The organism is Brevibacterium sp. (assembly GCF_031179145.1).
Taxonomy (GTDB): Bacteria; Actinomycetota; Actinomycetes; order Actinomycetales; family Brevibacteriaceae; genus Brevibacterium.
On sequence record NZ_JAPSIB010000002.1, the window covers coordinates 1 to 56,944 of the forward strand.

The 56,944-nt window shown below is 63.9% G+C and carries 58 protein-coding genes and 1 tRNA gene (1 of these 59 cut by a window edge); 7 read left to right on the forward strand and 52 right to left on the reverse strand.

The window, feature by feature from the left end; translation table 11 throughout:
* The coding region (locus RIT73_RS01950; protein ID WP_309130375.1) for a glycosyltransferase at positions 1-2,523 on the reverse strand (2,523 nt) is incomplete at its 3' end.
* A gap of 29 nt (positions 2,524-2,552) precedes the next feature.
* Entirely contained in the window at positions 2,553-4,202 is a 1,650-nt protein-coding gene (locus RIT73_RS01955) for a stealth family protein (protein ID WP_309130376.1), read from the reverse strand.
* A gap of 335 nt (positions 4,203-4,537) precedes the next feature.
* Here RIT73_RS01955 and putP point away from each other — a divergent pair, with 335 nt between their 5' ends.
* Positions 4,538-6,058 (forward strand): sodium/proline symporter PutP, encoded by a 1,521-nt coding sequence (putP, locus tag RIT73_RS01960; protein WP_309130377.1) that lies wholly within the window; start codon positions 4,538-4,540, stop codon positions 6,056-6,058.
* Positions 6,059-6,556: 498 nt separating this feature from the next.
* Here putP and rplQ read toward each other — a convergent pair whose 3' ends face one another.
* The 7 genes from rplQ to RIT73_RS01995 all read right to left on the reverse strand — a co-directional run bounded on the left by rplQ (position 6,557) and on the right by RIT73_RS01995 (position 11,189).
* Positions 6,557-7,096, reverse strand: a complete 540-nt coding sequence (gene rplQ, locus RIT73_RS01965; RefSeq protein ID WP_309130378.1) for a 50S ribosomal protein L17 — start codon at positions 7,094-7,096, stop codon at positions 6,557-6,559.
* A gap of 23 nt (positions 7,097-7,119) precedes the next feature.
* The gene (locus RIT73_RS01970; protein ID WP_309130379.1) at positions 7,120-8,118 is read right to left on the reverse strand and encodes a DNA-directed RNA polymerase subunit alpha; all 999 of its coding nucleotides are present in this window, start codon (positions 8,116-8,118) and stop codon (positions 7,120-7,122) included.
* A gap of 155 nt (positions 8,119-8,273) precedes the next feature.
* Positions 8,274-8,678 carry a 30S ribosomal protein S11 gene (rpsK, locus tag RIT73_RS01975; protein WP_113905458.1) on the reverse strand — a complete coding sequence of 135 codons (405 nt, stop codon included), beginning with the start codon at positions 8,676-8,678 and terminating at the stop codon, positions 8,274-8,276.
* Positions 8,679-8,729: 51 nt separating this feature from the next.
* Positions 8,730-9,098 (reverse strand): 30S ribosomal protein S13, encoded by a 369-nt coding sequence (gene rpsM, locus RIT73_RS01980; RefSeq protein ID WP_009379249.1) that lies wholly within the window; start codon positions 9,096-9,098, stop codon positions 8,730-8,732.
* Between the two features lie 207 nt (positions 9,099-9,305).
* On the reverse strand, positions 9,306-9,419 hold the full coding sequence (rpmJ, locus tag RIT73_RS01985) for a 50S ribosomal protein L36 (protein WP_009884960.1): 114 nt from the start codon (positions 9,417-9,419) through the stop codon (positions 9,306-9,308).
* A gap of 59 nt (positions 9,420-9,478) precedes the next feature.
* Positions 9,479-9,700: a translation initiation factor IF-1 gene (infA, locus tag RIT73_RS01990; protein ID WP_025777906.1), complete on the reverse strand. Its 222-nt coding sequence runs from the start codon at positions 9,698-9,700 to the stop codon at positions 9,479-9,481.
* 199 nt (positions 9,701-9,899) lie between these two features.
* Entirely contained in the window at positions 9,900-11,189 is a 1,290-nt protein-coding gene (locus RIT73_RS01995; RefSeq protein WP_375294964.1) for an MFS transporter, read from the reverse strand.
* Positions 11,190-11,394: 205 nt separating this feature from the next.
* Here RIT73_RS01995 and RIT73_RS02000 point away from each other — a divergent pair, with 205 nt between their 5' ends.
* Positions 11,395-12,546 carry an aminotransferase class I/II-fold pyridoxal phosphate-dependent enzyme gene (locus RIT73_RS02000; protein WP_309130381.1) on the forward strand — a complete coding sequence of 384 codons (1,152 nt, stop codon included), beginning with the start codon at positions 11,395-11,397 and terminating at the stop codon, positions 12,544-12,546.
* Positions 12,547-12,618: 72 nt separating this feature from the next.
* Here the strand turns inward: RIT73_RS02000 and map are convergent, their stop codons facing one another.
* The 27 genes from map to rpsL form a co-directional block, all read right to left on the reverse strand.
* Positions 12,619-13,449, reverse strand: a complete 831-nt coding sequence (gene map / locus RIT73_RS02005; protein ID WP_309130382.1) for a type I methionyl aminopeptidase — start codon at positions 13,447-13,449, stop codon at positions 12,619-12,621.
* Positions 13,446-14,012, reverse strand: coding sequence for an adenylate kinase (locus tag RIT73_RS02010; RefSeq protein ID WP_309130383.1), 567 nt, complete (start codon positions 14,010-14,012; stop codon positions 13,446-13,448). Before RIT73_RS02010 ends, map begins: the two co-directional genes overlap by 4 nt.
* A 31-nt stretch (positions 14,013-14,043) precedes the next feature.
* On the reverse strand, positions 14,044-15,345 hold the full coding sequence (gene secY, locus RIT73_RS02015; protein ID WP_309130384.1) for a preprotein translocase subunit SecY: 1,302 nt from the start codon (positions 15,343-15,345) through the stop codon (positions 14,044-14,046).
* Between the two features lie 206 nt (positions 15,346-15,551).
* Positions 15,552-16,004: a 50S ribosomal protein L15 gene (rplO, locus tag RIT73_RS02020; RefSeq protein ID WP_309130385.1), complete on the reverse strand. Its 453-nt coding sequence runs from the start codon at positions 16,002-16,004 to the stop codon at positions 15,552-15,554.
* A gap of 1 nt (position 16,005) precedes the next feature.
* Complete coding sequence (rpmD, locus tag RIT73_RS02025) at positions 16,006-16,188, reverse strand: 50S ribosomal protein L30 (protein WP_309130386.1); 183 nt, start codon at positions 16,186-16,188, stop codon at positions 16,006-16,008.
* Entirely contained in the window at positions 16,188-16,886 is a 699-nt protein-coding gene (rpsE, locus tag RIT73_RS02030) for a 30S ribosomal protein S5 (protein WP_309130387.1), read from the reverse strand. The genes rpmD and rpsE overlap by 1 nt, the downstream gene beginning before the upstream one ends.
* Positions 16,883-17,263, reverse strand: a complete 381-nt coding sequence (rplR, locus tag RIT73_RS02035) for a 50S ribosomal protein L18 (RefSeq protein WP_309130388.1) — start codon at positions 17,261-17,263, stop codon at positions 16,883-16,885. Before rplR ends, rpsE begins: the two co-directional genes overlap by 4 nt.
* A 2-nt stretch (positions 17,264-17,265) precedes the next feature.
* The gene (rplF, locus tag RIT73_RS02040) at positions 17,266-17,802 is read right to left on the reverse strand and encodes a 50S ribosomal protein L6 (protein ID WP_309130389.1); all 537 of its coding nucleotides are present in this window, start codon (positions 17,800-17,802) and stop codon (positions 17,266-17,268) included.
* A gap of 15 nt (positions 17,803-17,817) precedes the next feature.
* Positions 17,818-18,216 carry a 30S ribosomal protein S8 gene (rpsH, locus tag RIT73_RS02045; RefSeq protein ID WP_309130390.1) on the reverse strand — a complete coding sequence of 133 codons (399 nt, stop codon included), beginning with the start codon at positions 18,214-18,216 and terminating at the stop codon, positions 17,818-17,820.
* A 67-nt stretch (positions 18,217-18,283) separates the two neighbouring features.
* Entirely contained in the window at positions 18,284-18,853 is a 570-nt protein-coding gene (gene rplE / locus RIT73_RS02050) for a 50S ribosomal protein L5 (RefSeq protein ID WP_309130391.1), read from the reverse strand.
* Positions 18,853-19,221 carry a 50S ribosomal protein L24 gene (gene rplX, locus RIT73_RS02055; protein WP_309130392.1) on the reverse strand — a complete coding sequence of 123 codons (369 nt, stop codon included), beginning with the start codon at positions 19,219-19,221 and terminating at the stop codon, positions 18,853-18,855. The genes rplE and rplX overlap by 1 nt, the downstream gene beginning before the upstream one ends.
* 2 nt (positions 19,222-19,223) lie before the next feature.
* Positions 19,224-19,592, reverse strand: a complete 369-nt coding sequence (gene rplN, locus RIT73_RS02060; protein WP_009379205.1) for a 50S ribosomal protein L14 — start codon at positions 19,590-19,592, stop codon at positions 19,224-19,226.
* A 147-nt stretch (positions 19,593-19,739) separates the two neighbouring features.
* Positions 19,740-20,027: a 30S ribosomal protein S17 gene (gene rpsQ, locus RIT73_RS02065; protein WP_309130393.1), complete on the reverse strand. Its 288-nt coding sequence runs from the start codon at positions 20,025-20,027 to the stop codon at positions 19,740-19,742.
* Positions 20,027-20,278 (reverse strand): 50S ribosomal protein L29, encoded by a 252-nt coding sequence (gene rpmC / locus RIT73_RS02070; protein WP_309130394.1) that lies wholly within the window; start codon positions 20,276-20,278, stop codon positions 20,027-20,029. The genes rpsQ and rpmC overlap by 1 nt, the downstream gene beginning before the upstream one ends.
* A gap of 2 nt (positions 20,279-20,280) precedes the next feature.
* Complete coding sequence (gene rplP / locus RIT73_RS02075) at positions 20,281-20,697, reverse strand: 50S ribosomal protein L16 (RefSeq protein ID WP_113905442.1); 417 nt, start codon at positions 20,695-20,697, stop codon at positions 20,281-20,283.
* Positions 20,698-20,700: 3 nt separating this feature from the next.
* Positions 20,701-21,522, reverse strand: a complete 822-nt coding sequence (rpsC, locus tag RIT73_RS02080) for a 30S ribosomal protein S3 (RefSeq protein WP_309130395.1) — start codon at positions 21,520-21,522, stop codon at positions 20,701-20,703.
* Complete coding sequence (gene rplV / locus RIT73_RS02085) at positions 21,522-21,908, reverse strand: 50S ribosomal protein L22 (RefSeq protein WP_309130396.1); 387 nt, start codon at positions 21,906-21,908, stop codon at positions 21,522-21,524. Before rplV ends, rpsC begins: the two co-directional genes overlap by 1 nt.
* 42 nt (positions 21,909-21,950) lie before the next feature.
* Entirely contained in the window at positions 21,951-22,232 is a 282-nt protein-coding gene (rpsS, locus tag RIT73_RS02090; protein ID WP_113905439.1) for a 30S ribosomal protein S19, read from the reverse strand.
* Between the two features lie 15 nt (positions 22,233-22,247).
* Complete coding sequence (rplB, locus tag RIT73_RS02095; RefSeq protein ID WP_309130397.1) at positions 22,248-23,084, reverse strand: 50S ribosomal protein L2; 837 nt, start codon at positions 23,082-23,084, stop codon at positions 22,248-22,250.
* A gap of 30 nt (positions 23,085-23,114) precedes the next feature.
* Positions 23,115-23,414: a 50S ribosomal protein L23 gene (gene rplW / locus RIT73_RS02100; protein ID WP_309130398.1), complete on the reverse strand. Its 300-nt coding sequence runs from the start codon at positions 23,412-23,414 to the stop codon at positions 23,115-23,117.
* Positions 23,411-24,064 (reverse strand): 50S ribosomal protein L4, encoded by a 654-nt coding sequence (rplD, locus tag RIT73_RS02105; protein ID WP_309130399.1) that lies wholly within the window; start codon positions 24,062-24,064, stop codon positions 23,411-23,413. Before rplD ends, rplW begins: the two co-directional genes overlap by 4 nt.
* Before the next feature lie 5 nt (positions 24,065-24,069).
* Positions 24,070-24,744: a 50S ribosomal protein L3 gene (gene rplC / locus RIT73_RS02110; protein WP_309130400.1), complete on the reverse strand. Its 675-nt coding sequence runs from the start codon at positions 24,742-24,744 to the stop codon at positions 24,070-24,072.
* Positions 24,745-24,757: 13 nt separating this feature from the next.
* Positions 24,758-25,066: a 30S ribosomal protein S10 gene (gene rpsJ / locus RIT73_RS02115; RefSeq protein WP_009379191.1), complete on the reverse strand. Its 309-nt coding sequence runs from the start codon at positions 25,064-25,066 to the stop codon at positions 24,758-24,760.
* 439 nt (positions 25,067-25,505) lie between these two features.
* On the reverse strand, positions 25,506-26,699 hold the full coding sequence (gene tuf, locus RIT73_RS02120; protein WP_309130401.1) for an elongation factor Tu: 1,194 nt from the start codon (positions 26,697-26,699) through the stop codon (positions 25,506-25,508).
* Between the two features lie 117 nt (positions 26,700-26,816).
* Positions 26,817-28,922 (reverse strand): elongation factor G, encoded by a 2,106-nt coding sequence (gene fusA / locus RIT73_RS02125; protein WP_309130402.1) that lies wholly within the window; start codon positions 28,920-28,922, stop codon positions 26,817-26,819.
* A gap of 93 nt (positions 28,923-29,015) precedes the next feature.
* Entirely contained in the window at positions 29,016-29,486 is a 471-nt protein-coding gene (gene rpsG / locus RIT73_RS02130; RefSeq protein ID WP_113905428.1) for a 30S ribosomal protein S7, read from the reverse strand.
* On the reverse strand, positions 29,486-29,860 hold the full coding sequence (gene rpsL / locus RIT73_RS02135; RefSeq protein WP_113905427.1) for a 30S ribosomal protein S12: 375 nt from the start codon (positions 29,858-29,860) through the stop codon (positions 29,486-29,488). The genes rpsG and rpsL overlap by 1 nt, the downstream gene beginning before the upstream one ends.
* A 421-nt stretch (positions 29,861-30,281) precedes the next feature.
* Between rpsL and RIT73_RS02140 the strand changes: the two genes are divergently transcribed.
* From RIT73_RS02140 to RIT73_RS02155, 4 genes are all read left to right on the forward strand, one after another.
* Positions 30,282-30,764, forward strand: a complete 483-nt coding sequence (locus tag RIT73_RS02140) for a Fur family transcriptional regulator (RefSeq protein ID WP_309130403.1) — start codon at positions 30,282-30,284, stop codon at positions 30,762-30,764.
* Between the two features lie 85 nt (positions 30,765-30,849).
* Positions 30,850-33,099 carry a catalase/peroxidase HPI gene (gene katG / locus RIT73_RS02145; protein ID WP_309130404.1) on the forward strand — a complete coding sequence of 750 codons (2,250 nt, stop codon included), beginning with the start codon at positions 30,850-30,852 and terminating at the stop codon, positions 33,097-33,099.
* Positions 33,100-33,274: 175 nt separating this feature from the next.
* Entirely contained in the window at positions 33,275-33,955 is a 681-nt protein-coding gene (locus RIT73_RS02150; protein ID WP_309130405.1) for a DUF1707 domain-containing protein, read from the forward strand.
* Positions 33,952-34,977 carry an ATP-dependent 6-phosphofructokinase gene (locus tag RIT73_RS02155; RefSeq protein WP_309130406.1) on the forward strand — a complete coding sequence of 342 codons (1,026 nt, stop codon included), beginning with the start codon at positions 33,952-33,954 and terminating at the stop codon, positions 34,975-34,977. Before RIT73_RS02150 ends, RIT73_RS02155 begins: the two co-directional genes overlap by 4 nt.
* A 439-nt stretch (positions 34,978-35,416) precedes the next feature.
* Here the strand turns inward: RIT73_RS02155 and RIT73_RS02160 are convergent, their stop codons facing one another.
* From RIT73_RS02160 to RIT73_RS02170, 3 genes are all read right to left on the reverse strand, one after another.
* Entirely contained in the window at positions 35,417-39,289 is a 3,873-nt protein-coding gene (locus RIT73_RS02160) for a DNA-directed RNA polymerase subunit beta' (RefSeq protein ID WP_309130407.1), read from the reverse strand.
* A 68-nt stretch (positions 39,290-39,357) separates the two neighbouring features.
* Positions 39,358-42,897, reverse strand: a complete 3,540-nt coding sequence (gene rpoB, locus RIT73_RS02165) for a DNA-directed RNA polymerase subunit beta (RefSeq protein WP_375294967.1) — start codon at positions 42,895-42,897, stop codon at positions 39,358-39,360.
* Between the two features lie 132 nt (positions 42,898-43,029).
* The gene (locus RIT73_RS02170) at positions 43,030-44,163 is read right to left on the reverse strand and encodes a GNAT family N-acetyltransferase (RefSeq protein WP_309130409.1); all 1,134 of its coding nucleotides are present in this window, start codon (positions 44,161-44,163) and stop codon (positions 43,030-43,032) included.
* Between the two features lie 47 nt (positions 44,164-44,210).
* Between RIT73_RS02170 and RIT73_RS02175 the strand changes: the two genes are divergently transcribed.
* The gene (locus RIT73_RS02175) at positions 44,211-44,999 is read left to right on the forward strand and encodes an MBL fold metallo-hydrolase (RefSeq protein ID WP_309130410.1); all 789 of its coding nucleotides are present in this window, start codon (positions 44,211-44,213) and stop codon (positions 44,997-44,999) included.
* Here RIT73_RS02175 and RIT73_RS02180 read toward each other — a convergent pair.
* The 13 genes from RIT73_RS02180 to RIT73_RS02240 form a co-directional block, all read right to left on the reverse strand.
* Positions 44,996-46,147 carry a hypothetical protein gene (locus RIT73_RS02180; protein ID WP_309130411.1) on the reverse strand — a complete coding sequence of 384 codons (1,152 nt, stop codon included), beginning with the start codon at positions 46,145-46,147 and terminating at the stop codon, positions 44,996-44,998. The genes RIT73_RS02175 and RIT73_RS02180 overlap by 4 nt on opposite strands.
* Before the next feature lie 3 nt (positions 46,148-46,150).
* A complete protein-coding gene (locus tag RIT73_RS02185; RefSeq protein WP_309130412.1) occupies positions 46,151-47,065 on the reverse strand; it encodes a hypothetical protein in 915 nt (304 codons plus the stop codon).
* The gene (locus RIT73_RS02190; protein WP_309130413.1) at positions 47,062-48,357 is read right to left on the reverse strand and encodes a hypothetical protein; all 1,296 of its coding nucleotides are present in this window, start codon (positions 48,355-48,357) and stop codon (positions 47,062-47,064) included. The genes RIT73_RS02185 and RIT73_RS02190 overlap by 4 nt, the downstream gene beginning before the upstream one ends.
* A gap of 141 nt (positions 48,358-48,498) precedes the next feature.
* Positions 48,499-48,882, reverse strand: coding sequence for a 50S ribosomal protein L7/L12 (rplL, locus tag RIT73_RS02195; protein WP_309130414.1), 384 nt, complete (start codon positions 48,880-48,882; stop codon positions 48,499-48,501).
* A 57-nt stretch (positions 48,883-48,939) separates the two neighbouring features.
* Positions 48,940-49,470, reverse strand: coding sequence for a 50S ribosomal protein L10 (gene rplJ / locus RIT73_RS02200; protein ID WP_309130415.1), 531 nt, complete (start codon positions 49,468-49,470; stop codon positions 48,940-48,942).
* Between the two features lie 457 nt (positions 49,471-49,927).
* A complete protein-coding gene (locus RIT73_RS02205) occupies positions 49,928-51,451 on the reverse strand; it encodes an aldehyde dehydrogenase family protein (protein ID WP_309130416.1) in 1,524 nt (507 codons plus the stop codon).
* A gap of 88 nt (positions 51,452-51,539) precedes the next feature.
* Positions 51,540-52,901, reverse strand: a complete 1,362-nt coding sequence (locus RIT73_RS02210) for a GAF domain-containing protein (protein ID WP_309130417.1) — start codon at positions 52,899-52,901, stop codon at positions 51,540-51,542.
* A gap of 122 nt (positions 52,902-53,023) precedes the next feature.
* The gene (rplA, locus tag RIT73_RS02215) at positions 53,024-53,719 is read right to left on the reverse strand and encodes a 50S ribosomal protein L1 (protein WP_309130418.1); all 696 of its coding nucleotides are present in this window, start codon (positions 53,717-53,719) and stop codon (positions 53,024-53,026) included.
* A gap of 85 nt (positions 53,720-53,804) precedes the next feature.
* Positions 53,805-54,242, reverse strand: coding sequence for a 50S ribosomal protein L11 (rplK, locus tag RIT73_RS02220; RefSeq protein WP_309130419.1), 438 nt, complete (start codon positions 54,240-54,242; stop codon positions 53,805-53,807).
* A 219-nt stretch (positions 54,243-54,461) separates the two neighbouring features.
* Positions 54,462-55,367 (reverse strand): transcription termination/antitermination protein NusG, encoded by a 906-nt coding sequence (gene nusG / locus RIT73_RS02225; RefSeq protein ID WP_309130420.1) that lies wholly within the window; start codon positions 55,365-55,367, stop codon positions 54,462-54,464.
* A 171-nt stretch (positions 55,368-55,538) separates the two neighbouring features.
* On the reverse strand, positions 55,539-55,817 hold the full coding sequence (secE, locus tag RIT73_RS02230) for a preprotein translocase subunit SecE (protein ID WP_309130421.1): 279 nt from the start codon (positions 55,815-55,817) through the stop codon (positions 55,539-55,541).
* Positions 55,818-55,915: 98 nt separating this feature from the next.
* A tRNA-Trp gene (locus RIT73_RS02235) sits at positions 55,916-55,988 on the reverse strand.
* 140 nt (positions 55,989-56,128) lie between these two features.
* Positions 56,129-56,944, reverse strand: partial view of a metallophosphoesterase gene (locus RIT73_RS02240; protein ID WP_309130422.1) — the 3' end only. It continues 831 nt past the right edge of the window; 816 of the gene's 1,647 nt are visible here — the last part of the coding sequence; its start codon lies off the right edge, out of view; the stop codon is at positions 56,129-56,131.

Genomic DNA, 56,944 nt, shown 5'->3' on the forward strand with positions numbered 1-56,944 from the left:
TCGCATCGTGGCGAGAATAGCCCGGTACGCCCGCTTGCAGTTCTCTGTGCGCGATAGAGTGAACGTCCTCCTCCGCCGTTCGGCATATTCGCCGAGGCCGGGGTGCGTCCCCGCGACGAGTTCTGCCAAGACGGTCAGTGCCTCGTCCCCCGTGGCCGCCACCGGCCCGAATCCGTCGTCCTCATAGGAGAAGTAGCCGGGCAGGGTCGTGTGCGCCCCGCCGAAGACCTCCTCCTGGTCGAACTGGTAGTAGAGGACCGACCTGTCGATGAAGGCCGCATCGAAGGCGATCGACGAATAGTCAGTGATGACGACTTCCGAGTCGACAATCGCCTCTTGGATATTCTGCTCGGCGTAGCTGACAACCTCTACCTCGCTCGGCAGATCGAAGCATTCGAGGAACGGTTGGATGTTGGGGTGCGGCATGAAACGGATCCGCAGGTTCTTCGATCGAGCGATGCGCAGGAGTTCCGGCGAAGTGAGCAGCTCCGACCAATTCCGCGCAAAATCGGAACTGCGAAAAGCGCCGATCGCCTCCTGTCTGTCCACCATCTCCGACCTGAGCGAGTCCAGTCCTTTGCGCCAAGTAGGGAACACTGTGACGTACTGCTTGGGTTCGTTGCCCAGGGTCGCATCAAGTTCAGCCAGACGATCAAACCTAGGGAAACCAGTAAGCTCGACTTCCCGACCACTGAACTTGTAACTGCTGTCATCTCCGACAATGGATCGATACTCCGGCTCCGTGGCGGTGAGTATCAATGAGGGGTTTTTGCCATTCAACCAACGGGATAGGTCGTCCTTTGTGACTCCATGCTGTAGAAACACATAGTCCCAGCGAGGAAAGTGACCATTGCTCAAAGTGAATGGTCTGATCACATTCAGGTCGATGTGAGAGGAGATGAATTTCTCCGCATTGAGACAAGCGATCTTCCACAGCCTTGAACCATGTGGAATGAGACGATCAACTCCCTCAGATTTCAGCCTTGACCAATCTGCAGAGTTTGGGTCAACCACGAACCATGCGTTTCGACGAGGATGACGCTTGCGCGTGTATTTGAATAGATGTTCGGCGTTGTCGTTTCCGACTGCCACTCGATCCATGAAGATCCAGGCCCCAGCGAATCGATCTCGGAACCGTTGTGAATTCGCGAGAATCGTCGTGAGCCGATCGTCTAGTGTTGTTCGCTGGCGACGCGGACGGTTTCGTTGAACTGACGCCGGTCGGGCGAACTTTTTGGAGACAACCGCAGGACGAACAGCGAATTGTTCGCGCTCCGGAGCGCCGAACCTCAGCGGCATCAGCTTGCCGTCCAGTCGGATTTCGACGGTACCACGGGAAGAGACCCACAGTGATCTCTCCCTGAGCAAGGGCTTTCCCAAGTATTTGAATGATCGTGTCTTGGCATGCATTGGGCTAGCTTCGAGACCGCGGAACGCCAGCGTCTCCTGAGGCTTCGAACCAGAAAAACGGTAAGTGAGCTTCATGAGCTCTCGAGCCTTGTCGAATCCTGATACCAGTACCTGCTCAGAATGCCAGTCGAGTTTCAGAACGCCGAAGAGCATGACTTCGCGTTGCGCAGGAGAGACTTGAATGATGTCGAACGTACGTATGGCCTCTTCGCTGAGGAGCGAGCGAATAGAGCACAACAGTTGAACAAACCTGTCAGCAATCGACGATGCCAATGCCCCTGTCTTCGGTGAGAGCGAATCTTCACTCCGCAGTACCCAGAACAGATCATAAAGTACGGCATACTGGAGCCACTTGGGCACCTCGCCATCTTCAGCGGCACTCTGGAACAGATCAAGCAGACCGAATTCCAAAACATCCGTGTAACGAGCCGGAGTCGTGCCACTGGTCTGCAGAGTAGAAGTACCGTCTTCTCGCCGTCGGTACAAATATCGAGCATCCGCAGCAAAAATGACAAGTCTGGATCTCTGCGCCAACAGATACAACTGAACGAAATGAGCGTCTTCGAACACGGGACGGATCCGAGGATCAAATCGGACCTTCTCGATCGAGTCCCGACGAAAGAAGGCGGTGGAAGCACTCATCTGAATGTTTCGCGGAAAGCGGTCGAGATCGACCATCTGCGTTCCTCCGCTGAAACGGAACTTGAGAGGATGAGAATCCCCGACCTCACCTTTGGCCTCCCAGAAATCAAAAAGGTGAGTCCCCACCATCACCGCGCCTGGGTTTTCCTTGAGCGACGAGTGCACACGGCCGAGGTACTGCGGGTCGAGTATGTCATCGGGATCGGGAAAGCTCACCCATTCCCCGGTCGCGACGTCGAGTCCTGCGTTCCTCGCGGCGCCCTGGCCGGCATTGGATTGGCGGACGACCGTCACCTCGTAGTCCGTCGCCCAATTGGCGATGAGATCGCCCGACTCATCAGTTGATCCGTCGTCAACGAGGACCACCTGCACTTGCGAGTGATCGAAATCCTGTTCGTCGAGAGACTCGAGGAAGTCCGGCAGGTATCTCGCGACGTTGTAGATCGCTGAGATCAGAGTGAATCGGGACATGTCATTCCTTTGCTGCGAAAGGTCGGAGTTCAGTTCTTCTCGAACGAACTGGGGAACGGGAAGCGGTCCTCGAGGAATTCCGTGAGCTGAGCCGTGAGTGCTTCCGGATCACCGTTGCCGAAGTCCGTGTCGTTGAGACACAGGACGTCGAGGTCCCTGCGCCGGGCAAGGCGATGGAGATAGAGCGCGGCATCCTGCCGGGCAATGTCCATATAGGCGTACCTGATGCCGGCGTCGATCGCCCTGCCCTCTGCATAGGCGTGGAAGTGGTAGAGGCTGGAAGCGATCGAGTAGTCATCGGGGTGGCGGAACTTCGACGCGGACACTGCGTCGAACAGTTCGGGGTTGTTCCGCTCCATCTCGCTGAGCACGGACCTCAGCTGCGGATGCGGCGTGTGCTTGAACTTATGGGAGACGGTCCTCCCATGTGTGGTGAGGATGAACTCGCGACCGTGCTTCGCCGCGGACAGCACGGGCAGATCCCTCGCCGACGGTTCAGCGACATCGAGAGGCGCTGTCGAAGGGAAGAACTTCGACATGCCGTTGCCGGTGAAGAACAGCTCCGGAGACGTCGGCCGCATGAAGAAGAGATCGTCGTTCATGTACAGGTAGTGTTCGCTCAGCCCCTCGATGTGATGGAGCTGCGACTCGATCGCATGGGAGTTGAACACCGGAAGATGGGTCGGATCTCGGAAGATTTCGCGATGATCGACGATGGTGACCTTGGGATTGCTGGTGTCCAGCCACTCGGGAACCTGCTGATCGGTGACGATGAAGACGTGGTTGACCCAGCTCGCGTACGACTCCAGAGAGCGCAGTGAGTACATGAGTTCGTTGCGGTTGGTGAACCGCGATGCGGAGAGTGCGGTGGCGTTGAGCTGAGCTTCATCGGTCATTCCGCGGGCGCTCAGCTGCCGCTTCTTCCACGCGACGTCCGACCCGTCCACCCAGGTGTAGACGACGTCGACGGGGCCTCGCACCGAGTAGATGTCCGGGGCCTCGAACTCGACCTTCCGATCGCGGTTCCTGACAGCGTCGTCCCACATGCCAGGAGTGAGGTACTCGACGAGGATCCGAGGGTTCCGCACCCGACGGTGAAGCGTGCCGGAGACATGCGTGGACCCGTCCACGCGCTGCTCGCGCGGCCCGAGGTGGTCCCAGAACTCGACGATGATGTCCTCGCAAGGCGAGCTCAGTTCGCGTCCGTTCGGAGCATCGACACGGCGCCGGCAGCGAACCCTGGCGATCTCGTCGAATTTCCTCGCCGCCTGGCGCTCAGAGATCCGTCCCAATCGTGTGTCTTCGAACGATCGTTCCCATCCACGAGCCGCAGGCAGTCGATCGAGTGCGCTCAACGTCGTGCGCATTCTCGATCGAGGGACCACCAGAAGCGGGCAGTCCAATCCTCGACGGGGAAGCTCAACGAATTCGATTCCGGCATCCGACAGCTTCTGCCGGATTCTTCGGAGGTTCTCCTCCGTCGCGGACTGGGAGACATGAATGGAGTCGGCGGGTTCGCACTCGAACTTCGCCCTGCCCGGCAAGGCCACGACCGACTGCTTCGCATACTCCTGCCAGTCCAACTCACCGTGCCGAAGTTTCGACACCAGCAGCTTCTGCCGCACGCTCAACCTTGAGGCCACGGTTCCGCGAACCGGAGCGAGAAGCGTCGTGAACATGTCACAATCTCCTGTACATCGCTGGGGAAGACCCGATTTTCCAAACGAGCCTACAGATGTCGTCGCCTTTTACTGACACCAACACACCTATAGTCCACTCTTCTTCTCCAGCACTTCCCGGGCCAGAGCCCAGGAAACCCACAACCCCCTCGTCACGATCGACAGTGACCGGCGGACTCGAGCACCTCAGCGACGCCACCGATTTGACTCATCCTGTCTCGCCCATCTCACCTGCAGAGACAGCTTTAGCGCGCACAGGCAGGTGTCAGCTGTTTCACATCCTCGTCTCCATGTGCGGTAAGCTCGCGGATGCTGTCTAGAGAAACAGAGTCAAAATGACGGAACCAACTTTCCGAACAATTGCCATCGTCCTGTACTTCACAGGCATGCTCGCCATCGGCTGGTTCGCCTACCGCAAGACGAGGAACAGCCTCGACGACTACATGCTGGCCGGGCGCGGTCTGCGTCCCAGCGTCGCCGCGCTCAGCGCCGGTGCTTCTGATATGTCCGGATGGCTGCTCATGGGTCTCCCCGGAGCGATCTACCTCTCCGGTCTGGTCGAAGCCTGGATCGCCATCGGTCTGACTGCCGGAGCCTGGGTCAACTGGAAGTTCGTCGCCCCACGTCTGCGCGCGTTCACGGAGCGGGCCGGTGATTCGATCACGATCCCGAGCTTCTTCGAACAGCGGCTCAAGGACCGCAGTCGCCTGCTGCGCATCGTCTGCGGTGTCATCATTCTGGTGTTCTTCACCTTCTACGTGTCGTCCGGAATGGTCGCTGCAGGCAAGTTCTTCGAGTCGAGCTTCGGGCTCAACTACCTCGCGGGAATGCTCATCGTCGCCGGAATCACGATGCTCTACACACTGTTCGGCGGATTCCTCGGCGCCACTCTCACCGATGTGGCCCAGGGACTGCTCATGTTCGCCGCCCTCATCGCAGTTCCCGTTGTCGCCGTCGTCAACGCCGGCGGTCCGAGCGAGGTCATCTCCAACGTCCGGGAAATCGATCCGGGTCTGCTCAGCCTCTTCGGCAGCGGGCCCTTCTGGGCCGGCGGCACCTATCTGGCTGTCATCTCCGCCCTGGCATGGGGCTTGGGCTACTTCGGGCAGCCGCATATCATCGTGCGATTCATGGCTCTGCGGACTCCGGCGGATGCGACGGTGGCACGACGCATCGGCGTCGGCTGGATGGCGATCTCTGCGCTCGGCGCCATCGCCACCGCGATCGTCGGCATCTCCTACTTCTCTCAGCATGCCGATATGAAGCCGACGGACCCCGAGACGGTGTTCCTCGACCTGGCACAGATCATGTTCCACCCATTCATCGCGGGACTCGTCCTGGCCGCCGTGCTGGCAGCCATCATGTCGACGATCTCCTCACAGCTCGTCGTGTGCTCGTCCGCCCTCATCGAGGATCTCTACAAGATCGTCGCAGAGCGTGCAGGTTCGGAGCGGACGCTTGCGGACAAGACATATGTGCTGCTCGGTCGCCTCGGCGTCCTTGTCGTCGCCGTCGTCGCCGTCCTGCTCGCGCTCTCCCCCTCGAACAGCATCCTCGAGCTCGTGGCCTTCGCCTGGGCGGGATTCGGCGCGTCCTTCGGACCGATCGTCCTGCTCACCCTGTTCTGGAAGAAGCTCTCCAGCTGGGGTGCTCTGGCCGGACTGGCATCAGGTGCCGTCGTCGCCTTCGTCTGGGGTCAGGTCGGCACTCCGCTGACGGAGGCCATCTACGAGATCATCCCCGGCTTCGCCGTCAACCTGCTCGTGGCGGTCGTCGTCAGCAAGCTGACGTACAAGCACGATGCCGAAGCAGACCTCGAATTCGACGAATCCGTCGAGCTCTCGAAGGTCAAATGAGTGAGGCTTGAACGAGACACGAGCGCTTTCGGTGATCTGAACTCCCACCAGTGAACTGAACGCTCCCGGGCCGGAAAGGACCCGACGCACAACTCAGCGGCAGAACCTCCCAGTCTTGGGACGCTCTGCCGCTGAGTGCTTCTCGCGGCAGCGTCTCGGGCGTCGAGAGTACCGGTTCGAACTGAGCGGCCCCCTCATAGCTGGGTCGCTCGAAGTTTGTCGGTCCGCCCGGTGCAGCCGCCGGTGGGAAGTGGTGCTCTCGGCAGCACCTGGTCCGCTCGGCGCCTTACCAGGGAAGCAGGCAGGAGAGGGCTGGGCCCCGGGGAACGCCTGTGCCCCTCGGCCGCACATGTGAGCAGAAGGAGACGCAGGCGGGCAGAGCTGGGCTCCCTCTGCCTCCACCTCCAGACGCACTTCAGGCGGGCACCCAGTGGGTGCCCGCCTGAAGTGTCTCGCCACCATCGAGCCCGTTCCCGGACTCACGGCAGCGTGTGGACCTTACTTGGTCTCGTCTGCAGCTTCGTCGTTCGACGCTTCGGTCGATGCATCTGCAGCAGGATCCTCGGTGTTCTCTGCGTCTGCAGCGGTGTCAGCAGCAGAATCGTCGGCAGCAGCGCTTTCGGCAGCGGCGGTCTCGGTGACCTGCTCCGCTTCCTTCACGGTGGCCTGCTTCGGCGAGTAGGGCTCGAGGACCAGTTCGATGACGGCCATCGGCGCGTTGTCACCGGAACGGGGACCGATCTTGGTGATACGGGTGTATCCGCCAGGACGCTCGGCCATGGTCTCGGCGATCGAGGTGAAGAGCTCGTGCACGATCGACTTGTCGCCGATCTGGCCGAGCACACGACGACGGGCGGCGAGGTCGCCCTTCTTCGCAGCGGTGATGAGGCGTTCCGCCACCGGACGCAGGCGCTTGGCCTTGGTCACGGTCGTGGTGATCTGCTTGTGCTCGAACAACTGGGCAGCCATGTTGTTGAGCATCAAGCGCTCGTGAGTGGGCGAACCGCCGAGGCGGGGACCCTTGGTTGGGGTTGGCATAGTGAGATACTCCTAGGTCTTGATCAGTACTGTTCGTCTTCGACGTAGGACTGGTCCTCTTCAACGAGACCGGATTCGAATCCGGCGGGGCTGTCCTTGAGGCTCAGGCCCAGCTCATTGAGCTTGGCCTTCACTTCGTCGATCGACTTCGAACCAAAGTTGCGGATATCCATCAGGTCGGCTTCGCTGCGAGCAACGAGCTCTCCGACAGTGTGGATGCCCTCACGCTTGAGGCAGTTGTAGGAGCGCACGGTCAGATCAAGATCCTCGATGGCCAGCGCCAGATCGGCGGCCAGAGCCGCGTCAACCGGCGAAGGACCGATCTCGATGCCCTCTGCTTCGACGTTGAGTTCCCGCGCCAGGCCGAAGAGCTCGACCAAGGTCTTACCCGCGGATGCGATCGCATCACGGGGGCTCATCGATGGCTTGGTTTCGACGTCGAGCACCAGACGGTCGAAGTCGGTGCGCTGTTCCACACGAGTGGCTTCGACCTTGTAGGTGACCTTGAGAACCGGGGAGTAGATCGAGTCGACCGGGATCCGGCCGATCTCTGCATCCGCGTTCTTGTTCTGAGCGCTGGAGACGTAGCCGCGTCCACGTTCGATGGTCAGTTCCATGTCCAGCCGGCCTTCGCCGTTGAGCGTGGCGATGTGCAGATCCGGGTTGTGGATCTCGACTCCGGCCGGAGCCGAGACATCGGCAGCGGTCACGGTGCCTGGTCCCTGCTTACGCAAGTAGGCAACGACTGGTTCATCGAACTCCGAGGAGACGACCAGGGACTTCAGGTTGAGGATGAACTCAGTGACATCCTCCTTGACTCCCGGGACGGTGCTGAACTCGTGGAGCACGCCGTCGATCCGGATGGACGTGACGGCGGCACCTGGAATCGACGACAGCAAGGTGCGACGAAGAGAGTTGCCGAGGGTGTAGCCGAATCCTGGCTCCAGCGGTTCGATGGCGAACCGTGAGCGGTTGTCGGAGACGACTTCTTCCGTGAGCGTTGGGCGCTGTGCTATGAGCACGTGGGCTTCCTTTCAGCGAACATCCGCTATATGACGTTCGCACTGCACGTCATGACCCCTGGGGCCATGATGAACGGTTCGGGTATTCGTAGAATCCGCTCTGCAACCCGGGCACGGCTGATGCCGCCCCGGCGGTGCAGATCACACGGAAAGGGTCAGCCGCGGCGGCGCTTGGGAGGACGGCAGCCGTTGAACGGAACCGGGGTGACATCCTGGATGGTGCCCAGCTCCAGGCCGGCGGCCTGCAGGGAGCGGATCGCGGTTTCGCGGCCCGAGCCCGGTCCCTTGACGAAGACGTCGACCTTCTTCAGGCCGTGCTCCTGGGCCCGGCGGGCAGCGGACTCCGCAGCCATCTGTGCGGCGTACGGGGTCGACTTACGCGAACCCTTGAAGCCGACCTCACCGGAGGACGCCCAGGAGATCACAGCACCGGAAGGATCCGTGATCGACACGATGGTGTTGTTGAAGGTGGATTTGATGTGGGCCTGGCCAGCGACAATGTTCTTCTTGTCCTTGCGACGAGGCTTACGCGCTGTTGCGGCGCGTGACTTGGGAGGCATTGATTTTACTCCTGATCGAGGTGGCTGATGCGAGTCAACCGGGTGAGCATGTTACTTCTTCTTACCGGCCACGGTGCGCTTCGGTCCCTTGCGGGTACGCGCATTCGTCTTGGTCCGCTGTCCGCGAACCGGCAGTCCGCGGCGGTGGCGCAGGCCTTCGTAGCTTCCGATCTCAACCTTGCGGCGAATATCGGCGGCCACCTCACGACGGAGGTCACCCTCAACCTGGAATGTGCCCTCGATGTAGTCACGCAGCTGGACGAGCTCTGCGTCGCTCAAGTCCTTCACCCGAGTATCAGGGTTGATCCCGGTTTCCGTCAGGGTCTGGCGCGCACGCGTGCGGCCCACACCATAGATGTATGTCAAGGCGACTTCCACGCGCTTTTCACGCGGAATGTCGACTCCGGCAAGTCGTGCCATAGGTACTAACTCCTGTTGTTGTTACGGAGGTGCTGATGCAGACCTGTCCTTGGGTTCCCAAGGTCCTCGGCCCCCGACCGAAGGTATCGTCCTGCTTCAAGCCGCAAGCGGCTCAAACCAGGGGGCGAGGTCTGCGCGGGTGTGGTGCTGCAGCACCCGAAGGGGGCATAGCCCTTCGCAGGCGCTTCGTTCTGCTCGAAGCTGTGCTCAACCCTGACGCTGTTTGTGGCGCGGGTTGGAGCAGATCACGATGACCCGACCGTGACGGCGGGTGATCTGGCAGTTCTCGCAGATCTTCTTGACGCTGGGCTTAACCTTCATCGTTATTCCTTCTTCCGGCCTGCACCTCTGACAAGGGCGGCTCGAATGATCGAAGATCCTTACTTGTAGCGGTAAACGATCCGTCCACGCGACAGGTCGTAGGGAGACAGCTCCACCACGACACGGTCCTCGGGCAGTATTCGGATGTAGTGCTGCCGCATCTTCCCTGAGATATGAGCCAGCACCTTGTGACCATTGCTCAGCTCAACCCTGAACGATGCGTTCGGGAGTGCCTCGACAACGGTGCCTTCGATCTCAATGACCCCTTCTTTTTTGGCCATATCGTTCGCTAACCTCGTATTCCCGCGAAACCTTCGCGTTCGACGTAATCGTGTATCCCCGACTCAATGTCGGCGACTCCTGTTCTCCCGATCACGCGGATTGGTTCTTCACACCACATGGACGGCCATGGATGACAGATGCCGCCCATAACCGAAAAAGGGTGAGTTGAGTGAGAACAGACCAATCATCAACCCTACACTATGGGCGTTGATCATTCCACATTTCAGCGGTGTCGGCGGTGTGACGTGACTGACGTCGCGCCCGCACCCCGACGAGCACCGCGACGGCGAGCACGAGGAAGCCCATCACCGTGATCCAGGCGAACCCGCCGAGGGCGAGCAGCGGTCCGGCGAGAGCCGCAAGAGCGGCCGCGCCCAAGTTCATCCCCGCATCGGACACACCCTGAACGGGGACCCGGTGCTCGTCGTCGATCTCCGTCGTCAGCAGGGTGGATCCGGCGATGAGGCACGCCGACCACCCCAGGCCGAGTACGAACAGCGAGATCGAGAGTCGGAGGAAGGACGACTCCCCCAGCGCGTCGATGAACCCGAGGACCAGCGCGATCGCGAACAGGCCCTGCCCGAGGCCGATCACCGCCGACGCGGAGTACTTGTCCGTGAGCAGACCGAAGACGGGGGACAGGCCGTACATGCCGAGGATGTGCCCTCCGATTGTGATGCCGATCAGTTCGAGACCGAGACCGTGGTGGTCCATGTGCAGCGGTGTCATCACCATCGTCGAGACCATGATCATGTGACCGGTGACCACCGACAGCAGCCCCTTGAGAGCGCCCGGGGACCGGCGGATGGCGGCCCAGGTCCCGCCTCGGCGAGCAGTGCGTGCCGGGGTCGCGCCGCTCGCCTGAGCCTCGGCGCTGCCGTGAGGCACGGCGGTCAGCGTCTTCATGCACAGGACGCTGACGACGGCGAGGGCGAAGACGACGGTCGAGATGATGAAGGGCCCCGACAGCGGGTCGATTCCCAGTGCCCGTCCCAGCCGGGCCCCCGGCTCGGAGAGATTGGGCCCCAGCACCGATCCGATCGTCGTCGCCCACACGACCACCGACATGGCCGAGCCCCTGAGGTGCTCCGGGGCGGAGTCGGTGGCGGCATAGCGGCTCTGCAGCCCGGAGGCGGTGGCTGCTCCGAAGCAGCCCATCCCGACGAAGAAGAGGATGTCGATTCCGATGATCACGGCGCCGACGATGAGCAGCGCTCCGGCCAGGGCCAGGCCGTAGCCGCAGCTGAGCGCCAAGCGACGCGAACGTCGCACGGCCAGCCGGGCCAGGGGCACGGCGAGGATCCCGGCACCGAGGATGGAGGCCGTCTGCGCGAAACCGGCGAGTTCGGTGCGCCCGGTCAGACGTTCGGCGAGGATCCCGCCGACGGCGAAGCCGGTGGCGATTCCGATGCCGGAGAACAGTTGTGCGAGGCTCAGCGCCCACTGATTGCGACGAAAGGCCGAACTCGTCGCTTCTGCCCTGCTCACCCGCGGCATTCTCGCCCTTTCCCCTGTCCGTTTGTCACGCTCCCCCATCGTCTCACAGCCGCCTTGCTGCCGGCCGCACTCCCGGAACCCGTCACGGTGACATCTCGAGTCGCGAAGCCTGCCGCCGGACGGCCCGCGACTGCTAGCGTGAAACGTGGACAGGATTCATGAGAACACTGCGAACGCTGAAGGACGAGGGATCACGATGCACCAGTTGGATTCGATCACGGAGAGCTCATTGGTGGCCAAGGGCGGCCGCAAATGGTCGAGCTTCCCCGGCAGCCTCGGGGCGTTCATCGCGGAGATGGACTTCGGGGTCGCCCCAGTCGTGCGGGATGCGCTGCGCGAGCTCGACGAGCGCGACCTCTACGGCTATGCCCCCTACGGCACTGTCGCCGACCTCAGACAGGCGACCGCCGACTTCTACGCCGACTGCTACGGCTGGCAGTTCCCGAGCGAGACCGTGGAGCTCGCCAGCGATGTGCTCGCCGGCTTCATCGGGGTCCTCCAGTTCCTCACCCCGGCCGACACCCCCATCGTCCTCCCCACGCCGGCCTACATGCCGTTCTTCGACGTCGCCCGGGTCGTCGGCCGCGAACTCATCCAGGTGCCGATGAAGCGGCAGGAGGACGTCTGGGCGCTCGACCTCGACGCCATCGACGCCGCGCTGACGCCCGGGGCTGTCTTCGTCCTGTGCAATCCGCACAACCCGATCGGCAAGGTCTACACCGAACAGGAGCTGCTCTCCATCGCCGAGGTGGTCGACCGCAACCGAGCGCGGGTCTTCTCCGATGAGATCCATGCTCCGCTCGTCTACTCCCCTGCCCGACACAGGCCCTACGCCTCCCTCACAGACGTCACGGCGTCGCACACGGTGACGGCGACGGCGGCGTCGAAGGCGTTCAACATCCCCGGGCTCAAGTGCGCACAGCTGATCCTGACCAACGACGACGACCGAGCGGTGTGGAAGCGGATGGGCGGATTCGTCTCCGGCGCCGCGTCGAATCCCGGCATCCTCGCCACGACCGCGGCCTACACGAAGGGCGGGGACTGGCTGGCGGAGATCACCGACTACCTGAGGGGAAATCGGGAACTGCTCTCGGACCTCATAGCCGACCATCTTCCCAGGGCCTCCTACATCGCGCCCGAGGGCACGTACCTGGCCTGGCTGGACCTGCGCGGCTACGGCATCGAATCCGACCTGGCCGGGCACTTCACCGCGCACGCGAAGGTCGCGATCACCGAGGGGCGGCTGTGCGGCGAGGTCGGGCAGGGACACATCCGCCTCAACTTCGCCCTTCCCCGTCCTCTGCTCAAGCAAGCGGTGGAGCGCATCGGCGCTGCCGTCGCCTCCTGAGACTGCCCCCTGAGACACCTGAGCGGATCAGCTCGATCGAGCTGATCCGCTCAGTCTGCTCCGGCGACCGTGTCAGTCGACGGGAACCGGGACGATCCCGAAGGGCGCGAGCCCGGCCGCTCCCCCGTCCTCGGCAGTGAGCACCCAGACCCCGCCCTCGTGGCGAGCGACGCTGTGCTCCCAATGACTGGCGCGCGAACCGTCGGCGGTGACGACGGTCCAGTCGTCGCCGAGAGTCCTGCTCTCCGGCGATCCTGCAGTGAGCATGGGCTCGATCGCGAGGCACATCCCCGGTTTGATCCGCGGTCCGTTGGATTTCGCCCGGTAGTTGAGCACCTCGGGCGCCATGTGCATCGACGAGCCGATCCCGTGACCCGTGAATTCCTCCACGAGTCCGAAGTCGGGAGCGTGCTCACTCACGTGGTCGTCGATGGCGTCACCGATGTCGGACACTCGGGTGCCCGTGGCGAAGGCGGCGATGCCGGCCCACATGGCGGCCTCAGTGGCCTGGGACAGCGCCCGATCGACAGCGCTGCCGCAGTTCTCGCCGCCGACGATCATCGTGAAGGCAGAGTCCCCGTGGAAGCCATCGACGATGGCTCCCCCGTCGATCGAGACGAGGTCTCCGGGCTCGAGCACCCGCGAACCCGGGATCCCGTGCACGATCTCCTCGTTGACAGAGATGCACAGCACGGCGGGGAACCCCTGGTAGCCCTTGAAGTTCGACCGAGCGCCCGCCTCGGAGATGACGGCTTCAGCGGCGGCGTCCACCTCCGCGGTGGTGGCTCCGGGAACGGCGGCCCGGCGGGCGGCATCGAGGGCCGCTCGCGTGACGAGCCCCGCTCTGCGCATGGAGCGCAGCTGTGCGGGGCTCTTCAGTTCGATCCTGGGACCGAAGATCATCGAATGACGTCGAGGATGCGGTCGGTGATCGCGGAGACCTCACCGAGGCCGTCGACCTGGCGCAGCAGTCCGCGCTCGCGGTAGACGGCCGTCAGCGGCTGCGTCTGCTCGGCGTAGACGTCGAGGCGATGGCGGATGACGTCCTCGTTGTCATCGCTGCGGCCTTCCTTCTGCGCGCGGGCGAGCAGCCGGGCGACGACCTCGTCGGTGTCGGCGGTGAGCTCGACGACGTGCTCGATCTCCACGCCCTGCTCGGCGAGAATCCGGTCGAGCTCAGTCACCTGCGCGGTCGTGCGCGGGTAGCCGTCGAGGAGGAAGCCGTCCGCAGCGTCGTCCTGGGCCAATCGATCGGCGACCATCTTGTTGGTCACCTCGTCGGGAACGTATTCGCCGGCGTCCATGTAGCGCTTGGCGAGCTGTCCGAGTTCTGTCTCACCCTTGACGTTGGCTCGGAAGATGTCTCCCGTCGAGATGGCCGGGATGCTCAGGGCCTCGGCGAGCCGAGCCGCCTGGGTGCCTTTACCGGCGCCGGGCGGGCCGATCAGGATGATGCGTGAACTCATGAGTGTCCTTCCGTTGGGTGTCCGCGGCTGATCAGCGCAGCAGACCTTCGTAGTGGCGCTGCTGCATCTGCGCGTCGATCTGCTTGACGGTCTCGAGACCGACTCCCACCACGATCAGCAGCGAGGTGCCGCCGAAGGGGAAGTTCTGATTCGCGTTGATGAGGATCAGTGCGATCAGCGGGATCAGAGCGACGAAAGCCAGGTAGAGCGAGCCCGGGAAGTTGATGCGGCTGAGTACATAGCTCAGGTAGTCAGCGGTGGGGCGGCCGGCGCGGATGCCGGGGATGAAGCCGCCGTACTTCTTCATGTTGTCCGCGACCTCCTCCGGGTTGAAGGTGATCGCGACGTAGAAGTAGGCGAAGAAGATCGTCAGCAGGGCGTAGATCGTGATGTAGATCGGATGATCGCCGCGGGTGAAGTAGGTGTTGATCCATTCGACCCACTTCGTCTGCGGATCGAAGAACTGGGCGATGAGGCTCGGCAGGTAGAGGACCGATGAGGCGAAGATCACGGGGATCACGCCGGCCATGTTGACCTTGATCGGGATGTAGGTCGAGGTCCCGCCGAACATCCGGCGGCCGACCATGCGCTTGGCGTATTGGACTGGAATCCGGCGCTGCGACTGCTCGACGAAGACGACGAGTGCGACAAGGACGAGTCCGACGGCGAGGACGAGGAGGAAGATGTCCGGACCCTGCTCGCGGAAGATCGCGCCCAGCGAGGATGGGAACGCTGCAGCCACGGAGATGAAGATGAGCAGCGACATGCCGTTGCCGACGCCGTGCTCGGTGATCTGCTCGCCCAGCCACATGATCAGGCCGGTGCCGGCGGTCAGGGTGAGCACCATGATGGTGATCCCCCACCAGGTGTCGTTGGTGATCAGATCGGTGCAGCCCTCGACGTTGCCGAACAGGGCACCGGAGCGCACTGTGGCGATCAGCGTCGTGGAGTTGAGGATCGCCAGGCCGATGGTCAGGTACCGGGTGTACTGCGTGAGTTTGGCCTGCCCCGAGGCGCCTTCCTTGTGGAGTGCCTCGAAGCGCGGGATGACCACGCGCAGCAGCTGCACGATGATGCTGGCAGTGATGTAGGGCATGATGCCCAGGGCGAAGATCGACAGCTGCAGCAGCGCACCGCCGCTGAACAGGTTGATCATCGCGAAGCCACCGGAGTTCAATTGCGGGGACGCGACGCACTCCTGGACCTGGGAATAGTCGATTCCCGGAGTGGGGATGAACGAACCGAGCCTGAAGATGACGAGGATCCCCAGGGTGAAGAGGAGTTTGTTCCTCAGGTCGGGCGTTCTGAATGCCCTCCGAATTGCGCCGATCAAGCGTCCTCCTCAGTGGGGGATGAAAGTCAGGGTCGCTCTCACGACCAGGAGAATGAGACAAATACCTGCAAAAGACTACCAGGATATGGTCGCCCCCTGCGAAACGGTCGGTGCCGCGGTATGCGGGGACGACGAAGGGACGGCCACCGAAGTGACCGTCCCCTCATGCTGTCCCTCACTCCCCCTGTGACCAGGGGGCGTGCGGATCAGGCTTCGGTGGCGTTGCCGCCTGCAGCCTTGATCTTCTCCAGCGCGGAGCCGGAGAACTTGTCCGCAGTGATGTTCAGGGCCACGGTGATCTCACCGGTGCCGAGAACCTTCACGGGCTGCTTCGGACGCACAGCACCCTTGGCCACCAGATCGGCGACGGTGACGTCACCGCCTTCCGGGAACAGGGCTGACAGCTTGTCGAGGTTGACAACCTGGAACGTCACCTTGGCGGGGTTCTTGAACCCACGCAGCTTCGGCAGACGCATGTGCATCGGGGTCTGTCCACCCTCGAAGCCGTGCGGAACCTGGTAACGGGCACTGGTGCCCTTGGTTCCGCGGCCGGCGGTCTTGCCCTTGGAGCCTTCACCACGACCCACACGGGTCTTGGCGGTCTTGGCGCCGGGGGCAGGACGGAGATCGTGGACCTTGAGTGCGTCGTTGTTCGACATATCAATCCACCTCTTCCACAGTCACGAGGTGACGCACGACGTTGATCATTCCCCGGATCTCCGGGCGATCTTCATGCACCACCACATCGTTGATCCGCTTCAGCCCGAGCGAACGCAGCGAGTCCCGCTGGTTCTGCTTGCCGCCGATGTCGGATTTCCGCTGGGTTATCTTGAGCTTTGCCATCAGGCCTTCGCCCCGCTTTCAGCAGCCGCACGCAGGAGAGCGTGAGGAGCGACCTCGTCCACGGGCAGTCCACGGCGAGCCGCGACTTCCTCGGGGCGCTCGAGGCTCTGCAGAGCCTTGATCGCAGCGTGGACGATGTTGATTGCGTTCGAGGATCCCAGCGACTTGGACAGGATGTCCTGGACGCCGGCGCAGTCGAGGACTGCACGCACGGGACCACCGGCGATCACACCGGTACCGGGGGCAGCCGGACGGAGCAGGACGACGCCTGCCGCGGCTTCACCCTGAACCGGGTGCGGAATGGTCTTCTGGATGCGGGGAACGCGGAAGAAGTTCTTCTTCGCCTCCTCGACACCCTTGGCGATGGCGGCAGGAACTTCCTTCGCCTTGCCGTAGCCCATGCCGACCATGCCGTCGCCGTCACCGACCACGACGAGAGCGGTGAAGGAGAACCGACGTCCACCCTTGACCACCTTCGACACGCGGTTGATCGTGACGACGTGCTCGATGAACTGGCTCTTCTCCTCGCGGTCACCGCGACCACCGCGTCCGCGGCCATCGCCACGTCCACGGCCCTGGCCGCCCTGACCGCCCTGGCCGCGACCGTCACCGCGACCGCGGCCTCCGCGGTCACCGCTGTTGTCGTTGCGGGTCTCGGCAGCAGGTGCCTGCTGCTCTTTGTTCTCTTCAGTGCTCATAGGGCCAATCCTCCTTCACGGGCACCTTCGGCGATCGCCTGCACGCGACCGTGGTAGGCGTTGCCGCCTCGGTCGAAGACGACGGATTCCACGCCGGCTTCCTTGGCGCGCTGAGCGACCAGCTCGCCGACCTTGCGGGCCTTGCTGGTCTTGTCTGCCTCGAGTGCGCGCAGGTCGGCTTCCATGGTGGAGGCCGATGCCAAGGTCTTGCCGACGGTGTCGTCGATGACCTGGACAAAGACGTGGCGCGTGGAACGAGTCACTGAGAGACGAGGGCGTTCCGCCGTACCGCTGACATGCTTGCGCAGACGAACGTGACGACGCTTGCGGGCCGCAGCCCTGCCCTTGCCGTAGCTTTCCTTCTTGCCAAAGGCCATCTCTACTTACCAGCCTTTCCGACCTTGCGACGGACATTTTCGCCGGCGTAGCGCACACCCTTGCCCTTGTAGGGCTCAGGCTTGCGCAGCTTCCGGATGTTGGCGGCGGTCTCGCCGACCAGCTGCTTGTCGATGCCGTGGACAGCCAGCTTGGTCTGCCCGTCGACGGTGAAGGAGATTCCCTCAGGCGCCTCGACGGTGATCGGGTGGCTGTAGCCGAGGGCGAACTCGAGGTTCGATCCCTTGGCCTGGACACGGTAACCGGTGCCGACGATCTCGAGGCCCTTCGAGTAGCCCTCGGTCACACCGATGACCATGTTGTTGATCAGGGTGCGGGACAGCCCGTGCAGCGAACGGGATTCCCGCTCGTCGTTCGGACGGGTCACGGTCACGACACTGTCGTCGAGCGATACGGTGATCGGCTCGGCGATGGTGACGGACAGTTCTCCCTTGGGTCCCTTGACCGCGACGTCCTGGCCGTCGATCTTGACCTCTACGCCACTGGGAACGGAGATCGGGTTCTTGCCAATACGTGACATGTCTTCTCTCCTTCCTTACCAGACGTAGGCGAGGACTTCCCCACCCACACCCTTCTTGGCGGCCTGGCGGTCGGTCAGGAGACCTGACGACGTCGACAGGATGGCGATGCCGAGTCCACCGAGGACCTTGGGCAGGTTGGTCGACTTCGCGTAAACGCGCAGACCTGGCTTCGACACACGGCGCAGGCCGGCGATCGAACGCTCACGGTTGGGACCGAACTTGAGGTCCAGGCGAAGGGTCTTCCCGACCTGAGCGTCTTCGACGCTCCAGCCGGTGATGTAGCCTTCGGTCTTGAGGATCTCGGCGATGTTGGATTTCAGCTTCGAGAACGGCATGCTGACGTCCTCGTGGTAAGCCGAGTTGGCGTTCCGCAGACGTGTCAACATGTCTGCGACTGGATCAGTCATTGTCATTTGGGCTCTAGCCCTTCCTCGTCACGGTTTCCGCCCACAATCTGTGCTTGGACCTGCGACGTAGCGATTAGTTTGTCTTGAACGGGAACCCGAGGTGACGCAGCAGTGCACGTCCCTCGTCGTCGGTCTTCGCTGTGGTCACAACGGTGATATCCATACCTCGGACGCGGTCGATCCGGTCCTGGTCGATCTCGTGGAACATGGACTGCTCCGTGAGACCGAAGGTGTAGTTACCGTTCCCGTCGAACTGACGATCCGAGAGTCCGCGGAAGTCGCGGATACGCGGAAGAGCCAGAGTGATGACACGGTCAACGAACTCCCACATCCGAGCGCCGCGCATGGTGACGTGGGCTCCGATGGGCTGACCTTCGCGCAGCTTGAACTGGGCGATGGACTTCCGTGCGCGGGTCACGATCGGCTTCTGACCGGTGATCAGAGTCAGATCGTTGATTGCGCCTTCGATCAGCTTCGAATCGCGTGCTGCGTCACCCACACCCATGTTCACGACGACCTTGGTCAGTCCGGGAACCTGCATCGGGTTGGCATAGTTGAACTCGTCCTGCAGCTTGGCCACGATCTCTTCGCGGTAGAGCTGCTTGAGGCGTGGCGCTGGACGGTTGGTGGTTGTCTCCGTCATCAGATCTCCTCCCCGGTACGACGCGAGTAGCGGACCCGGATGGTCTTGGTGCGACCATCGCGTTCCACGGTCTCCTCGCGGTATCCGACGCGGGTGGGCTTGTTGTCCTTGGGATCAACGAGCGCCACGTTGGACACGTGGATGGGGGCTTCGTGGGTCTCACGGCCGCCGGCGGAGCCGCCGGCCTGAGTCTGCGTAGCCTTCTTGTGCTTGATCACGCGGTTGACGCCCTCAACGAGGACGCGATTGCGGTCGGGGTAGACGGCAAGGACCTTGCCCTGCTTCCCACGGTCGCCACCACGTGACTGACGGGCGCCGGCGATCACCTGGACGAGGTCGCCCTTCTTGATCTTGAGCTTGTTCGCCATGCTCACAACACCTCCGGTGCCAGGGAGACGATCTTCATGAACTTCTTGTCACGCAATTCGCGTCCCACGGGCCCGAAGATACGGGTTCCGCGCGGCTCGCCATCGTTCTTGAGGATGACTGCTGCATTCTCGTCGAACTTGATGTACGAACCGTCCGGACGACGGCGTTCCTTGGCGGTGCGAACGATGACGGCCTTGACGACGTCACCCTTCTTCACGTTGCCGCCGGGGATTGCGTCTTTGACGGTTGCCACGATGGTGTCACCGATCGAGGCGTAGCGCCGACCGGAACCGCCGAGGATCCTGATGGCCAGGATCTCCTTCGCTCCGGTGTTGTCGGCGACTTTGAGTCGCGACTCCTGCTGAATCACTTTTCTCTCCTGTCGTCGCGCCGGTTCTCACGCTGATGCGCATGAGCCTTGCGGAACGGATTTTCGGACATTTCACCCCGTTCCCGGTAGCCGCCCACGGCTTGAGTCAAGCCGTGGGCGGGACCGGGTGGGAGGGGTGGCGTTGGCTTACTTGGCGCGTTCGATGATCTCGACGAGCCGCCAGCGCTTCGCGGCCGAGACCGGACGCGTTTCGGCCACGAGGACGAGGTCACCGACACCAGCGGTGTTCTCCTCATCGTGAACCTTGATCTTGTTCGACTTGCGCAGCACCTTGCCGTAGAGGCGGTGCTTCACGCGCTCCTCGACCTCGACGACGATGGTCTTCTGCATCTTGTCGGAAACGACGTAGCCACGCACAGTCTTGCGCGAGTTGCGCTCCTCAGGCTTGGCCTCGGGATTCGTGGACTCAGTCATCACTTGTCCTCTTCCTTGGCGTCAGCGGGGTTAGGACGGATCGCCAGCTCCCGCTCATTGAGCACGGTGTAGATGCGAGCGATGTCGCGGCGCACAGCCTTGAGTCGACCGTGGTTCTCCAGCTGACCGGTGGCCGACTGGAAGCGCAGGTTGAAGAGCTCGGCCTTGGCCTTCTTGAGCTCTTCGGCCAGACGCTCGTTGTCGAAACCGTTCAGTGCGTCCATGGACAGGTTCTTGGAACCGATAGCCATACTCACTCACCACCTTCGCGGGCCACGATGCGGGCCTTGAGCGGAAGCTTGTGGATCGCCAGGCGCAGGGCCTCGCGAGCAACTTCCTCGGACACACCGGCGAGTTCGAACATCACTCGGCCCGGCTTGACATTGGCGACCCACCACTCGGGCGAACCCTTACCGGAACCCATGCGGGTCTCAGCAGGCTTCTTCGTCAGCGGTCGGTCCGGGTAGATGTTGATCCACACCTTGCCGCCACGCTTGATGTAGCGCGTCATGGCAATACGTGCGGCCTCGATCTGCCGGTTGGTGACGTAGGCGGGCTCGAGAGCCTGGATGCCGTAGTCACCGAAGGACACCGTCGTGCCACCCTTCGCAGCGCCGCCCCGCTTGGGGTGGTGCTGCTTGCGGTACTTCACTCGACGAGGGATCAGCATTGGTCAGCCCTCCGATCCGGCCTCAGCCGCAGGGGCTTCGGCGCTGTTATCAGTCGTACGGGCCTGGTCATTGCGACGCGGTGCTGCTGCGCCTTCCTGACCACGACCACGGCCGCCACGGCCGCGCCCACGGCCACGGGGGCCACGAGCTGCAGGAGCCTTCGCCTGCTCGGCGGCAAGCTCCTTGTCGGTCATATCGCCCTTGTAGATCCACACCTTGACGCCGATGCGTCCGAATGTGGTGTGCGCCTCGTGGAAGCCGTAGTCGATGTTCGCGCGCAGGGTGTGCAGCGGCACACGACCTTCGCGGTAGAACTCCGACCGGCTCATCTCAGCACCGCCGAGGCGACCCGAGCACTGCACGCGGATGCCCTTGGCACCTGCACGCTGAGCGCTCTGGATGGCCTTGCGCATTGCGCGGCGGAACGCCACGCGGCTGGCCAGCTGCTCGGCAACACCCTGAGCGACGAGCTGCGCGTCGATCTCCGGGTTCTTCACCTCAAGGATGTTGAGCTGAATCTGCTTGCCGGTCAGCTTTTCGAGCTGACCGCGGATGCGGTCGGCTTCGGCTCCACGACGTCCGATCACAATGCCCGGACGGGCAGTGTGGATGTCGACCCGAACACGGTCACGGGTGCGCTCGATGTTGACCTTCGAGATGCCAGCGCGCTCAAGGCCCTTGGTCATCATCTGACGGATCTTCACATCTTCGAGCACGTAGTCGCTGTAGCGCTGACCCGGCTTGTTCGAGTCAGAGAACCACTTCGACTTGTGATCCGTGGTGATTCCGAGTCGGAATCCGTTTGGATTGATCTTCTGGCCCATTAGCGGTTCCCCTTCCGGCTCTTGCGCTGAGGCAGGTCGTCACCGCTGGCCAGGACCACAGTTACGTGGCTGGTGCGCTTCTCAATGCGGAAAGCACGACCCTGGGCACGCGGACGGAACCGCTTCATGGTTGGACCCTCGTCAACGAAAGCTTCCGAGACGACCAACTCGTTCTCATCGAACGCAACGCCTTGCTCGTCCGCCTTGACACGCGCATTCGCGATGCCGGAGGCAACGAGCTTGTAGATCGGCTCTGAGGCCGACTGTTCTGCAAACTTCAACACTGCAAGTGCTTCGGTCGCCTGCTGACCACGAATGAGGTCGATGACGCGCCGAGCCTTGCGAGGCGTAACGCGCAGGTACCGCGCCTTAGCCTTGGCTTCCATCGCTTCCTTCTCTCTTCTCTAGGATCGAAAGAGTGCCCCGCATCAGCGGCGGCGACCCTTGCGATCGTCCTTTTCGTGGCCACGGAACGTCCGTGTAGGTGCGAACTCGCCAAGCTTGTGTCCGACCATCGCTTCAGTGATGAAGACTGGCACGTGCTTGCGTCCGTCATGTACGGCGATGGTGTGTCCCAGGAAATCCGGGATGATCATCGAGCGACGAGACCAGGTCTTGATTACGTTTTTGGTGTTCTTCTCGTTCTGACGAGCCACCTTCTGGTACAGGTGTTCATCGACGAAAGGACCCTTTTTCAGGCTACGAGGCATAAGTCAGTACTCCAATCAGCGCTTCTTGCCGGTCCGGCGACGGCGCACGATGTACTTGTCGCTCTCTTTCTTCGGCCGGCGTGTGCGGCCTTCTGGCTGACCCCACGGGCTGACTGGGTGACGACCACCCGAAGTACGGCCCTCGCCACCGCCGTGCGGGTGGTCGATCGGGTTCATCACGACACCGCGGACGGTTGGGCGCTTGCCCTTCCAACGCATGCGGCCTGCTTTGCCCCAGTTGATGTTCGACTGCTCGGCATTGCCGACCTCGCCGACGGTTGCGCGGCAGCGAGCATCGACGTTCCGGATCTCTCCGGACGGCATGCGCAGCTGAGCGAAGCGGCCGTACTTCGCCACGAGCTGCACGGACGAACCGGCAGAACGAGCGATCTTGGCACCGCCACCGGGACGCAGCTCTACAGCGTGCACCACGGTACCGACTGGGATGTTGCGCAGGGCAAGGTTGTTGCCCGGCTTGATGTCTGCACCCGGTCCGGCTTCCACCTGAGCGCCCTGCTCCAGTTTGTGCGGGGCGATGATGTAGCGCTTCTCTCCGTCTGCATAGTGCAGCAGAGCGATCCGCGCGGTGCGGTTCGGGTCGTATTCGATGTGAGCGACCTTCGCCGGAACACCGTCTTTGTCATGCCGACGGAAGTCGATGACACGGTACTGACGTTTGTGACCGCCGCCCTGGTGGCGAGTGGTCACGCGGCCCTGGTTGTTGCGGCCACCGCGCTTGGGCAGTGGACGCAGAAGCGACTTCTCCGGTGTAGACCGGGTCACTTCGACGAAGTCGGCGACAGACGAGCCACGGCGGCCCGGAGTCGTCGGCTTGTGCTTACGGATTCCCATGAGTCTTGTCCTTCTTTGACGAAGGATCGCTTAGAGCGATCCACCGAAGATGTCGATCGATCCGTCCTTGAGGGCGACAATGGCACGCTTGGTGTCCTTGCGCTTTCCCCAACCGGTGCGGGTGCGACGGCGCTTGCCCTGACGATTCAGGGTGTTGACCTTGGCAACCTGCACACCGAAGATCGATTCAATGGCATTCTTGATCTCGGTCTTGTTCGACCTCTGATCGACGATGAAGGTGTACTTCCCCTCGTCCATCAGGGTGTAGGTCTTCTCCGAGACGACCGGTGCGATGATGATATCGCGCGGGTCCTTGAGGTTGAGACTCATGATGCGTCCTCCGATACGCTACGTCCGCCCAGGAACGTCTGCAGTGCTGCTTCGGTGAACACGATGTCATCGGCGATCAGCACATCATAGGTGTTGAGCTGGTCGGAGGTGAGCACGTGAACGTGAGGCAGGTTGCGAACGCTCAAGTAGGTGAGCTCGTCGTCACGGTCGATCACCACGAGGGTGTTCTTGCGGTCCGACAGGCCGGCCAGAGCAAGCTTCGCCTGCTTGGTCGACGGCGCATCACCGGTGACCAGGTTCTTCACAACGAACACCTGGTTGAGGCGTGCACGGTCCGAGAGAGCGCCGCGCAGAGCGGCTGCCTTCATCTTCTTGGGGGTCCGCTGCGAGTAGTCGCGCGGGACCGGTCCGTGCACGATGCCGCCGCCGTTGTACTGAGGAGCGCGGATCGAACCCTGACGGGCGTTGCCGGTTCCCTTCTGACGGTAGGGCTTGCGACCGCCACCGCGCACTTCCGAGCGGGTCTTGGTCTTATGGGTGCCCTGGCGAGCGGCTGCGAGCTGAGCCACCACAACCTGGTGGATCAGCGGCACGTTGGTCTGCACGCCGAAGATCTCGGCGGGCAGCTCAGCGGTGCCGGTCTTGGCGCCAGTGGCATCGACGACGTCGACTGTCTGTACATCAGTCATATCGTTCAGGCCTCCTTCGCGGCCGAGCGAACGAGAACGACTGCACCCTTGGGGCCGGGAACGGCACCCTTGATGAGCAGGAAGTTGTTCTCGGTGTCCACGGCGTGGATCGTGAGGTTCTGGGTGGTGTGCTTGACCGCACCCATGCGACCGGCCATGCGCATGCCCTTGAAGACACGGCCTGGGGTTGCTGCTCCACCGATAGAACCGGGCTTGCGGTGGTTGCGGTGGGCACCGTGGGAGGCACCGACGCCGGAGAAGCCGTGACGCTTCATGACACCGGCGGTTCCCTTGCCCTTGGTCTTCGCGGTCACATCGACCTTGATCCCGGCGTCGAACGTGTCGACTCCGAGTTCCTGGCCCAGCGCGTAGTCGGCTGCGTCTGCGGTGCGCAGTTCGACGAGGTGACGGCGTGGGGTCACACCGGCCTTCTCGAAGTGGCCTGCAGTCGGCTTGTTGACCTTGCGCGGGTCGATCTCGCCGTAGGCGATCTGCACAGCGGGGTAACCATCGGTTTCCTCGTTGCGGATCTGAGTCACGACATTGTTTCCGGTGGCCACAACGGTCACCGGCACGAGCTTGTTCTGCTCATCCCAGACCTGGGTCATCCCCAGTTTGGTTCCCAGAAGGCCTTTGACCTTGCGGGTGGTCGGGAGAGCGGAGGAACGGTTATTCGCCATCTTTCCCTCTCCCTTAGAGCTTGATCTCGATGTTGACGTCGTCAGCGAGGTCGAGACGCATGAGCGAATCGACAGCCTTCGGCGTCGGATCGACGATGTCGATCAGACGCTTGTGCGTGCGCATCTCGAAGTGCTCACGGCTGTCCTTGTACTTGTGCGGCGAACGGATGACGCAGTACACGTTCTTCTCCGTTGGCAACGGCACGGGGCCCACAACAGTCGCACCTGCGCGAGTGACGGTGTCCACGATCTTGCGCGCGGCACTGTCAATCACAGCGTGGTCGTACGACTTGAGCCGAATGCGGATCTTCTGTCCCGCCATGGCGTCGTCTCTTTCTTTAGTTCCTTCCGGCCATCAACTTCCAACCGTGGCGGTTGGTGTCTGTGCCGGCTGACCATGACCGACCCCCGAGGTCGGGCGTGTCGGCATTTTCCGGAAAACGAATTCTTGCGAATCATCTTCCGCGCCGACGGCGCTGCTACTCATTGGCTGCTCGGTCCGAACCCGCGTCAGGGCAGATTCATCGATCCGATAGTGTTTCGAGCTGTTCGCGGTGTCTCCACCGCAGTGCAGGGGTCAACGCTCAAAACGCAACTTCACTATCTTGTCACATACCATTCTCGCCGCGCAATTCCGGGCATCGGACTTGTGAGCGATGTCATAACGGTCGCGGACGCGAAAGAGCCCCGGTCCAGATGGACCGGGGCTCTTTAGCGGCAATCAGTCAGACCATGTGGTCCGGCGGACTGTCGGATTCAGATCATTCGACGATCTTGGTCACTCGACCGGCGCCGACGGTGCGTCCACCTTCGCGGATGGCGAAGCGGAGGCCCTCTTCCATGGCGATCGGCTGGATGAGCTCGACCGACATGTCGGTGTTGTCGCCGGGCATGACCATCTCGGTGCCCTCAGGCAGCGTGATGACGCCGGTGACGTCCGTGGTGCGGAAGTAGAACTGCGGACGGTAGTTCGAGTAGAACGGGTTGTGGCGTCCACCCTCGTCCTTGCTCAGGATGTAGACCTGACCTTCGAACTTGGTGTGAGGGGTGATCGAACCCGGCTTCACGATGACCTGACCGCGCTCCACGTCTTCGCGCTTGGTTCCGCGCAGCAGCAGACCGACGTTCTCACCTGCACGTGCGTCAGGCAGGGTCTTGCGGAACATCTCGATCGCCGTGACGGTGGTCTTCGAGGAGGTCGGCTTGATGCCGACGATCTCGATTTCCTCGTTCGGCAGGAGCACACCGCGCTCCACACGACCGGTGACGACGGTTCCACGACCGGTGATCGTGAAGACGTCTTCCACAGGCATGAGGAAGGGCTTGTCGACGTCGCGCTCCGGCTCCGGAACGAATTCGTCGACCTGGTTCATGAGCTCTTCAACGGTGGAAACCCACTTCTCGTCGCCTTCCAGCGCCTTGAGAGCGGAGACCTGGACAACAGGAGCGTTGTCGCCGTCGAAGTCCTGGCTCGAGAGCAGGTCGCGAACCTCGAATTCGACGAGCTCGAGGAGCTCTTCGTCTTCGACCATGTCGGACTTGTTCAGAGCCACGACGATGTAGGGCACGCCAACCTGACGAGCGAGCAGCACGTGCTCACGGGTCTGCGGCATCGGACCGTCGGTGGCGGCAACCACGAGGATCGCGCCGTCCATCTGAGCAGCACCGGTGATCATGTTCTTGATGTAGTCGGCGTGACCAGGTGCATCGACGTGAGCGTAGTGACGCTTCTCGGTCTGGTACTCAACGTGCGAGACGTTGATGGTGATGCCGCGCTCCTTCTCTTCAGGTGCGTTGTCCACCTGGTCGAAGGCGCGAGCTTCGTTGAGATCTGGGTACTTGTCCGCCAGGACCTTGGTGATCGCGGCGGTCAAGGTGGTCTTTCCGTGGTCAACGTGGCCAATGGTACCAATGTTGACGTGCGGCTTAGTCCTATCGAAACTAGCCTTTGCCACTGGGTTCCTCCTCGTGGTTGGCAAAAGATATGCGGTTCATATCTTAGACCTTTGTTGGTTTTCTTTCATACACGGTGGGGAGGTTCTCCTCACCGCGGACAGATCGGGGACCGGAGATTACTCTCCGCCACGCATCTTCTGGACGATCTCGTCGGCGACTGCCTTCGGGACCTCCGCATAGCTGGAGAACTGCATCGAGTACACCGCACGTCCCTGGGTCTTCGACCGCAGATCTCCGATGTAGCCGAACATCTCCGACAGCGGGACCAGAGCCCGGATGACCTTCACACCGGAAGCGTCGTCCATGGACTGCATCTGGCCACGCCGGGAATTCAGGTCGCCGATGACGTCACCCATGTATTCCTCAGGGGTGCGCACCTCGACGTCCATGACTGGTTCCAGCAGAACCGGGTTCGCCTTCCGCACGGCCTCTTTCAAGACCATCGATCCGGCGATCTTGAATGCCATCTCCGAGGAGTCGACATCGTGGTAGGCACCATCGACCAGAGTGGCCTTGATCCCGACCAGCGGGTAGCCGGCGAGGACACCGAGCTGCATGGCGTCCTGGATGCCGGCGTCGACGCTCGGAATGTACTCACGGGGCACGCGGCCTCCGGTGACGGCATTCTCGAACTCGTAAACTGTATCGCCTTCGACCGCGAGAGGCTCGATGGTGACCTGGACCTTCGCGAACTGGCCCGACCCACCCGTCTGCTTCTTGTGGGTGTAGTCGTACTTCTCGACCTTGCGGCGAATCGTCTCACGGTAGGCCACCTGGGGCTTGCCGATGTTCGCCTCGACCTTGAACTCACGCTTCATGCGATCGACGAGGATGTCGAGATGCAGCTCACCCATGCCGCCGATTTCCGTCTGTCCGGTCTCCTCATTGCGGTTGACCGAGAACGTCGGGTCCTCTTTGGCGAGCTTCTGAATGGCCAGCGACAGCTTCTCCTGGTCGCTCTTCGTCTTCGGTTCGATGGCGACGAAGATCACCGGGTCCGGGAAGGACATCGACTCGAGGACGATGGGCTGGTTGATGTCGCACAAGGTGTCACCGGTAGTGGTGTCCTTGAGGCCGATGAACGCGTAGATGTGTCCCGCGATGGCCTCTTCTACCGGGTTCTCCTTGTTGGAGTGCATCTGGAACAGCTTGCCGATGCGCTCCTTCTTGCCCGAGGTGGTGTTGAGCACCTGAGCACCGGAGTCGACCCGACCGGAATAGACGCGGACATAGGTCAGCGAACCGTAGAACGGGTGCGCAGCCACCTTGAACGCGAGAGCCGAGAACGGCTCCTCGACGTTCGGCTTGCGGGTCATCTCCTCGTCCTCGTTGTTCAGCGCGTGGCCGATCATCGGCGGCACGTCGAGAGGCGAGGGGAGGTAGTCGATGACGGCGTTGAGCATGGGCTGGACGCCCTTGTTCTTGAACGCCGAGCCGCACATGACCGGGAAGGCCTGGGAGTTGACGACGAGGGACCGGATACCGGTCTTGAGCTCGTCGACCGAGAGCTCTTCGCCCTCGAGGTACTTCTCCATCAGCTCTTCGGTGGCCTCGGCCACATCTTCGACGAGCTGGGTCCGGTACTCTTCGGCTCTGTCCTTGAGATCCGCAGGGATCTCGATCTCGGTCATGTCCTGACCCTTCTTGGACTCGTCCGGCCAGATGTAGGCCTTCATCTCAAGCAGGTCGACGATACCCTGGAACTCGGACTCGGCACCGATCGGCAGCTGGATGACCAGCGGCTTGGCTCCGAGGCGGTCCTTGATGGTCTGCACGGTGTAGTAGAAGTCCGCACCGAGCTTGTCCATCTTGTTGACGAAGCACACGCGCGGGACGTTGTACTTGTCCGCCTGGCGCCACACCGTCTCGGACTGCGGCTCAACGCCTTCCTTGCCATCGAACACGGCGACGGCGCCGTCGAGGACGCGCAGCGAGCGCTCGACCTCGACGGTGAAGTCGACGTGACCGGGAGTGTCGATGATGTTGATCTGGTTGTCGTGCCAGTAGCAGGTGGTGGCAGCCGAGGTGATCGTGATGCCGCGCTCCTGCTCCTGCTCCATCCAGTCCATCGTCGAGGCACCGTCGTGGGTCTCGCCGAGCTTGTAGTTCACACCGGTGTAGAAGAGGATGCGTTCGGTCGTGGTTGTCTTACCGGCATCGATGTGGGCCATGATGCCGATGTTGCGGACCTTTTTCAGGTCGGTGAGCACGTCAAGTGCCACGGTGTCTCTCTCTCAATCGATGACTTGATCGACTCCCCCGCCCCGCAGACCGATCGAAGGATTCCGTTCTGTCTGCGGAGGCGGGGGCGGCGATTACCAGCGGTAGTGGGCGAAGGCCTTGTTGGACTCGGCCATCTTGTGGGTGTCCTCGCGGCGCTTGACAGCGGCGCCGAGGCCGTTGCTCGCGTCGAGGATCTCATTCATGAGGCGCTCGGTCATCGTCTTCTCGCGCCGCTGACGCGAGTATCCGACGAGCCAGCGCAGAGCCAGCGTGGTCGAACGAGCGGGACGGACATCGACCGGAACCTGGTAGGTCGCGCCGCCGACACGGCGGGAGCGGACCTCGAGCGACGGACGGATGTTGTCCAGAGCCTTCTTCAGGTTGGCAACGGGATCGTTGCCGTTCTTCTCCCGGGTGCCTTCGAGGGCGCCGTAGACGATGCGCTCTGCGGTCGAACGCTTGCCGTCGAGCAGGATCTTGTTGATCAGCTGCGTGACGAGCGGCGAGTTGAAGACCGGGTCGACGACGATGGGTCGCTTGGGTGCAGGACCTTTACGTGGCATTACTTCTTCTCCCTCTTCGCACCGTAGTGGCTGCGTCCCTGCTGACGGCCCTTGACACCCTGGGTGTCGAGCGAGCCGCGCACGATCCGGTAGCGCACACCTGGCAGATCCTTGACGCGGCCGCCGCGCACGAGCACGATCGAGTGCTCCTGCAGGTTGTGACCTTCGCCGGGGATGTATGCGGTCACTTCGATCTGGCTCGAGAGCTTGACACGAGCGACCTTGCGAAGAGCCGAGTTCGGCTTCTTGGGGGTGGTGGTGTAGACACGGGTGCACACGCCACGACGCTGCGGGCTCCCCTTCAGGGCAGGACTGTTCGATCCTGCGGATTTGTTATGCCGCCCTTTGCGGACGAGCTGCTGGATTGTCGGCACTAAGCGTTCTCCATCTGCTTCTCGATAAACCTAATTCCCACATCCGGCCACGGCGGTTGCCGTGTTTGTGAACCGTGGGACATATCCGACTGAACACCGGGTGAAGCTCGACTCCCGATGCCAGTAACCGTGCGACGCCACGTGACCCGCGGTCGGGAGTGTCGCAAAGCCACACGTACCCGAGCCCGTCTCATCGCACGGCCTACTGGGAAGAACTCACACAGTGATTCCGGGCCTCACAAAACACCCGGCGCGATCGTCCGACCTCGTAGATAACACAATCAGTCGCATCTCAGATTATCGCGGCCGCGTGCATCTGGTCAAAGCGGACGAGGTCGAGTGCGATCAAGGACACGTCTCTCCCATTGAGATCAGGGACCGTTTCCTTGACTGATTCAAAACAAGCCGTCAAGCTGGTGATGTGTCAGAGGAAGAACAGAAGCGCGCCGAGGACTGTTCCGCAGCCTTGCGGAACAGTTCGCTGCGCGTGACCAAACAGCGGGTCGCGGTTCTGCAGGCGGTGGACACTCACCCGCATGCAGACACCGAGACTGTCATCCGCGCAGTGCGGGAGGACCTCCCCGAGGTCTCCCACCAGGCCGTGTATGACTCGCTCCACGCCCTCACCGAGGTGGGACTCGTCCGATGCATCCAACCGTCGGGTTCGTTGGCTCGCTATGAACGGCGAGTCGGCGACAACCATCACCACCTCGTGTGTCGATCGTGCAACCTCATCGTCGATGTCGACTGCACGATCGGGCGGGCGCCGTGCCTGACCCCTTCACATGATCACGGATTCATCGTCGAACAGGCTGAGGTGACGTTCTGGGGACTGTGTTCCGACTGTGCCGTCGACACACCGGAGCAGGAGCGCGAGCGCTCCGAATCCTCCTCTGCAGCTTGATACGGCCGTCGTCTGCCCGGCGCTGCCGACCATGCCGTTGACATCATCCGAGCCCGAGCACGGGCTCGACAGCGAAAGGAACACAATGACCGATACCACAATCACGGGCGGCTGCCCGGTTGTCCACGGCGCGGGAGCCAATGCACCACAGGAGGCCCCCGCAGGCCTGGTCAATCCTGTGCAGGGCGACGCCAACTCCCACTGGTGGCCCAACCGCCTCAACCTCAAGATCCTGGCCAAGAACCAGCCCGCCGGCGATCCCATGGATCCTGACTTCGACTACGACGCCGAATTCAGCGAACTCGACTACTTCGCCCTCAAGGCCGACCTCGAAGAGCTGCAGGAGAACAGCCTTGACTGGTGGCCGGCAGACTTCGGCCACTACGGCCCCTTCATGATCCGCATGGCCTGGCACTCCGCCGGCACGTACCGCGTCATGGACGGACGCGGCGGCGGCAGCGAGGGCCAGCAGCGCTTCGCGCCGCTGAACTCGTGGCCCGACAACGTCGGCCTCGACAAGGCTCGCCGTCTGCTGTGGCCGGTGAAGAAGAAGTACGGCAAGAAGATCTCCTGGGCCGACCTCTTCATCCTCGCCGGAAACGTCGCTCTCGAGTCCATGGGCTTCGAGACGTTCGGCTTCGCCGGCGGCCGCAAGGACGTCTGGGAGCCGGACAACGACGTCTACTGGGGCTCGGAGACCGAGTGGCTGGCCACCGACAAGCGCTTCTCGGGCGAACGTGAGCTCCAGAAGCCGCTGGCTGCGACCCACATGGGCCTCATCTACGTCAACCCCGAGGGCCCCGAGGGCGAGCCGGACCCGGTCAAGTCGGCCCACGACATCCGCGAGACCTTCGGACGTATGGCGATGAACGACGAAGAGACCGTCGCCCTCATCGCCGGCGGTCACACCTTCGGCAAGACCCACGGTGCGGGACCGGAGTCTCACAAGGGAGCCGACCCCGAGGGTGCTGCGATCGAGGATCAGGGCCTGGGCTGGAAGTCCGCCTTCGGCACCGGTCACGGAAACGACACCATCGGCAGCGGCATCGAAGTCACCTGGACCTACCACCCGACCCGCTGGGACAACGAGTTCTTCCACATCCTCTTCGCCTACGAGTGGGAGGTCTTCGAGAACGACGGCGGTCACCTGCAGTGGCGTCCGGTCGACGGCGGCGGCGACGACATGGTGCCGATGGCCCACGGTGAGGGCCGGCGTGAGCCTCGCATGCTCACCACCGACCTCGCACTGCGCTTCGACCCCGCCTACGAGAAGATCTCGCGTCGTTTCAAGGACGACCAGAAGGCCTTCGAAGACGCATTCGCCCGCGCCTGGTTCAAGCTCACCCACCGTGACATGGGACCGGCCACGCGCTACCTCGGCCCCGAGGCTCCGAGCGAGGAGCTCCTCTGGCAGGATCCGGTTCCGGCCGGCACTCCGCTCTCGGCCGATCAGCTCGAGGCCGTCAAGGCAGCTGTGCGCGAATCGGGCCTGAGCGTCTCCCAGCTGGTCAAGACCACCTGGGCGGCGGCCTCGTCGCACCGCGTCTCCGACCTGCGCGGTGGAGTCAACGGCGGACGTCTGCGCCTCGAGCCGCAGCGCAGCTGGGAAGCCAACGAACCGACCCAGCTGGCCCATGTCATCGAGGTGTTGGAGAGCATTGCGGAGCAGACCGGGGCGTCCTTCGCCGATGTCGTCGCGATCGCCGGCGCCGTTGGCGTCGAGACCGCCGCCCAGGCTGCCGGCGTGAACATCACCGTTCCGGTCACCACCGGTCGTGGAGATGCCACCCAGGAGCAGACGGACGTCGACTCGTTCTCCTACCTGGAGCCGCTGCATGACGGTTTCCGCAACTACCTGACGGACGGTCTGCCGCTCAAGGCCGAGTTCCTGCTGCTCGACCGCGCCAACCTCCTCGGTCTCACCGCACCGGAGATGACCGTGCTCCTCGGCGGCCTTCGCGTCCTCGGGGCCAACTTCGAGGACTCGGATCACGGTGTGCTCACCGACCGCCCGGGCGTGCTGACGAACGACTTCTTCGTCAACCTGCTCGAGCTCGGCAACACCTGGAAGCCCGTTGGGGAATCCGAGACCGCTACCGTCTTCGAGTGCTACTCCCCCGAGGGTGAGAAGCTGTGGACGGGAACCCGCTTCGACCTGCTCTTCGGCGCCAACTCCGAATTGCGGGCCCTCGTCGAGGTGTACGGCTCCGACGATGCCAAGGAGAAGTTCGTGAAGGACTTCGTCAAGGCCTGGACGAAGGTCGTCGAGGCGGACCGCTTCGACCTCGATCGCGCCCCGGCCAGCCAGCGCAAGCAGCCTGTGCTCGTGAACTGAACAGCGCACTGATCTCCTCTGATCCGATCTGATCTGATCCGAGCGTCTGAAAGGGCCGTGTTCCGCCGATTGCGGTGGGACACGGCCCTTCGGCATGTCCCTCCACCTCTCCTCCGGACCGGACTCCGCGCAGTCGCCAAGTCGCCTTTCGGGTGGCCCCCGTTACACTGTTGGCATGCCCCAATCCGAACTGCCTCCCCCACCGAGAATCCGGGCTGCCGACCGGGATCGCGACGCCGTTCTCGGCGTCATCACGGATGCCGTGAGCAATGGGCGATTGGACCCCGAGGAGACGGCCGAGCGGCAGGACGCTGCCATCGCCGCGAAGTTCCTCGACGAACTGATGCCGCTCATCGAGGACCTCCCCGAAGGCCACGATCTCTACAGCACGCTGCAGCTCCAATCCGGGATCGCCCCCTCCGGTGAGATCAGCCCGCGAGCCCAGCGGGGACCGGCTCCCCTCTCCCCCATCGCCCCTCCCGGGTCCTCGAACCCCGTCAACTCCCTGGCAGTCCTCTCCGGCCGCGAAGTCGATGTTCCAGCAGGCACCGCCGAGGTGACCACCTACGCTCTCATGGGCGGCGACGACATCGACCTATGCGAGGTGATGGGACCCGGCGTCACGCTGACGGTCACATCCTTCGCGATGTGGGCCGGACACACCATCTACGTCCCGCCAGGGGTGAGGATCCGGGACGAGACGATCAACCTCCTCGCCGGCAACGAGGTCAAGCGCGATGCCCGCGGCGACGGGTCGAACGGAACCCTCGTCCTCAAGGGCTTCTCCCTCATGGCCGGCCACGACGTCCGACTGGCCAAAGGCTACCGACCGAAAGATCAGAGGTCTCTTCATTGAGAATCGGTGTTCTCACATCCGGCGGCGACTGCCCCGGACTCAACGCTGTCATCCGCGGAATCGTCCGCAAGGGCATTCTCGCGCATCACTCATCGTTCGTCGGGATCCGCGACGGCTGGCGAGGTCTGCTCGAGGACGACGTCTTCGAGATGTCGATGCTCGACGTCCGGGGACTGTCGGGTCGCGGCGGCACGATCCTCGGCACCTCCCGGACCCACCCCTATGAGGGAGGTGGGCCCGGGCAGATGCGCGAGGTGATCGCCCGGCACGAGCTCGATGCGATCATCGCGATCGGCGGTGAGGGAACGCTCTCCGGTGCCGCGCGGCTCGTCCACGACGAGGGACTGCCCATCATCGGTGTGCCGAAGACGATCGACAACGACCTCGATGCCACCGACTATACATTCGGCTTCGACACAGCACAGTCGATCGCCACGGAGGCCATCGATCGGCTCCGCACGACGGCGGAGTCCCATCACCGCTGCATGGTCATCGAGGTGATGGGTCGCAATGTCGGCTGGATCGCGCTGCATGCCGGGATGGCTGCCGGGGCGCACGCCATCCTGATGCCCGAGTTCCCCGTCAGCTTCGAGCAGATCGGGGACTGGGTGACCTCGGCCCGCGACCGCGGCCGTGCCCCGATCGTCGTCGTCGCCGAGGGGTTCATCCCCGAGGGCCTCGACGAGCAGGTCGCCGACAACGGTCTCGACAGCAGGGGCCGGACTCGCCTCGGTGGGATCGCGAACTACTTGGCGCCGCGGATCGAGGAGGTCACGGGGATCGAGTCCCGGGCCACGATCCTCGGCCACCTGCAGCGCGGTGGCTCTCCCACCGCCTACGACAGGGTGCTGTCGACGCGTTTCGGGATGGCTGCGGCCGATCTCGCCGTCGAGCGCCGGTGGGGCACGATGGCGAGCCTCAAGGGCACGGACATCGTCGCTGTGGAGATGACGGATGCGGTCCACAGCATCAAATACGTTCCCGCTTCCCGATGGGACGAGGCGAGAGTCCTCTTCGGCTAGGCACTGGGGGTTCGTCGGCGGCGGCGTCAGCGTCAGCGTCGGGGACGGCGGCGGCGTCAGCGTTGGGTAGGACGGCGGTTTCGGCGGCCGAAATTGCGCTGAGAAATGCATTCTGCAGGAAGAAGTTCCGCAGCCGCACATTCCGGGCGGATAACGTCGATTCTCCAACAACAAGTTCTTGCAGAAATGACGTCTTCGAACCGAACCCAACGGAACCAAACCCGTCCGGCGCGCCAGTCCGCCAACGCGCAGGATGTGGAAACGCCGCAACACGCGGCAGGATGTGGAAGCGCCGCAACACGCGGCAAGACGTGGAAACGCCACAGCATGTGGAAACGCCGCGGGGCACCCACCAGATGGTGAGTGCCCCGCGGCGTCTGTCTGTGCCGGTCGGCTCAGCGCCGGCCGATCGGCTCAGCGCCTGCCGATCAGCTCAGCTTCAGTTGAAGGCTCCGTAGTCGTAGTCTTCCAGCGGAATGGCCGAACCGGAATCGTTGCCGATGCCGGCGTAGAAGTCGCCATAGCTGTTGGTGAACATCTCCGCCTTTGCCTCCTCCGTCGGCTCCACAACGATGTTGCGGTGCGTCTGGAGGCCGGTGCCGGCCGGGATCAGCTTACCGAGGATGACGTTCTCCTTCAGACCCAGCAGCGTGTCCGACTTGCCTTCCATCGCCGCCTCGGTGAGGACGCGGGTCGTCTCCTGGAAGGAGGCGGCCGACAGCCACGACTCGGTGGCCAGCGAGGCCTTCGTGATGCCCATCAGCTCGTCACGAGCAGACGCGGGCTGGCCGCCTTCGGCGACCACCCGACGGTTCTCCGCCTGGTAGCGTCCACGGTCGACCAGCTCGCCCGGCAGCAGCGTCGTGTCGCCGGATTCGATCACGGTGACGCGGCGCAGCATCTGCCGCACGATGACCTCGATGTGCTTGTCGTGGATACCCACACCCTGCGAGCGGTACACCTTCTGCACCTGCTCGACGAGGAAGCGCTCCGCCTCGCGGCGGCCACGGATCCGCAGCACCTGCTTCGGGTCGACGGCGCCGACGACGAGCTGGTCACCGGCCTTGACGTTCTGACCGTCCTCGACGAGGAGGCGGGCACGCTTGGACACTGCGTGCTCGATCTCCTCGCTGCCGTCGTCCGGGGTGATGATGACGAAGCGGGTCTTGCGGCTGTCGTCGACCTTGACCCGACCCGTCGCCTCGGCGATGGGAGCGAAGCCCTTCGGCGTCCGGGCTTCGAAGAGCTCGGTCACACGCGGCAGACCCTGGGTGATGTCACCCGAGGACGCAGCCACACCACCGGTGTGGAAGGTACGCATGGTCAGCTGGGTACCCGGCTCACCGATCGACTGGGCGGCGACGGTTCCGATCGCCTCACCGATGTCGACGAGCTTTCCGGTGGCCATCGACCGGCCGTAGTGCATGGCCGAGATCTGGACGTCCGAGTCCGCGGTCAGGACCGAGTGGACCTTGAGCTCGGTGATGCCCGCAGCCACCAGCTTGTCGATGGTGTCGCCGATGACGTCGGTCTTCGCCGGAACGATGACGTTGCCGTCGGCGTCGGTGACGTCGGAGACGGTGAGCCGACCGTAGAGGCTGGTCTCGACGAACTCGTGCGGAACCAGGTTGCCCTCGTGATCGCGCTCGGCCACGGGCAGGGTGATGCCCTTGTTCGAGTCGGTCTCCGCGGTGCGGACGATGACGTCCTGGGACACGTCGACGAGTCGACGGGTCAGGTAACCGGAGTCAGCGGTACGCAGAGCCGTGTCGGCGAGACCCTTACGGGCACCGTGCGAAGCGATGAAGTACTCCAGCACCGACAGACCTTCGCGGTAGTTCGAGGTGATCGGACGCGGGATGATCTCACCCTTCGGGTTCGTCACCAGTCCGCGCATACCCGCGAGCTGACGGACCTGCATCCAGTTACCGGAGGCACCGGACTCGACCAGACGCAGGACCGAGTTCTCCTCCGGGAAGTTCGTCCGCATGACCTCGTCGACCTTCTCGGTCGTCTCGGTCCACAGCTTGACCAGCTCGTTGCGGCGTTCGTCGTCGGTGAGCGCACCGAGTTCGTACTGCTGCTGCACCTTGGTGTCGAGCGCCTCGGCGTGGTCGATGATCTCCGTCTTGGCCTCCGGGGAGACGACGTCGGACATGGCAACCGTGATGCCGGAGCGAGTCGCCCAGTAGAAGCCGTTGGACTTGAAGTTGTCCAGGGTGTGGGCGACCTCGACCTTGGGGTATTCCTCGGCGAGGTGGTTGACGATCCGGCTCAGCGCCTTCTTGTCGACCGTCGAGTTGATGAAGACGTAGTCCTCGGGCAGGAAGTCGTTGAACAGCGCCCGGCCCAGGGTGGTCTGCACGTCGAGCGGGTCGCCGGCCTCCCAGCCCTCAGGCACCTCGAGTTCGTCGCCGGGGACGACGTTCTCGAGACGGATCGTGATGACCGAACCGAGGTCGAGCTCTCCGCGGTCGAAGGCCATGATGGCTTCGCCGAGTCCGGAGAAGGCGCGGCCTTCGCCGGCCAGTCCCTTGCGCTCCGAGGTGAGGTGGTAGAGGCCGATGATCATGTCCTGCGAAGGCATGGTCACGGGCTTGCCGTCGGAGGGCTTGAGGATGTTGTTTGCCGAGAGCATGAGGATGCGGGCCTCGGCCTGCGCCTCGGGGCTCAGCGGCAGGTGGACGGCCATCTGGTCACCGTCGAAGTCGGCGTTGAACGCCGAGCAGACGAGCGGGTGCAGCTGGATGGCCTTGCCCTCGATGAGCTGCGGCTCGAATGCCTGGATGCCCAGACGGTGCAGCGTCGGTGCACGGTTGAGCAGCACCGGATGTTCGGTGATGACCTCTTCGAGCACGTCCCACACCTGCGGGTGCTGACGTTCGACCATCCGCTTGGCCGACTTGATGTTCTGCGCGTGGTTGAGATCGACCAGGCGCTTCATCACGAAGGGCTTGAACAGCTCCAGGGCCATGGTCTTGGGCAGACCGCACTGGTGCAGGCTCAGCTGCGGTCCGACGACGATGACCGAACGGCCCGAGTAGTCGACGCGCTTACCGAGCAGGTTCTGCCGGAAGCGTCCCTGCTTGCCCTTGAGCATGTCGGACAGCGACTTGAGCGGGCGGTTGCCCGGCCCGGTCACGGGGCGGCCGCGACGACCGTTGTCGAACAGCGAGTCGACGGCTTCCTGCAGCATCCGCTTCTCGTTGTTGACGATGATCTCGGGGGCACCCAGGTCGAGCAGACGCTTGAGGCGGTTGTTGCGGTTGATCACACGACGGTAGAGGTCGTTGAGGTCCGAGGTCGCGAAGCGGCCACCGTCGAGCTGCACCATCGGGCGCAACTCCGGCGGGATCACCGGAACGACGTCGAGGACCATGCCCTCGGGGTTGTTGTCGGTGGTCATGAACGCATTGACGACCTTGAGGCGCTTGAGCGCACGGGTCTTGCGCTGCCCCTTGCCGGTCTGGATGAGCTCGCGCAGCTTCTCGGACTCGGCCTGGAGGTCGAAGTCGAGCAGGCGCTTCTGGATCGCCTCGGCGCCCATCGCACCCGTGAAGTAGAGGCCGAAGCGGTGGAACATCTCGCGGTACAGGCTCTCGTCGCCTTCGAGGTCGTTGACCTTGAGGTTCTTGAACCGGTCCCAGACCTGTTCCAGGCGCTCGATCTCACGATCGGCGTTGCGCCGCAGCTTCTCCATCTCCTTGTCGGCCTGGTCACGCAGCTTCTTCTTGGCCTGGGCGGTGCCGCCCTCGGCCTCGACTGCTGCCAGGTCCTCTTCGAGCTTCTTGGCCCGACGGTCGATGTCGGCATCCCGGCGCGAGCCGATCTGCTGCTTCTCGACGTCGATCTTGTTCTGCAGGCTCGGCAGATCCCGGTGGCGCGATTCCTCGTCCACCGAGGTGATCATGTAGGCCGCGAAGTAGATGACCTTCTCGAGGTCCTTCGGAGCCAGATCGAGCAGGTAGCCCAAACGCGAGGGAACGCCCTTGAAGTACCAGATGTGGGTGACCGGTGCGGCCAGTTCGATGTGGCCCATGCGCTCACGGCGCACCTTGGCCCGGGTCACCTCGACGCCGCAGCGCTCACAGATGATGCCCTTGAAGCGCACGCGCTTGTACTTGCCGCAGGCGCATTCCCAGTCGCGGGTGGGGCCGAAGATCTTCTCGCAGAAGAGTCCGTCCTTCTCCGGCTTCAGGGTTCGGTAGTTGATGGTCTCAGGCTTTTTCACCTCACCGTGTGACCAGCCGCGGATGTCATCCGCGGTGGCAAGACCGATACGCAGCTCATCAAAGAAATTGACGTCAGGCACGTAAATCCTCTTTCCTGGCGATGAACGAGAAGTTCATCAAAAAGTTGTGTCGGTTGAAGCGGAAGTCCTCAGACTTCTTCCACGGTCTGGGCTTCGCGGTGGGACAGGTCGATGCCGAGTTCCTCAGCGGCCCGGTAGACTTCGTCCTCCGAGTCGCGCATCTCGACCTGTCCTCCGTCCGAAGACAGAACTTCGACGTTGAGGCACAGGGACTGCATTTCCTTGATGAGGACCTTGAAGGATTCGGGGATTCCCGGATCGGGCAGGTTCTCACCCTTGACGATGGCTTCGTAGACCTTGACGCGGCCCGGAATGTCATCGGACTTGATCGTCAGCAGTTCCTGCAGCGTGTACGCCGCGCCGTAGGCCTCGAGGGCCCACACTTCCATTTCACCGAAGCGCTGACCACCGAACTGCGCCTTACCACCGAGCGGCTGCTGGGTGATCATCGAGTACGGTCCGGTCGAACGCGCGTGGATCTTGTCGTCGACGAGGTGGTGGAGCTTGAGCATGTACATGTAACCGACCGAGATCGGGTACGGGAACGGCTCACCGGAGCGACCGTCGAACAGCTGGGCCTTGCCCGAGGAGTCGATGAGTCGATCCCCATCGCGGTTCGGGTTCGTCGAATCCAGCAGTCCGCGCAGCTCCTGCTCGTGCGCACCGTCGAAGACCGGGGTCGCCAGGTTGGTGCCGGCTTCCGCTTCGCGAGCGAGCTCGGGAAGCTCTTCCGCCCACTCGGGGTTGCCCTCGATCTTCCAGCCCTGCTTGGAGACCCACCCGAGGTGGATCTCGAAGACCTGTCCGATGTTCATACGACGGGGAACACCGTGCGGGTTGAGGATGACGTCGACAGGGGTTCCGTCGGCGAGGAACGGCATGTCCTCGACCGGCAGGATGGTGGAGATGACACCCTTGTTGCCGTGTCGGCCGGCCATCTTGTCACCGATGGTGATCTTGCGTCGCTGGGCGACGTAGACGCGGACCATCTGGTTGACGCCGGGCGAGAGCTCGTCGTCGTCCTCGCGGTCGAAGACGCGCACACCGATGACGGTGCCGATCTCACCGTGGGGCACGCGCAGCGAGGTGTCGCGGACCTCACGGGACTTCTCACCGAAGATCGCCCGCAGCAGTCGCTCCTCCGGGGTCAGCTCGGTCTCACCCTTCGGGGTGACCTTGCCGACGAGGATGTCGCCGTCGGTGACCTCGGCGCCGATGCGGATGATGCCGCGATCGTCGAGGTCGGCCAATGCGTCCGGGGAGATGTTCGGGATGTCCCGGGTGATCTCCTCGGCGCCGAGCTTGGTGTCGCGGGCGTCGACCTCGTGCTCCTCGATGTGGATCGAGGACAGGACGTCGTCCTGGACCAGACGCTGGGAGAGGATGATCGCATCCTCGAAGTTGTAGCCTTCCCAGGACATGAACGCCACGAGGAGGTTCTTGCCCAGGGCCATCTCACCGTTCTGGGTCGAGGGCCCGTCGGCCAGCACCGCGCCGGTCTCGACGCGATCGCCTTCGTCGACGATGATCCGCTGGTTGTACGAGGTGCCGTGGTTCGAGCGCTTGAACTTCGCCGCCCGGTAGGTCTGCATCGTTCCGTCGTCGGCGAGCACGGTGACGTAGTCGGCGGACACCTCGGTGACGACACCGGCCTTCTCTGCCACGATCACGTCACCGGCGTCGACGGCGGCACGGTATTCCATGCCGGTGCCCACGACCGGGGACTCGGACATCACCAGAGGCACGGCCTGACGCTGCATGTTCGCACCCATGAGGGCGCGGTTGGCGTCGTCGTGCTCGAGGAACGGAATCAGAGCCGAGGCAACCGACACCATCTGACGTGCGGAGACGTCCATGAAGTCGATCTGGTCGCGGAGCACCAGCTCGGCTTCGCCGCCGCCGCCCTTGGGTCGGGCGAGGACTTCCTCCTCGGCGAAGCGCTGATCATCGGTCAACGGCGCGTTGGCCTGCGCGATGTTGTACTCGAGCTCGTCATCAGCGGTGAGGTATTCGGTCTCATCGGTGACGACTCCGTCGACGACCTTGCGGTACGGAGTCTCGATGAAGCCGAACGGGTTGATGCGGGCGTAGGAGGCCAGCGAACCGATGAGGCCGATGTTCGGGCCTTCAGGGGTTTCAATGGGGCACATACGACCGTAGTGCGAGGGGTGGACGTCGCGGACTTCCATCGCGGCGCGGTCACGGGAGAGACCTCCCGGTCCCAGCGCGGAGAGACGACGCTTGTGGGTCAGACCCGCGAGCGGGTTGTTCTGATCCATGAACTGGCTCAGCTGCGAGGTTCCGAAGAACTCCTTGATCGCGGCCACCACGGGGCGGATGTTGATCAGGGTCTGCGGGGTGATCGCCTCGACGTCCTGAGTGGTCATCCGCTCGCGGACGACGCGCTCCATGCGGGACAGACCGGTCCGGACCTGGTTCTCGATGAGCTCACCCACCGCGCGGATGCGGCGGTTGCCGAAGTGGTCGATGTCGTCGAGCTTGACCCGCAGATCGATCTTCTCGCCGTCGCGGACTCCGGGCATGGTCTCGTTGCCCGCGTGCAGGGAGACGAGGTAGCGGATGGTCGCGGCGACGTCATCGACGGACAGCACCGAGTCGCTCAGCGGCGCATCGACGCCGAGCTTGCGGTTGACCTTGTAGCGTCCGACCTTGGCCAGGTCGTAGCGCTTGGGGTTGAAGTACAGGTTGTTGAGCAGGTTGCGGGCCGCCTCAGCGGTCGCAGGCTCTGCCGGGCGCAGCTTCTTGTAGATGTCGAGCAGCGCTTCGTCCTGCGTGGAGACGGTGTCCTTGGCCATCGTCTCGCGGATGGATTCGAACTCGCCGAACTCCTCGAGGATCTTCGCCTCGGTCCAGCCCAGGGCCTTGAGCAGCACAGTCACGGACTGTTTGCGCTTGCGGTCGAGGCGCACACCGACCTGGTCGCGCTTGTCGACCTCGAACTCCAGCCAGGCACCACGGGAGGGGATGATCTTCGCGGTGAAGATGTCCTTGTCGGTGGTCTTGTCCACGCTGGACTCGAAGTAGGCGCCGGGCGATCGCACGAGCTGCGAGACGACGACACGCTCGGTGCCGTTGACGATGAAGGTGCCCTTGTCGGTCATCAGGGGGAAATCGCCCATGAAGACCGTCTGGCTCTTGATCTCACCGGTGTTGTTGTTCATGAATTCGGCGGTGACGTACAGCGGCGCCGAATAGGTCATGTCGCGCTCTTTGCACTCGTCGATCGAGTACTTGGGAGCTTCGAAGCGGTGCTCCCGGAACGACAGCGACATCGATCCGCTGAAGTCCTCGATCGGTGAGATCTCTTCGAAGATGTCCTCGAGGCCGGAGGTGGTGGCCACGGAATCGTCTCCGATTTCGATGGCTTCGGCCACGCGATCCTGCCACGCTTCTGAGCCGATCAGCCAATCGAAGCTATCAGTCTGCAGTCCGAGCAGATCGGGAACCTCGAGCGGTTCGCGAATCTTCGCGAAGGAGATTCTCTTGGGGGGGTTAGCGGTCCTGGTGTTATCGTTGGCGGCGGCCAATGGGATCCTTCCGAGTGCTTCACCATTAAACGCGTCGACTCCCCACCCGAAGGTCCACATCCGCTGGTGTGTCGGATTTCAACACTGGGCGACAACGTGGTTCACTTGAGTGGAATTGAAGTGCCCCCCGCTATATGAAGGCACGCCACAGACAGAGCAACGCAAATAACAAGCCTATAGCATCTCGTCAAGTCATGCAAGGCGTTTCGTCCACAACCCGGTCCAGGCGTGAGTGACGAATCCGGCCAGGCCGTTGATCGCCAGCATCCACGAATTCTCCACCGCATTCCAGGTGTAGACGCGCCGCACCGCGGACCGTTGCGCCAGTGCCCGGTGGTTGGCGATCTTCAGATGCGCCCCGAGGCGGTGACCGCGATGCTCCGCGGCCACGAGGGTCGCCCCCTGCCATCCCGCCTCAGTTCGGTCCGTCGGTTCGCTGACCTCCGTGAACCCGACCGCTTCCCGCCCGCACAGGGCGAGCGCGGTGTGCATGGTCTCCCCTGCCCCGATCCGCTCCGCGTCGAGCTGACGCACCCGATCGGCGTCCCAGGTCTCCTCCTCCATCAGCTCCGCCGCGCCCGGGGCGTCCGTCGACATCCGCTGGTGCAGATCGGCCATCCCGTCCAGGTGCTCCTCGGGCGTCGCCCCGGTCCAGGTCACGACCGCATAAGCCGCAGCGAGTCGGCCGATGTCGATCTGCGTGGCGACTGCGGTCTCGGCTCGTGAGCAGCGTTCGACCTGCTGGAGGGCGAAGCCGCGCCGGCTGAGGAACTCCACCGCGGGCAGGGCGGCAGGCAGGCTGCCCGCTCCGGAGGCGGCAGCCAGGTGCGGGCTCCGCCGCTCGGACGCACAGGCGGCGACGGCGATCTCGTTGAAGCTGCGCAGCTGCGTCCGACCGTCCGCGGCCAGGTCCGCCTCCATCCGCTCGAGCAGCGCTGTGCCCAGCCCGCACCGACGAAGCCGGGGATCCACGGCCAGCCAGATCTCGGCCTGGTCCACGTTGTCATGCAGACTCAGGTGGGCGATCCCCCTTGCGACGATCTCCCCGCCGAGGCGACCGACCCAGAATTCGCGCGTCGTGTACTCGGTAGCGGTGAGGAACTCCTGCCGCACCCGGCTCGGCAGCGGGTCGAAGTCGGGTCCGAGTCCCGATGCCGCGTTCTCCCTGGCGTCGAACTCGAGGACTTCGTCGATGAAGGTCACGATCCGAGCTGGGTCGAGCGCGCCGGCACGGACCCGGGCGATGTCCAGGTGGGCGATGTCCGGGTGGGCGATGTCCGGGTGGGCGATGTCCGGGTGGGCGAGGTCCGGGTGGGTGAGGTCCATGGCCGTCCTTGCGGTGGAAGGGATCGTCCACAGTTTAGACTCCAGTCATGGCGAAGGTGAATGTTCTCAGTCTCAACCCCGCCGGGGTCAACTGCTCGATCGTGACAGGCAGCCGGCGCAGCCTGATCGTCGATGCCGGCCCGGGACCGAACACGGCCAGGGTGCTGGCGCACCGCGCGGCGGCGCTGAGCGAGGAGGCCAACGGCCGTCCCAACCCCATCGACGTCGTCACCACCCATGACCATTGGGACCACTTCTTCGGCAATGCCTCCCTCGTCGCCGAGGGTGCCGAGACCTTCTACGCCTCCACCTCGTTCGCCGCCGATCAGGAGGCCACCGCGTGGATCGCGCTCGATGCGATCCGCAGCGCCCCCGAGACCTCCGAGTTCGCCCGTGAGCTGCCCGAGGACCCCGGTGACCTCCTCGTCGAGGTGACGCCGGTGGAGGAGGCCGAGCTCGACCTCGGGGACTGCCCGGTCGAATTCCACGTCCTCGGCGGACATTCCACGGTCGATGTCGTGATCCGCCTGCCCGACCTCGGGGTCGTCTTCACGGGCGACCTGGTGGAGGAGGGCGATCCCCCGCAGGCCGGCAGCGATGCTGCGCTGGGCGAATGGGTGCGCAGCCTCCAGACGCTCCTGGCGTTCGACGAGGCGACAGTGTTCGTGCCCGGGCACGGGGTGCCGGTCGACCGGGACTTCGTGGCCCGGCAGTGCGCGGACCTCGAGGGCTATCGCACGATGTCCTCCGACGCCGAGGTGGCTCTGCCTGCCCGGTCGATGCCCGGTGAGCATGACCGGACGTTCCCGCGGGAGTGCGCACTGCGGCTGCCCTAGACCTGTTCGGGCCGCTGCCGCTGGAGGGCGGTGACAAGGTCCCCGCCGATGACGCCGAACAGCGTCTGCGACCAGATGCTCGTGCCCTCGACGTAGGGCTTGTTCCCGTCGAAGATCCACTGCAGCTGATGCCCGGCGCGCAGGTCGCCGGCACAGTCGGCGCACACGGGGACGCGCACGCTCTGTCCATCGGCGTCGACGCGCGCGGTGGTCCGGGCCTCCCCGTGCAGTGGGTTGACGGTGCACAGGCTCTGCGGGAGCCCGGCCCTGGCTCCGCGCTTCCTCCGGTGCTCCCCCACCTCGGCGATCTCCCGTCCTGCCTGCCGCAGCAGCACCATCGCTCCGGCGAGGTCGAGGCGGTTCGCCGACTCGTCGTCGACGATCGTCCGTGCCCATTGGTACGCGTCGAGCGCCCGCGAGACCCGGGCGGCATCCTCCTCGTCGAGGGTGCGCAGACGCAGCCGATCCAGCTTGGAGGCGATGGTCGTCGTGTCGGCGTGGATGCTCTCCCGCAGGGACCTGCGCTGGAGCGAGTCGACCTTGTGGAGAAGATCGCCGGGCAGCGCGAACGCCTGCTGCCGGCGCGCCTGCGCCCTCCTCTCCCGCAGGTTCCGCAGGAGGAATACGCCGGCGATGACGAGCGCGAGGACGAGGATCGCGCCGCCGAGGAACAGCGGGGCGAAGCTGCCCGACGTGTCCTGGACGACCTCGCCCTGCCCGACCTCCTCCACGGTCGCACCCGGGAGATCGTCCGGAGCGGTCTGCGGGTCGGCGTAGAGGTCGAGGAGCATGTTGAGCTTCGTCAGTGACGGGGTCGAGTGGCTCCATGTGTCATAGCCGACGGACATCTGCTCCATCACCTGCATCTGGAGTTCGTGCTGGTCCTCGAAGTGCACATCGACGGCGAGGTCGGACGTGCCGTTGATCATGATGAAGGAGCCCTCGCCGCCGTTGAAGACCTTGATCTGCTCGAGCAGGTCCCGATCGATGTGCTCATCGGGCACGGCGATGACGTAGACGTCGAAGTCGAGGCTCTCGGCCTTCGTCTTCGCGGTCTCCAGCAGGCGCGCGTCGAGCTGGCCCGCAACGGCCGGATCGACGTGGAACGGGTCGGCCTTCAGCCCCTCGGCGATGGATTGTGCGTCCACTTCTCAGCCCTTTCGGTTCGTGGTCGGCGTGGTGCCGCGAAGACCTTCACGGCGGTGCCGGATGGCGGCGATGATGTACGCACCGGTTCCGGTGATGAGCAGGCCGATGATGAGCCCGAAGCTCGTTCCGGCGACTGCCGAGCCCGTTGGGTAGTCGAGGACGCGGGGGTTCGGGTCCGTGTTCTCATTGACCACGATGGGATCGCCGTTCTCGTCGACGATGGAGCTGCCGACCAGCCCGCCCTCGTAGGTCTCGGCCTCCTTCAGTGCGCGGACCCAGGCCAGCCCCGTCGCGGAGTAGGGTTCGTTGATCTCCCCGAGGTCGGGGCGCTCCTCGACGCGGCGCACCACGCCCCGGTGACCCAGTCCCTCGCTGACGCTGCCGATGGTGAGCACGGTCGCCTGCTCGTCGTCGAGCTCTGCGGCGATGCGGGCGCCGATGAGGTCGAGGTCCCCATCGGCGTCGTCGACCTCGGAGCTGGCGACGAAGGCGACGTAGATGGGCACGTCGAGCCCTGCGACCTCCTCGCGGATCGCGTCGAGGTCGGCATCGACCATCTCGAACGCGAGGTATTCGTCGACGTGGATGACGTCACCGTCGAAGGTCTCGGCGATCTGCTGGTATCGGCTGCGGTCGTAATCAGGATCGTATTGGCTTTCGATGCAGTCGGAGTAGATCGAATCGACGAGGACGTCGTCGCTCTCCTCGACCGCAATGCGCTCCTGCTTCGCCTCCTCGAACAGGGAGGCGCTGTAGGCGGTGGAGCCGGCGGCGACGCCTGCGAAGACGACAATCGAGATGCCGATGCGGATCCAGCCCGGGTGGCGGCTGCCCTTGCCGCCGGCAGCTCTGCCCGGGGCGGTCTTGTCCGCGGCTCGGCCCGGGGCGCTTCGGGTGAGTGGTCGGCGGCCGGTCATCGCTGCCCCGATCCCGGCGCACCGTACTCGGCGACTGCGTCCTCGAGGGCGGCGAAGCTGCCGAACCCGGACAGCGCATAGGCGTCGTGTCGTTGGAAGTACGGAATGGGGCGAGCCTTCCTGACTCCCGTGTTCTTCGGCACCATGAGGCACTCCGGTTCGTGCCCGGCGTTGAGGTCACGGCGGCAGTCCGCACACAGCCGCACGGTCAGGGTGGTCCTGCCCTGTGTCCAGGCGAAGGGTTCGATGTCGCGGTCGTGGGAGGGGAAGAAGAAGCAGAACTGCGGCTCTCCGCCCGCCTCGTCGGCCCTCCGCTTCGCAGAGGCGGCAGTCAGTCGCACCGAAGCGGCAGCCAGTCTCGCCGAGGCGGCCCCCAGGCTCCTCCGCACCCAGGCGTCCGTGCGGGTGAGGGAATGGATGGCGTGCCGGTGGGAGAAGTCGGGGTCGCTCGCCCATCCCGGGTGGGTCTCGATGATCGCCGCAATCGCATTCTGCACTCGCCGTCCTCGATCGAACAGCGACCACTGCGCCTCGTCGTCCGTCACCGGCTCCGGCAGCTCACTGAGCGAACGCTCGCACCTGCGGATCAGATTGTGCGCCCGGGTGAGTTCGGGTGCGGTCGTCAGCGTTGTGCGCCATTCGTACTTCGTCCGGCGCCGCAGCAGCCAGGCGCCCAGTCCGGCGGCGGCGACGGCGGTGGCGGCGAAGACGAGGGCGTCGGGATCGCCGTTGTCGAGGCCCATGGCCTCGATGTAGTCGTCGTCGCCCTCGCCCACGTCCGGCGGATTGAAATCGGGCGGTGGTGGCGGCTCGTTCCCCTTCGCCGTGGCCAGCAGCACGCCGAGGTGATGGGGCACGGCTAGTTCGACGGGCAGGAAGTCCCCGGAGGCCGAGCGCTGCAGCTGATCCGATCCGGTCGGAATGGAGGGTCCATTGTCGTCGACGAGGTAGGCCAGAGTCCGGGCAGCGCTCTCCGCCTCGGTGAAGACGACGAGAGTCCGATCGGCACCGGTCTTCTCATGCATCGTGTAGGCGAGATCGGCGGTGAACCGGGTCCAACCGTCGGAGCTGCGAGCAGGGATCGGCAGGGTCGGGACGATGGCGATGAAGTGGGGCAGCCCGGGTTCGACTGCGTCGGCGGATGCCCGCCGCAGTGCAGTCATCTGCTTGGGCGTGAGGCCAGGGGTGACGTTCGGATCGATGAACAGCGGATCGCGTTCCCAGGACGCCTGCAGACGAGTCGCCAACCGCTCAAGCAGCTCTGCCTGGGTTCGCCCCGTCGTCGCATTCACCGCCCCATCATAATATGAGAGCCGACCCTGCGATCTCGCGAGGAGCCGGAACGGGCGTTCCGGATCGGGAACACGAAAGAACCCCGCAGCTGAACTGCGGGGTTCTTCACTGTGCCGAGCGCTAGGCTGCGGCAGAGGTCATCACTTGAGGGTGACGGTTGCGCCTGCGCCCTCGAGGGTTTCCTTGGCCTTGTCGGCAGCTTCCTTGGAAACGCCTTCCAGGATGGCAGCCGGAGCCGAGTCGACGAGGTCCTTGGCTTCCTTCAGTCCGAGGGAGGTGAGTCCACGAACTTCCTTGATGACGGGAACCTTCTTCTCGCCGGCCGATTCGAGCACGACGTCGAATTCGGTCTGCTCTTCAGCAGCTTCGGCGGCGCCACCGGCAGGGGCGGCGACAGCAACGGCAGCAGGTGCGGCTGCTTCGACTTCGAAGACCTCTTCGAAGGTCTTGACGAACTCGGAGAGTTCGATCAGAGTGAGCTCTTTGAACGCTTCGATGAGCTCGTCGGTGGTGAGCTTAGCCATGGTGGCCAGTCCTTCCTGTGGTGGTCACGATCGGTGACCGGTTTGTTGGGGTGATGCTCAGGCGTCGGCAGGAGCGTCGTCCTGCTTTTCGCGGAGGGCATCGACGGTGCGAGCGGCCTTGACCAGCGGAGCGGTGAAGAGGTAAGCCGCCTGGTGGAGGCTTGCCTTCATGGCACCAGCTGCCTTTGCAAGCAGCACTTCGCGGGATTCGAGGTCGGCAAGTTGGTTGACATGCTCAGCACTGAGAACGGCGCCATCGTAGTAGCCACCCTTCACAACGAGCTGAGCATTCGCCTTGGCAAAGTCACGCAATGCCTTCGCAGCCTCTGGTGGTTCACCGTTGACGAATGCGATCGCGGTGGGCCCCGTCAGGTGCTCATCGAGATCGTTGATTCCGGCTTCTTTGGCTGCAATGGCAGTAAGCGTATTCTTTACCACGGCGTAGCTGACGTTCTCACCGAGTGCACTGCGCAGTTCTTTCATCTGCGCAACGGTGAGACCGCGGTACTCGGTCAGCAATACAGCGTCGGAGGACTCAAACTGCTGCTTGAGCTCCTTCACTGCGGCTGCCTTGTCTGGCCTCGCCATGGTATTCCTTTCGTACAGGCGCCGATCGTGTCCCGACACCAAAAAGAGCGCTCCACGCAGGTAGGCGCAGAACGCTCATCGAGAACACGAATGTCCGACGAAGACGAATCTTCAGCTCACCTGCGCAGGTCACTCCTTGCGGAGTCTTCGTCCACGAGCAGCAGGATCCGATTGCGAATCTTGATGGACCCGTGGAGACCGACGGTCTTGGGTGATTCCAGCTTAGCCGCCGAGGCCCAGGCGCGTCCAATCGGGAGCGCGGACCCCGCGGAGACCTTGGCCACGCTCCCGGAGGCCCCGCATCCGGTGCCGAATGCGCGAGCGCCCCACCTGGCCACGAATGCCCCGACACTTCACACCGGCTGCAAGTGGGGCGCTCGTGGTGGAGCGGGGCGCTCGTGGTGGAGTGGGGCGCTCGTGGACAGCGCCGAAGGCGGCACAGTCCGCCGGACCGGGCTCAGAAGAATCCGAGTGCCTTGTCCGAGTAGCTGACGAGCAGGTTCTTCGTCTGCTGGTAGTGGTCGAGCATCATCTTGTGGTTCTCCCGCCCGATGCCCGAGGCCTTGTACCCGCCGAAGGCGGCATGGGCCGGGTAGGAGTGGTAGTTGTTCACCCACACGCGTCCGGCCTGGATGTCGCGCCCTGCCCGGTAGGCGATGCCGCCGTTGCGGCTCCACACCCCGGCGCCCAGGCCGTAGAGAGTGTCGTTGGCGATCGACAGTGCGTCGTCGTAGTCGCTGAAGGTCGTCACCGACACGACGGGGCCGAAGATCTCCTCCTGGAAGATCCGCATCCGGTTGTGGCCCTTGAAGATCGTGGGCTGGACGTAGTAGCCGCCGGACAGGTCGCCGTCGAGCTCGGCACCCGCACCGCCGGTGAGCACCTCGGCGCCCTCCTGCCTGCCGATGTCGAGGTAGGACATGATCTTCTCGTACTGATCGTTCGAGGCCTGTGCGCCCATCATCGTGTCCGTGTCGAGCGGGTTGCCCTGCACGATCTTCTCGGTCCGGGCCACGGCTGCCTCGAGGAAGTCATCGGCGATGGACTCCTGGATCAGTGCGCGCGACGGGCAGGTGCAGACCTCGCCCTGGTTGAGCGCGAAGAGGGTGAAGCCCTCCTGCGTCTTGTCCCAGTAGGCGTCGTCGGCGCTCATCACGTCCTCGAAGAAGATGTTGGGGCTCTTGCCGCCCAGCTCCAGCGTCACCGGGATGATGTTCTGCGAGGCGTACTGCATGATCAGCCGGCCCGTCGTGGTCTCGCCGGTGAAGGCGATCTTCGAGATGCGCCGATTCGAGGCCAGCGGCTTCCCTGCCTCGGGGCCGAAGCCGTTGACGATGTTGAGGACGCCGGGCGGAAGCAGATCGCCGACGAGCTCGGCGAGGACGAGGATCGAGGCCGGAGTCTGCTCAGCGGGCTTGAGCACGACGGCGTTGCCTGCGGCCAGCGCGGGGGCGAGCTTCCAGGTGGCCATGAGCAGCGGGAAGTTCCACGGGATGATCTGTCCGACCACGCCGAGGGGCTCATGGAAGTGGTAGGCCACGGTGTCTTCGTCGATCTGGGACAGGCTCCCCTCCTGCGCCCGAATCGCCGCGGCGAAGTAGCGGAAGTGGTCGATCGCCAGTGGCAGGTCGGCGTTGAGGGTTTCGCGAACCGCCTTGCCGTTGTCCCAGGTCTCGGCGACCGCGAGCATCTCGAGGTTCTCCTCCATCCGGTCGGCGATCCGGTTGATGATCAGTGCTCTCTCGGCGACCGACGTCTTCCCCCACCCCGGTGCTGCGGCATGGGCGGCGTCGAGGGCCGTCTCGATGTCCTCGGCGGTGCTGGCGGGGATCTCCGTGAACGGACGGCCGGTCACCGGGCTGGGATTCTCGAAGTAGTTGCCCTGGGCCGGCGCCACCCACTCGCCGCCGATCCAGTTCTCATAGCGGGACTTGAAGCTGACGAGCGAACCGTCCTGGCCGGGCTGTGCGTATACAGTCATTGCAACTCCTTTGCTGCGTCCTCTGTGACCGGAGTCATCTCTCCGTTCGGTCTCACGCTAGCGAGTGCAACGTTGCATCATGGTTGCATCAGCGGCCGAGCGCCTCCAGGCGGACGACGACCGCGTTGCGTTCGGGGGCCTCGGCCGGCGCCAGGCGCAGCAGCGTCATGAGCGCCTCAGCGTCGTCGCGGGCGATGTCGAGGCTCGTGTAGCGCCACAGCTGCTGCCAGGTGCCGTGCTCGAGCAGGGTCTGGCGCAGCAGAGCTTCGATCTCGGCCCGCACCTGAAGGATCCCGGGTGCCTCCGTACCGGGAAGCACCGATCCTCGGCAGAGCTCGAGTGCGGTGTCGATGTCGCCGAGCTCCAAGGCCCGGCGGGTCCGGGTCAGGTCGCTGTCGAGCCGGCCGCGGATCCGATAGGGCCGGGCTTCGACGCCCACGGACGGCATGGTTGAGATCGCCCGGCGCAAACGCGCCAGCTCCGCCCGCACCGTGACCTCGCTGCCCCCGGCCGACCACAGCTGCTCGACCAGCCCGCCACCGGTGATGCCGTGCGGGTGGAGTTCGAGGAGCAGGAGGATCTCCGCATGCCGGTTCGTCAGGATCAGTCTTGTGCCGTCGGCGTCGGTGAGCGAGGGCATCGCTCCCATCACCTGCAGTCGAGTCGCAGACGCCGGCACCGCCGCCGAGGTGGGCCCCGGGGCCGCCGTCCTGCGCAGGCCCCGGCCGGGCTCGGAGTTCCCGATCCTGCTCAGGCTCTCCCCCGCCGCGCGGGCCGTCGCTGCCAACAGCGGCATCACCAGGGAGGAGACCGCATCGTCACCGCCGGTGACATCGATGATGCCGAGCACCTCGCCGGTGGTCGGGTCGGTCACCGGGACGGCGCTGCAGCTCCAGGAGTGCACCTCGGCGGCGAAGTGCTCGGCCCGGCTGATCTGGACCGGCGCGCCCGACCGCAGCGCCAGCCCCGGGGCCGAGGTTCCCATCGTGTCCTCGGACCAGTCGGTGCCCGGGAGGAAGCCCATCGCCTCGGCGCGATTGCGCACGGTGCGTTCGCCCTCGATCCAGAGCAGGCACCCCTCGGCGTCCCCGAGGGCGACGAGCATGCCCGCATCGACAGCAGGTTCGATGAGCCGGGAGCGCAGCAGCGGCATGACGGTGTGGAACGGATGGGACCGGCGCACCTCGGCGAGCTCATCGGACTGATATCTCACCCGCGTCCGCACGGCGGCGGGATCCCGCAGATGGGACACCGACCGAGCCCAGGATTCGAGGATGGACGGCCGGACGCCGAGGCTGGGGTCGGGTGAGGCGGTGATGTCGTGGAGATTGTCATGAGCGCGGCGGACTCTGCGCTGGTAGTCGTCGCCGAGGAGGGCCATCGGGTTCATGTCGAGCTCTCCCCCACCTCCATCGGCGTCGTCCACGACGGGAGATGTCGTGCTGTCCATAATCTATCGAGGTGCGGCGCAGGTCACAAGGGGAGACGACGAAGAGCGGGTGGGAAGTGATGTTCTCACTTCCCACCCGCTCTCACAGGTTCCGCGTCAGACGCGGACCTCAGGTGCGACGATCAGACGCGCAGCGACGAGTGATCGACCGGGACGCCGGGACCGTTCGAGGTGGTCACGGTCGCCTTGGTGATGTAGCGGCCCTTCGAGGAGCTGGGCTTGAGGCGGAGGATCTCCTCGATCGCGGCGTCGAAGTTCTCCTGCAGCGCCTGCTCGGAGAAGGAGACCTTCCCGATGATGAAGTGCAGGTTGGAGTGCTTGTCGACGCGGAATTCGATCTTTCCGCCCTTGATGTCGGTGACGGCCTTGGCCACATCCATGGTCACGGTGCCGGTCTTGGGGTTGGGCATCAGGCCACGGGGACCCAGCACCTTGCCCAGACGTCCGACCTTGCCCATCATGTCGGGGGTCGCCACAGCGGCGTCGAAGTCGGTGAAGCCATTGGCCACCTTCTCCAGCAGGTCATCGGAACCGACGAAATCGGCACCTGCTTCGCGAGCTGCCTCTGCACGGTCGCCGGCGGCGAACACCAGGACCCGGGCGGTCTTACCGGTACCGTGCGGAAGGTTGACGGTGCCGCGCACCATCTGGTCCGCCTTGCGGGGGTCAACACCCAGGCGGAGGGCGACCTCAACGGTGGCGTCGTACTTGGCCACGTTGGTGTCCTTGGCCAGGGCGATCGCCTGAGCCGGTTCGTACTTCACATCGGCGGCGAGTTTCTCTGCCGCGGCCTGGTAGGCCTTTGAACGCTTTGCCATCTGCTCTTCTCCTTGCAGTCGTGGTGTGGGCCGCGCGAGCCCTGCCACAGTGGTGTCTCTGGAATCAGGCGTGAGTGCCGTGTTCTCAGAGCTTGATGTCGGTGGTCACGCCCATGGAGCGAGCGGTGCCGGCGATGATGCGGTCGGCCTGTTCCAGGTCGTTGGCGTTGAGGTCGGGCATCTTCGTGGTGGCGATCTCACGCACCTGCTCGGCGCTCAGGTGAGCGACCTTGGCGGTGTGCGGAGTGGCCGATCCCGACTTCACTCCTGCAGCCTTCTTGATCAGCTCGGCCGCCGGAGGGGTCTTGAGAACGAAGGTGAACGAACGATCTTCGTACACCGTGATCTCGACGGGAACGATGTTCCCGCGCTGGGATTCCGTGGCGGCGTTGTAGGCCTTGCAGAATTCCATGATGTTGACGCCGTGCTGGGCAAGCGCCGGACCAATTGGAGGAGCCGGGTTGGCGGCACCTGCCTGAATCTGGAGCTTGACGAGGCCGGCTACCTTTTTCTTGGGAGGCATGTACGGTCCTTAATCTAAAAGTTGTGACGTGCCCGAAGCTGCGACACGTCGCTTGAAGCCGGTCCTGCCGATTCAGGCCGACAATCAAACCACACCAGTATTCCATGCGCTGAGGCTTGCGAGCAAACCGCAGTGAAGCGGGTCACGTGGGTGGCTGAACGGCGACAGGGCCGGCGTTCCCGCCGGGCCCTGTCGCCGAAGTTCTAGAGTGGGTGGTGCTCAGAGCTTGGACACCTGGTCGAAGCCGAGCTCGACGGGAACGTCGCGCTCGAAGATCGACAGCAGAACCGTGAGCTTCTGCGAGTCGGGACGGATCTCCTGGATCGTCGCCGGGTGACCCTCGAAGGAGCCCTCCTTGACGAGCACCGATTCGCCGATCTCGAACTCCACCTCGGTGATGGGAGCCGCTGCGGCCGCCTGATCCCGAGCGCCCTCGGTGGCGGCGGCTTCGGCCTGGCGCTCCTCGAAGACGGGGGCGAGCATCGTGAAGACCTCGTCGATCGACAGCGGGACCGGATCGTAGGCGTTGCCCACGAATCCCGTCACACCCGGGGTGTGGCGGACCGCGCCCCACGACTCGTCGGTGAGTTCCATCCGCACGAGCACGTAACCCGGGATGCGCACGCGGCGAACTTGCTTGCGCTGACCGTTCTTGATCTCGATGACGTCTTCCATCGGGACCTGGATCTCGAAGATGTAGTCCTCGAGGTTGAGGCTCACGGCCCGGTTCTCGAGGTTCTGCTTCACGCGGTTCTCGTAGCCGGCGTAGGAGTGGATGACGTACCAGTCACCCTCCTGCATGCGCAGCTCCGACTTGAATTCCTCGGCCGGGTCAACGGGCTCTTCGTCCGCTGGGGCACCCTCGGCATCGGCGGCGGAGTCCGCCTCGGCGTCGTCGGCGGCCTTCGCGTCGGGGTCGACGTCGGCGCCGGATTCGGTCTCGGCGACGGACTCGGAGTCGGGGTCGACGTCGGAGTCTGCGGCTGGTGCAGCGGTCTCCGCTTCGGCGCCCGCGCTCTCGGTCGCGTCCTCGACATCAGTGGTCGCTGGAGCAACGTTCGCCTCTTCGGCGGTGACGTCCTCCGTCTCAGGGGTTTCCTGTTCAGATGAACTGGTTTCCGACACCGATCAATTCCTCGCTTCGCGTGTAGGGACAACTCGTACAGAAGAGAGTTGTGAGAGTGTGCAGGTGTTGTCAGACATCGTATCCGAGTCGAGAGGTCACAGCCGAGTCCCGAGGTCGCAGCCGAGCCCGGACGTCACAGCCGAAGCGGCCGGGTCACTGTCCGGCGCAGGTCACCACAGGGGCCAGATCGGAGTCCCGGCGAAGACGAATCCGACGAGCTTGCCGAACACGAGATCGAGCGCCGTCACCAGCAGCATCATGAACAGGATGAATCCGAGCACGACGAGGGTGTAGTTGACGAGCTGCTTGCGAGTCGGAGTGACGACCTTCTTCAGCTCCGCCATGACCTCACGGAAGAACTGGAGGATCCGTCCGAAGAATCCGAGCTGCCTGCGACTGGCGGCGCTCTTGGGCGCGGCGTCAGTCTTCTTTGCCGGTGTGTCGCTCACACATCCTCACTCGGTTGGGTTCAACGGGGACTGCACAATTGCTTCGAGCCAGTCGAGGACTGCGTCTTGCCGATGTGATTCGACGAAGATCAACTGCGCAGGGGTGACAGGACTCGAACCTGCAACCTACGGTTTTGGAGACCGTTGCGCTACCAATTGCGCCACACCCCTTCGATTCGACACTCTCGATTCAGTTCCTCGAGTCGTGCCCAACCACGAGAAACGAGCATACCGTCTCCGGCGGCGATTAGTCGAACCGAAGCCTCCAGCGTGTCGAAGATCGCACTCCCCCGCCCTGGTCACAGGCCCGTTCAGGCGGCCGCGGAGGTCCCCTCGGGAGGCTGGGCCACGAGCGGCACCGGCTCCGGGAACCGGATCCAGGGCCCCACCGTCACCTTCCGATCGGGTCCGACCGTGATGATCTGCATGTCGATCGGCTGCTTCGTCCGATCGTCGATGCGGATGACGCTGAGCTCGGCGTCCATCTTCAGCGGTCCGGGCGTCAGGGAGTCGGCCAGGGCACCGCCCGTCGTCGAACTCACATACCGCACCCCGAGCCCCGAGGGTTCGGGCCCGACCCGACGATGCCAGTGCCCGCTCAGCGTGTAGTCCGCACAGCCGGCGCGCAGGGAGGGGGCGCCGATTCTGGCGTCGTGGATGAGCATGATGTCGAAGTCGGTGGAACAGGCCTCCTGGCGCAGCTTCTGCGCGTACTGATCGGCGGTGAGACCGGTTTCGAGCTGCGGTCCCGAGCCGAAGACTGTGCGCCGCGGGTCCGGTCCGCCGAAGAACGTCACTCCCGCGAGTTCGGCGCGTGAGTTCTCGAGCACCTCCCATCCCCTGCTCTTGGCGTGGTCGGTGGTCTCGGTCGAATCATGATTGCCCTTGACCACGACCTTCGGCAGGTCCTCGGGCAGCTCCTGGTCGAGGACGTCGAAGCAGTAGTTCTCCGCCGAGGTGCCGGTCATCGTGATGTCGCCGCCGTCGATGTAGCCGTCGGCGTAGGACAGGGACACGACCTCGCCGAGCACCTGTGCCATCCCGACGTTGCAGTGCAGGTCGGATCCGAAGACGAAGGTCGACACGTTCGCGCCGATTCCGCCCGAGGTCGCGTCGGGGCCGGGGAC

Excerpts from the sequence above, each read along its gene's own strand:
- RIT73_RS01955 (WP_309130376.1), bottom strand. The coding sequence starts at position 4,202 with ATGTTCACGACGCTTCTCGCTCCGGTTCGCGGAACCGTGGCCTCAAGG.
- putP (WP_309130377.1), top strand. The coding sequence starts at position 4,538 with ATGACGGAACCAACTTTCCGAACAATTGCCATCGTCCTGTACTTCACA.
- rplQ (WP_309130378.1), bottom strand. The coding sequence starts at position 7,096 with ATGCCAACCCCAACCAAGGGTCCCCGCCTCGGCGGTTCGCCCACTCAC.
- rpsK (WP_113905458.1), bottom strand. The coding sequence starts at position 8,678 with ATGCCTCCCAAGTCACGCGCCGCAACAGCGCGTAAGCCTCGTCGCAAG.
- rpsM (WP_009379249.1), bottom strand. The coding sequence starts at position 9,098 with ATGGCACGACTTGCCGGAGTCGACATTCCGCGTGAAAAGCGCGTGGAA.
- rpmJ (WP_009884960.1), bottom strand. The coding sequence starts at position 9,419 with ATGAAGGTTAAGCCCAGCGTCAAGAAGATCTGCGAGAACTGCCAGATC.
- infA (WP_025777906.1), bottom strand. The coding sequence starts at position 9,700 with ATGGCCAAAAAAGAAGGGGTCATTGAGATCGAAGGCACCGTTGTCGAG.
- RIT73_RS02000 (WP_309130381.1), top strand. The coding sequence starts at position 11,395 with ATGCACCAGTTGGATTCGATCACGGAGAGCTCATTGGTGGCCAAGGGC.
- map (WP_309130382.1), bottom strand. The coding sequence starts at position 13,449 with ATGATCTTCGGTCCCAGGATCGAACTGAAGAGCCCCGCACAGCTGCGC.
- RIT73_RS02010 (WP_309130383.1), bottom strand. The coding sequence starts at position 14,012 with ATGAGTTCACGCATCATCCTGATCGGCCCGCCCGGCGCCGGTAAAGGC.
- rplO (WP_309130385.1), bottom strand. The coding sequence starts at position 16,004 with ATGTCGAACAACGACGCACTCAAGGTCCACGATCTCCGTCCTGCCCCC.
- rpmD (WP_309130386.1), bottom strand. The coding sequence starts at position 16,188 with ATGGCAAAGCTCAAGATAACCCAGCGGAAATCCGACATCGGCGGCAAG.
- rpsE (WP_309130387.1), bottom strand. The coding sequence starts at position 16,886 with ATGAGCACTGAAGAGAACAAAGAGCAGCAGGCACCTGCTGCCGAGACC.
- rplR (WP_309130388.1), bottom strand. The coding sequence starts at position 17,263 with ATGGCCTTTGGCAAGAAGGAAAGCTACGGCAAGGGCAGGGCTGCGGCC.
- rplF (WP_309130389.1), bottom strand. The coding sequence starts at position 17,802 with ATGTCACGTATTGGCAAGAACCCGATCTCCGTTCCCAGTGGCGTAGAG.
- rpsH (WP_309130390.1), bottom strand. The coding sequence starts at position 18,216 with ATGACAATGACTGATCCAGTCGCAGACATGTTGACACGTCTGCGGAAC.
- rplE (WP_309130391.1), bottom strand. The coding sequence starts at position 18,853 with ATGACGGAGACAACCACCAACCGTCCAGCGCCACGCCTCAAGCAGCTC.
- rplX (WP_309130392.1), bottom strand. The coding sequence starts at position 19,221 with ATGGCGAACAAGCTCAAGATCAAGAAGGGCGACCTCGTCCAGGTGATC.
- rpsQ (WP_309130393.1), bottom strand. The coding sequence starts at position 20,027 with ATGACTGAGTCCACGAATCCCGAGGCCAAGCCTGAGGAGCGCAACTCG.
- rpmC (WP_309130394.1), bottom strand. The coding sequence starts at position 20,278 with ATGGCTATCGGTTCCAAGAACCTGTCCATGGACGCACTGAACGGTTTC.
- rplP (WP_113905442.1), bottom strand. The coding sequence starts at position 20,697 with ATGCTGATCCCTCGTCGAGTGAAGTACCGCAAGCAGCACCACCCCAAG.
- rpsC (WP_309130395.1), bottom strand. The coding sequence starts at position 21,522 with ATGGGCCAGAAGATCAATCCAAACGGATTCCGACTCGGAATCACCACG.
- rplV (WP_309130396.1), bottom strand. The coding sequence starts at position 21,908 with ATGGAAGCCAAGGCTAAGGCGCGGTACCTGCGCGTTACGCCTCGCAAG.
- rpsS (WP_113905439.1), bottom strand. The coding sequence starts at position 22,232 with ATGCCTCGTAGCCTGAAAAAGGGTCCTTTCGTCGATGAACACCTGTAC.
- rplB (WP_309130397.1), bottom strand. The coding sequence starts at position 23,084 with ATGGGAATCCGTAAGCACAAGCCGACGACTCCGGGCCGCCGTGGCTCG.
- rplW (WP_309130398.1), bottom strand. The coding sequence starts at position 23,414 with ATGAGTCTCAACCTCAAGGACCCGCGCGATATCATCATCGCACCGGTC.
- rplD (WP_309130399.1), bottom strand. The coding sequence starts at position 24,064 with ATGACTGATGTACAGACAGTCGACGTCGTCGATGCCACTGGCGCCAAG.
- rplC (WP_309130400.1), bottom strand. The coding sequence starts at position 24,744 with ATGGCGAATAACCGTTCCTCCGCTCTCCCGACCACCCGCAAGGTCAAA.
- rpsJ (WP_009379191.1), bottom strand. The coding sequence starts at position 25,066 with ATGGCGGGACAGAAGATCCGCATTCGGCTCAAGTCGTACGACCACGCT.
- rpsG (WP_113905428.1), bottom strand. The coding sequence starts at position 29,486 with ATGCCACGTAAAGGTCCTGCACCCAAGCGACCCATCGTCGTCGACCCG.
- katG (WP_309130404.1), top strand. The coding sequence starts at position 30,850 with ATGACCGATACCACAATCACGGGCGGCTGCCCGGTTGTCCACGGCGCG.
- RIT73_RS02150 (WP_309130405.1), top strand. The coding sequence starts at position 33,275 with ATGCCCCAATCCGAACTGCCTCCCCCACCGAGAATCCGGGCTGCCGAC.
- rpoB (WP_375294967.1), bottom strand. The coding sequence starts at position 42,897 with ATGTGGACCTTCGGGTGGGGAGTCGACGCGTTTAATGGTGAAGCACTC.
- RIT73_RS02170 (WP_309130409.1), bottom strand. The coding sequence starts at position 44,163 with ATGGACCTCACCCACCCGGACCTCGCCCACCCGGACATCGCCCACCCG.
- RIT73_RS02175 (WP_309130410.1), top strand. The coding sequence starts at position 44,211 with ATGGCGAAGGTGAATGTTCTCAGTCTCAACCCCGCCGGGGTCAACTGC.
- RIT73_RS02185 (WP_309130412.1), bottom strand. The coding sequence starts at position 47,065 with ATGACCGGCCGCCGACCACTCACCCGAAGCGCCCCGGGCCGAGCCGCG.
- rplL (WP_309130414.1), bottom strand. The coding sequence starts at position 48,882 with ATGGCTAAGCTCACCACCGACGAGCTCATCGAAGCGTTCAAAGAGCTC.
- rplJ (WP_309130415.1), bottom strand. The coding sequence starts at position 49,470 with ATGGCGAGGCCAGACAAGGCAGCCGCAGTGAAGGAGCTCAAGCAGCAG.
- RIT73_RS02205 (WP_309130416.1), bottom strand. The coding sequence starts at position 51,451 with ATGACTGTATACGCACAGCCCGGCCAGGACGGTTCGCTCGTCAGCTTC.
- RIT73_RS02210 (WP_309130417.1), bottom strand. The coding sequence starts at position 52,901 with ATGGACAGCACGACATCTCCCGTCGTGGACGACGCCGATGGAGGTGGG.
- rplA (WP_309130418.1), bottom strand. The coding sequence starts at position 53,719 with ATGGCAAAGCGTTCAAAGGCCTACCAGGCCGCGGCAGAGAAACTCGCC.
- rplK (WP_309130419.1), bottom strand. The coding sequence starts at position 54,242 with ATGCCTCCCAAGAAAAAGGTAGCCGGCCTCGTCAAGCTCCAGATTCAG.